This is a genomic window from Pandoraea sp. (assembly GCF_041919235.1).
In the GTDB taxonomy this organism is placed as follows: Bacteria; Pseudomonadota; Gammaproteobacteria; order Burkholderiales; family Burkholderiaceae; genus Pandoraea.
On sequence record NZ_JAYRUC010000031.1, the window covers coordinates 1 to 47071 of the forward strand.

Sequence of the window (47071 nt, forward strand, 5' to 3'; positions counted from 1 at the left end):
CCTATTACTATGTGAGCCTCAATAAATTTAAAGCTTATCTGCCGAAGCAGACGCACCATTCATCGAGTGCCCACACTTATCGGTTGTCTAGTTTTTAAAGATCAATCGCATCGAACTTCGCTTCGTCACACACTTACCGCGCCGTCGCTTCGTTTTCTGCGTCGCTGCATCTGCAGCAGAGAAGCAAGATTATGTCGCAGCTTCTCGTCGTCGTCAACAGTTTTTTCGCTCGCCGCCGGAGCGACTCACAAACGTCAAAACCACCAACCACCGGGCTTTCCAGCCCGTCGCCCCAACCGCTTCGCTGCTTGCGCTGCGTCGCCGTCGTTGCGAGAGACGAGATATTAGTCACGTTCGCCAAACCGCGCAAGCCCTTTGTGAAACTATTTTGAAAACCCCGCATTTTCCCGCGTTCCAGCCCCTCCTCGGATCTGCGCCCTCCCCTGCGCAACCGAAACAACGATAGGGCGACGATGGAGAAGAACCGGCGTCAACCCCATCGCCTTTGGCACAATAGCGCTCATGAATACCGATCTCTCCCAAGCCCCCTGCGCACGCACGCATCCGTTCGCGACGCTCCTGCCCGACACGGTCATCGCAGCGGTTGAACAACTCGGTCATTTCAGCGACGGACGCCTGCTCGCACTCAACAGCTATGAGAACCGCGTCTATCAGATAGGCATGGAAGACGGCCCGCCCCTGATCGCGAAGTTCTACCGCCCGGAACGCTGGACCGACGACGCCATTCTGGAAGAGCACGCCTTCACGCAGGCGCTCGCCCATAATGAGATTCCCGTCGTTGCCCCACTGGAAACGCGAGGCGAGACCTTGCATCACTTCAACGGCTTCCGCTTCGCCCTGTTCCCGCGTCGCGGCGGCCGCGCTCCCGAACTTCAAGATCCCGACACACTGAACTGGCTCGGCCGCTTTCTTGGTCGCATCCATGCGCTCGGCGCCACCCAGCCGTTTCGTCACCGCATCACACTGAACGTAGACAGCTACGGACGCGTCCCGGTCGACTACCTATGGACGAACCGCTTCATTCCGACCGACTTGCGCGACGCCTGGCGCAGCATCGCCGACCTGGCGCTCGCCGGCATCGGTCGCGCGTACGAACGTGCGGGGGACGTGAAATTGCTGCGCGTCCATGGCGACTGCCACGGCGGCAACATCTTATGGACCGACGCCGGCCCGCATTTCGTCGATTTCGACGACACATGCATGGCCCCAGCCATGCAGGATCTGTGGATGCTGCTCTCGGGCACGCGCTCGGAGATGACCATTCAGCTCGATGAAGTTCTCTCCGGCTACCAGGATTTTGCCGACTTCAATCCCCGCGAGTTGCATCTGACGGAGGCATTGCGCACGCTGCGCCTGCTGCACTACAGCGCCTGGTTGGCGCGCCGCTGGGACGATCCTGCGTTCCCCGCCGCCTTCCCCTGGTTCAACACGCAGCGCTACTGGCAAGACCGCATCCTGGAACTACGCGAGCAAGTAGCGCTGATGGACGAGCCCCCTCTGGCCTGGCGCTAAACGATACGCCTCGCTTCACTACCCGCGCGCAGTCACCGTCACCACCACCGCCACATGGCGAACGCGACTGCGGCGGCCACCCACCACTCCGCAACCGATCCCGTGCTGACGTAAATCGGCGAACGGAATCGCGTTCGCAACGGCCAACATAGCGGCACCCCGGAAGGCGTGAGCCAGTCCGCCAGCAGATGCGACACATACCCGCCGCACAAAGCCAACATCCACGCGGGTACGCGCCCCCAACCGTGCAGACAGGCAACGACAGCGAGCACCGGCAGCAACAACGAATGCGTCATCCCGCGATGGCCGAACACACCGGAAATCGCAAGCGACAGCGGCGCGACGCGGCGCCCCAGCAGGCTCTTCGGGTGATCGATGTCGGGCAACAACGCGCCGACGAGCGTCAGCGGCCAGGCGTGAACGCTCGCAGCCCACCCGGTGCGATGCATCAGCCACGTTGCGCCGATGCCGAATATGAGATGACTTCTGGCTTGCATGAAGGAATGCGCGATGCGCCGGGACGTCGGGACGTCGTGCACATCGAATAGCGGGCCCGAAGTTTATCACCTGCATCGCGCCATCGGCAGCAGCGGCCAGCCCTCGTTCATCACGCCGAAATCACTCGCGTAACGCGCACAGCAGGCCGATCTCGAATACGACACATGCAACGCGATTCGATTGACCGTGTCACACACCGCCCGTACGATCCGCCCGACAGATTTCCGCACGTTGACGCCGTGACGAGCGAATCGCCCACAGGAATTTTCGATGAAGCCGCTTCTGATCCTCGCCGCAGCACTGACACCGCTTGCCGCGCAAGCCGCGAATCCACTCGTCACGGACGACACCGGCACACAGGACACCGGCAACTGGCAACTGGAACTGAACAGCGAATGGATGACGCTACCGACATCGCGCCAGCAGCAATGGAGTAGCACGCTGACGTATGGCGTGCTGCCAAATCTCGACGTCGCCGTTCAGGCGCCCTATCAGCGTACGCGACCTGATGGCGACGGCTGGACCAGCGGCGTCGCCGATCTCCAGCTACAAGCCAAATGGCGCTTTCTCGAGCGCGAGCGATGGAGCCTCGGCCTGAAGCCCTTCGTCTCACTGCCGACCGCCAGCCAGGATCGGGGCCTCGGCAACGGTCGCGCCACGACCGGCGCGAATCTGTTGATGCAATATGCCCTGGGGCGCTGGACATTCCTCGCCAACGCAGGCTACACGTGGAACAACAACAGCATCGGCAATCGGCAGAGCCTGTGGAACGCGTCCACGGCCGTGCTCTTCAGTGCAACGCCCACATTGCGTCTGGTCGCCGACATCGGCCTCGCCACCCAGCCGGATCCGACCACCAAGACGAAGCCCGCCTATGCACTGGTCGGTGCGATCTACAGCCCCACGACGGATCTCGATCTGGACGTCGGCTACAAACGCGGCCTGAATCCCGCGTCGCTCTCGCACTCGGTGCAGGCCGGCGCCACCGTTCGCTGGTAAAGCGCGTCTGCGCGCGAACGTCGATTCACAAGTCTTGCGCGCAGGAGCCGGTGAACATGCACGCCGCGCGCATGAATTTTCGGGAGTCCACAAATTTAATGTCACGATTCCTTGACACGATGCGCGGATTACCCGTAATATCTCATTTCTCAGACGCGGGGTGGAGCAGTCTGGCAGCTCGTCGGGCTCATAACCCGAAGGTCACAGGTTCAAATCCTGTCCCCGCAACCAAATTTGAAAACCCGTCGGCCGCAAGGTCGACGGGTTTTTTCATTGTCTACGTGCAAGCGTCGCGGTTCCAACGAAGTCGCCGGCGCGAGCGACCATTCCTCGATGGCAGGATGACAACCGATGCGCGTCTTGCCACGGCGACACATGCCTTGCAGCGCATCGACGCCCCGCCTGACCCGCCGGAACAAAGCGACGGCCTCGCCAAACCTGCCCACCCACTGGCAATAGCCTCAGGGCTTCGATGCCTTCGAAAGCACATCGATCGCACGGCCGACGGCGGTCTATCGTTCCGGATACACCACGCTTTCGCTGACGGAACACCCCCTCTCGCAGCATGGGCCACCTAGAATGAAAAATCCGGAGCAGCGCCGGACGTTTTCAAGGAGAGCATCATGGCCGATCGCGATAAGGTATTTGCGGGGTCGATCCCGAAGCGCTACGACACGCTAATGGTCCCCCTGATTTTCGAGGCCTATGCCGCCGACCTGGCAATGCTTGTGGCCAACACCTCGCCCATATCGGTACTGGAGACCGCGGCCGGCACTGGCGCGCTCACACGAGCGCTTGCGCCAAAGCTCAGCGCAGACGCACGCTACGCAGTAACCGACCTCAATCAGCCCATGCTCGACTATGCAGCGAGCAGGCAGACGATCGATCGCCGCATCGAATGGAGGAAAGCCGACGCGCTCGACCTGCCGTTCGACGATGCGTCATTCGACGTCGTTTGCTGCCAGTTCGGCGCGATGTTTTTCCCCGACCGCATCGCGGGTTACGCCGAAGCGCGCCGCGTGTTGACGCCGGGCGGACGCTTCGTCTTCAACGTCTGGGATCGCATCGAAGACAACCACTTTGCCGATGAGGTCACCCACGCCATCGGCACATTGTTTCCCCACGACCCACCGAGATTTCTGGCGCGTACGCCGCACGGCTATCACGACGTCGCGCAGATCCGCGAAGACCTGCGTCGCGCCGGGTTCACCCACATCGAGATCGAGACCCGCGAAAAGGTGAGCTGCGCGGCCTCGGCACGGGACGCCGCCACCGCCTATTGCCTCGGAACGCCGCTGCGCAACGAAATCGAAACGCGCGACGCCAGTGCGCTTGAACTCGCGACCGACCGGGCCACTCAAGCCATTTCCCGACGCCATGGCGAAGGCCCCGTGTCAGGAAAAATTCAGGCCCATGTGATCGTGGCCACCGGATAAGCGCCGCACTTCATCGCTCGGAACGCCGACGCAATGGCAGCGAAGTGTCAGCCGGCACGCCGACAAAACCGTTGCTCAATGACCTTGCTTCCCCATTGCTCGCCCTCGGACTCGTCGGCCAATCGAAAGCCGAACGACTCATACAAATGACGAGCTGCATCCAAGCCCTTGAACGTCCATAGATAGGTCTCGCGAAAACGTTCGTCGACAAATCGCATGGCGCTCGACATCAGTCGTCGTCCAACCCCTGACCCGCGTAACGAATCGTCGACGATAAACCATCGCAAATGCGCAAGGCCCGTTTCGACATGACCGTCGATGGCCAGCGAGGCGAGCGTGCGACCATTTTCAACGTAGCGCCACAACGCTTTGCCATCGGCGGGCAGCGCACTCGCAAACTCGCTCAACTCCGTTGCCACCTTCTTCTCGAAGAACGCGCCGAACCCCCAGTGCGCCGAGTAAAAGCGGGCGTGCAAGCTGACAATGTCGCCAATGCAACCGGGTTGATAACCTTCGACCAGCCGTATCGATTCGTCCCCTTCGGAAGCGCCTTTGGCCGAGTTGTCTTGAGCAAGCGCATCCGCGTACAACGCAAGGGAGCGAACCAACGCCTCCTGATCCGCAGGCACGATACGCCTGAGCGCGCGGGACACCTGATCCGTCGCAAAACGGTCGATGCGTCGTCGAAGCCTCTGCCCCGCCTCGGTCAAGTAAAGTTCGGACGAGCGGGCGTCTTCGTTTGCCGTCGTACGCATCAACAGCCCGCCGGCTTCCAATTTCGCCACTTGCCGGCTCGTATTCGATTTATCCAGGCGCAAGATGTTGCCAAGGTCCTTGGCGCTGATCCCCGGCGCCGCTCCGATTTCAATAATCGCGTGAACCGCAGACGGGGCGAGATCGCTATCGGCCAGCGTCGCTCGCATGAATCCAAGCTCACGAACCAATTTGCGGGAAAAGTCACGAAGTTCCAGAATCTCCGCGTCCCGAGACTTGCCGGGAAGATCGACGAGGTCCATAGCTCCACTCCCTATAAGTTGCGTATCGCAACCAATATAGTTGCGATACGCAACTTATGCAAGCGGCCAGATGTTCATTGACCGCCGCCCAGCAAATCGCGCGCATCCAGGATCGCGTAAGCAATGCCCGGGCGACGATCGAGACACCGTCGAACAGCCGCGGGAATCGAGGCCCGGATCTTCCTGCAGAGTCCCGGTTGTGCTTCCAATTGGATATTGATGCCTCGCACCGTACGGACTTCATTCAGACTGGGCGCAATCTGCAGCAAGATACCGAGTTGGGCTTGCATCAGGTCCGCCACGTGCTTCAGATCGGCGTAGCTGGTCACGGCCTCGATGCGCTCGATCAGCCGTTTCTCCTCCGCCTGCGTCAACAGCAGAACGCGCCGATCTCCAGACGGGTCCCGCATGAGGCTCTCGCGATCACAGGTACACGCACCAGGCGGACATTCCTTGCGGATTGGGAAGCGGGTCTCGTCGACCATGGTGGAGACGGAGGTGTTGGCAGGATAGGTGTCGACCTCGAACGATCGATGATCGAAGTATCCACAATCTGTTTTTTTGAATCAATTAGGGATGTCAGCGAAATGCCGATCGTGCCTCCCAAGTCGGCCAAGCCGACCTCGCCGAGCAGGCCGATCCTCAAGCAGCGCTATACTTTCGCGTTTTATTGCCTTCGTCAGCCTTTAAGGACTATCCGACATGAGCGCCTTGCCCCCTTGCCCGAAATGCAACTCCGAATTCACTTACGAAGACGGCGGCGCCTACGTATGCCCCGAGTGCGCCCATGAATGGTCGACGCAGGCGGCGGCAGTGACGGAGACAGCCGAACGGGTTTATCGCGACGCCACAGGAACGCTCTTGCAAAATGGCGATACCGTGACCGTCATCAAAGACCTGAAGCCGAAGGGCTCGGGCGGCGTCATCAAGATGGGCACCAAGGTGAAGAACATTCGGTTGGTGGACAGCGATCACGATATCGACTGCAAGATCGATGGCTTCGGCGCCATGAGCCTGAAATCGGAATTCGTCAAGAAGGTCTGAGCCCATCCCCAAGGCCGTCGCCGTCCAGGTCGACGGACGTGCGTGCCTCCCCCGAACAGCGTTCATCGCCCGGACGAAGGCGCGCATTCAAGCGCCTTCGTCCTCGCTGGTGTGCCCGTCAGCGACCGCCGCCCCATCCGATCTCAGGCATCACCGCGCACGGATGACAAACCCGTCAACGTATGCGCGCAAATCGGCGGCACTGGCGGCATCCCAGACCTTGCCGTCGCAGAGCACGTCGCGTGCGGACGAAGCCATCACCGGGACCCCCTCGGCGCGTGCCGCCGCCTCGAACAACGCCGTCTGGTTCACCGCGGCCGCCGTCTGCGCAGCGTTGGCCACCGCGTCATCGCCCACCATGCCCCAGCGACGGTACTGCGCGATGAACCACATCCCGTCCGATGGATGCGGGTAGTTCACCACGCCCTCGTCGAAGAAGCTCACGGGCAGCAAGGCATGTCTGCCTGACAGACGTCCAAAGTCGCCCAGCAGGCGCGCCGCAATCAGATCGCGTGGCGCGCCGACCCACGCCGGTTCGGCCAACCAGCCCGCCGCCTCGGCCCGGTGCCCCGGCATATCCAGCCAGCGGCAGGCGCTGAGCAGCGTGCGAACCAGTGCCTGCGCCGTTCTGGGGTAGCGCGCAACGAAATCCCGGCGGCAAGCCAGTACCTTCTCGGGATGGTTCGGCCAGATGTCGCTCGACACCGCGACCGTGCGTCCCAATCCGCGCGCCTGCGCCACGGCGTGCCACGGCTCGCCGCAACAAAACCCGTCGAGACCGCCCTCCTCCATTGCCGCGACCATATGCGCCGGAGGTATCACGATGCTGGAAATCTCGGTGAGCGGGTCGATGCCCTGCGCGGCGAACCAATAATTGAGGAACATCGCGTGCGTGCCCGTCGGGAATGTCTGCGCGAAGACCGGCTTGCGCCCGAGCGACGCGAGCGCCCCCCGCAAGTCGCCCACGCGCGTCATTGCTTCGGCCAGCGACGGCGTCACCGTCACGGCTTGCCCGTTGCGATTGAGCACCATCAGGACGGCCATGTCTTCACGCGGGCCGCCAATGCCCAACTGCACGCCGTACACCAGCCCATACAGCGAATGCGCGGCATCCAGCTCCCCCGTGAGCAGCTTGTCGCGCACCGCCGCCCACGACGACTCACGGCTCAGCTCAAGGGTCAACCCATGTTCGTGCCCCAACTCCAGACGCTTCGCCACGACCAGCGGCGCCGCATCGGACAGCGCGATGAATCCCACGCGCAAATGACGTTTCTCCGGCGCACCGTCGAGCGATTGCGCGTCAGAAGCCAACCATGATGACGTCGACATGAGCAGTGTCTATCCCAGTAATTCGGCAATCGAGACGAGTTGGCGCGCCACCTCGACGAGCTTCTCGCCCTGATCCATCGCCCGTTTGCGCAGGATGGCGTAGGCCTCCTGCTCGGAAATTTTGCGTCGATCCATCAGCAGCCGCTTGGCGCGGTCGATCAGCTTGCGGTCAGCCAGTTCGGTCTCGGCCTTGGCCAGTCGCGCACGCAGCTTTTCCTCATGCGCGAAGCGTGCGAGCGCGACCTCGAGAATCGGTGCGAGCCGCTCGGCAGCCAATCCCTCGACGGAGTATGCCGTCACGCCGGCATCGACGGCCGCACGGATCAGCGATTGATTGCCGTCGGCAGAGAACATCAACACCGGACGCGGGGCCGCCGCATTCATCACGGCAAGCTGCTCGAGCGTGTCGCGCGACGGCGATTCGGTGTCGATGATGACGACGTCAGGACGTTCGCTCTCCACCACGCGCGGCAACGCCTGCGGCTTGGCGACTTCCACCAGCATCTCGCACCCCAGTCGCGCAAGCTCGGCCCGCAACTCGCCAATCGGCTTGTCGGTATCCGTGACGAGCAGCACGCGCAACATGCCCTGCGCGAGCGCCGCCCCCGCTGCTACGGCGGCGGCAGGGGGTGCGGGGGTGCGGGACGTGTCGGCCTGAGGATCGACGTCCCCGGTATCCGGTGTTTTCGGCAAGTTTCGTGGGGGCCAACACCGTTGGCCTGTCAGTGAAATTCCATCCACACCGCCAACGCAGGGCTGCAGCGGCTGCCCCCCGTCGGCGACGACTCTTGGCCTATCCGAACGTGCCCTGTTCAGTATAGCCAGTGAAGATACAACGAATCAGGCCGCCCTGGCGACGACGCTTCGGACATCGTCGCGCGCGGCATCGTCCGTCGTCAGGCCAGGCGCGAGGGCCACCCGCGCCGCCTCACCGACTGCGCCGCCCACGAGCAGGATGGCCGGACTGGCGAAGCCTGCGGCGCGCACGTCGGACGCCAACCGCCCCAGCGAGGTCACCAGCCGCCGCTCTTGTGGCGAGCCCGCCCACTGCACCGCGCCCGCCGGCGTTGCCGCATCGAGATGCGCCAACAGCGTCTCGCTCAGTGCCTCGACCCGATGCAACCCCATGTAGATCGCCAGCGTTGTGCCGGTCGCTGCAAGCGCCGCCCAGTTGGGTGTACTGCCGTCCTGCCGGTGCGCGGTGACGAACGTCACGCCCGCACAATGGTCGCGATGCGTGAGCGACATGCCCAGACCCGCCGCCGCGGCGAACGCCGCCGACACGCCGTTCACGATCTCCACGGGCACCCCCGCGCGACGCAGCGCCGATATTTCCTCGCCCGCACGCCCGAACATCAACGCGTCGCCCCCCTTCACGCGCACGACATGCGCGCCGCGCCGCGCGAAGCGGCACATCAGCCGTTCGATGAACGCCTGTGGCGTCGAGCGACAGCCGCCGCGCTTGCCCACGGCAATGACGCGGGCCTGCGGCGCGAGCGTGGCGATCTCCGGATTGGCCAGATCGTCGACGAGCAGCACATCCGCCTCGCCGAGTACGCGCGCCGCGCGCAACGTGAGCAGATCGAGCGCGCCGGGGCCTGCGCTCAGCAGGGTGACTTTGCCGTTCTTCATGATCGTTCTCCCTCAATTCCTCGATGTTCCGCATGTCGCCCAATTGAAATCCTCTCGTGACGCGCCCGATTGAACGCCGCAATCCCGCACTCAGACGGCGTTCGTCGCCACCGCTTTGCCCGTCGCCGCACACATGCGCTGCAATTCCGGCACGCACGAGCCGCACACCGTGCCGCATCCGAGCGTCGCCTTGAGCTGTGCAACGTCCGCCCCGGTGTCGATCGCCGCGTCGATGCTCGACGCCTTCACGGACCTGCACTGACAGACCGTGCGATCGCGCGGCGCCGCCGGCCCGCTATCCGCCACGAAGACAGCGTGACGCGCGCGCGTCCATGGGGACGTCTCGCGCACACGCGCGAGTAGCGACGCCGACGCGGCAACGTCGGCCTCGCTGCCCGCCACCAGCACGCCGTCGATCAGCGATTCACGCCACGCCACGCGTTTGGTCATGGCACGACGCGCGTCGCGATATTCGAGCAGCGACTCGTCGCGCGGCAGCGCCAGTGCCTCGTGTAGACGCTCGAGCCATGCCGCATCCGGCGCGTTGTCGGCGGCCATGACGACAATCCGGTCGTCCCCCTCCAGACGCACCGTCGCGAAGCGCCGCGCGGCCAGCAACGGCTGCACCGCCGCGTGCAACCGCAGGGCGTCGCCACGCCGCACGGCCGCCACGCGCCACGGCAACGCGAGCGGGTCGACGCGCACGGCAGCGTGCTTGAGTTCGGGCTGCTTCGAGTATTTGTCCACGGCGCCCAGCGTCGTTTCGTTCACGCCACCGCCACCGAGAAACTGTCCGCTCCAGTGCATCGGCACAAACACGGTGCCCGAGGCGACGTCGTCGCTCACGCTCAGCGTCAACACGCGCTCGCCGCGACGGCTCGACAACCGCACCAAATCGCCCGCGCGCAGGCTGCGGCGCGCGGCATCGGCCGGATGCATCGTGAGCGCTGGCTCAGGCGCATGCTCGAACAACTGCCCCACGCGTCCCGTGCGACTCATGCCGTGCCACTGATCGCGCAGGCGTCCCGTCATCAGTCGTAGCGGATGGCGTGCATTGATCGGCTCCGCCACCGGCCGATAGTCGAATGCATGGAAACGCGCGCGGGCGTCATCGGTGGCGAACACGCCCTGCGCGTAGCGCCGCGCATGCCCTTGCGATGCCCCCGCCGGGAACGGCCACTGCTGCGGTCCGCGCGCGTCGAGCAACGCGTAGTCGATACCGCCGATGTCAAGGTCGCGTCCCACGGTGAGCGCACGATGCTCGTCGAAGATAGACTCGATCGATGGGAACACGAACGGCTCGGGCGACGTGTCGAGCTTCGGCGCGAGACGTCGCGCCACCTCGCTGGCAATCCACCAGTCCGCACGGGCGGCGCCCGGGGCGGCCACCGCCGCGCGCACACGCGAGATACGCCGCTCCGAGTTCGTGACCGTGCCTGACTTCTCGCCCCAACTGGTCGCCGGCAGCAGCACGTCGGCGTAGGGAACCGTATCGGTCTGGTGAAACGCCTCCTGGACCACCACGAATTCCGCCGCGGCGAGCGCCTCGCGCACGCGCGCACTGTCAGGCATCGAATGCACAGGGTTGGTACAGGCGATCCAGATGGCCTTGACACGTCCGTCGCGCACGGCGTCGAACATCTCCACAGCGGGCAGGCCCGGCCTGTCGGACAGCCCCTGCACGCCCCACAGCCGCTCGACCTCGGCGCGATGGGCCGCGTTGCCGATCTCGCGATGCGCGGCGAGCATGGTGGCAAGCCCGCCCACTTCGCGTCCGCCCATCGCATTGGGTTGACCGGTGAGCGAGAACGGCCCTGCCCCCGGGCGTCCGATCTGTGCAGTCGCCAGGTGCAGATGAATGAGCGCGAGATTCTTCTCGGTGCCGTGGCTCGACTGGTTCAGGCCCATGCAGTAGAGCGACAGCGCCGCCGGACTCTCGCCAAACCAGTCGGCGGCCCGGCGCAAAGCAGACTCTTCGATGCCGCAGATATCGGCCACGAGTTGCGGCGGATAGGCGCGCAACACCTGTTTGAGGGCCTCGAACCCTTCGGTGTGCGCGTCGATGTAGCGCCGGTCGATGCGTCCCTCCCAGATCAGGTGGTGCAGCATGCCGTGAAAGAGCGCAACGTCGGTGCCCGGCACGATGGCCAGATGCAGATCGGCCATTGCCGCCGTGTCGGTGCGGCGCGGGTCCACGACGATCCAGCGGATCGACGGATCGGCCGCCTTCGCCGCTTCGAGCCGACGGAACAACACCGGGTGCGCGTACGCCATGTTGCTGCCCGCGAAGAGCACCGTACGGGCAGCTTCGAGATCGTCGTAGCACGTGGGCGGGCCGTCGGCGCCGAGCGACATCTTGTAGGCACTCACGGCGCTCGACATGCACAGTCGCGAGTTCGTATCGATGTTGTTGGTGCGCACCAGCCCCTTCGCGAGCTTGTTGAAGACGTAGTAGTCCTCGGTCAGCAACTGTCCGGATACATAGAACGCCACCGAGTCCGGTCCGTGACGGCGGATGACGTCGGCGAAGCGCGACGCCACCGTCTCCAGCGCGTCGCTCCAGGTCGCGGGCTCGCGCAGGGCGTCGCGCGTAGTGCGCAGTTCGGGCGTCAACACCCGCCCCGCGAGCGACTGCGCGGTGAGCGGCAATGTCATGCCCTTGCTGCACAGACGCCCGAAGTTCGCCGGGTGCGCCGGATCGCCCTGCACACCGACGATACGCTCGCCGTCGCTCTCGACGAGCATGCCGCAACCGACGCCGCAGTAGCAGCAGGTGGTTTGCGTGGTGGTTGTCATGGGGGGCTCCGCCAGTCGCGAGGGGTCAGGGTGTCAAGGTGTCAGGGGATCAGGGGATCAGGGTTTCAGGCGGGGGCCGCGATGGCGCTCGCCTCGGCGCTCATCGCTTCGTCGAGCGACACATACACCTCGCCCGCGTCGATACGCACGGCAAAGCGCTGTGCGCAGCCCACATCGGGGGCGCAGGCGTGGCCTGTCGTCAGATCGATGTTCCACGCGTGCAGCGGGCAGGTCACTTTCTCACCGTGAACAATGCCCAGCGAAAGCGCGCCGCCCTTGTGCGGGCATTGGTCACGCAACGCGAAGACCTTGTCGCTCTCGGTGCGAAAGAGCGCGATGTCGCCGCTCGGATGGGGCAGCACGCGCGAGCCAAGCCGGGGGATCGCGCCCACGTCGCAAACATGCAGCCAGATCGGTTGGGATAGCGTCATGGTGTTCTCCTCAGACAGCCGCGGGTTCGGCGCTCACCGGCGTGGTCGACGTCAGCGGACGATATTCATTGGCTTGCACCCCGTCGATGCGCGCTTGCCACGGGTCGGGCAGGCCATCGAGCGAGAAGAGCAGCCGCTCGTGGAGTGCGCGCCGATTAGCGGCATCGTTGACCACGCGCTGCTTCACGTAGTCGAGGCCGACGCGCTCGAGGTAGTGCACCGTGCGATCCAGGTAATAGGCTTCCTCGCGATAGAGCTGCAGGAATGCCCCGGCGTACTCCTTGACCTCATCGGCCGTCTTCACCTTGACGAGGAACTGCGCGACTTCGGTCTTGATGCCGCCGTTGCCGCCGACATAAAGCTCCCAGCCCGAATCGACCGCGATGACGCCCACATCCTTGATCCCGGCCTCCGCGCAATTGCGCGGGCAGCCTGACACGGCCAGCTTGACCTTGTGCGGCGACCACATGTTCGCGAGCATCGTCTCCAGATCGATGCCCATCTGCGTGCTGTTCTGTGTGCCGAAGCGACAGAACTCGCTGCCCACGCATGTCTTCACCGTGCGGATCGATTTGCCGTAAGCGTGTCCCGACGGCATGCCGAGATCGCGCCAGACATTCACCAGGTCTGCCTTCTTCACGCCGAGCAGATCGATACGCTGCCCGCCCGTGACCTTGACCATCGGAATCTGATACTTGTCCGCCACGTCGGCGATGCGGCGCAGTTCGCTCGAATTCGTCACGCCACCCTTCATTTGCGGGATGACCGAGAAGGTGTTGTCTTTCTGAATGTTTGCGTGCACACGCTCGTTGACGAAGCGGCTCTGCGGATCGTCGACGGCCTCCTTCGGCCACGTGCTCAGCATGTAGTAGTTCAGCGCAGGACGGCACGTCGCGCAGCCGTTGGGCGTGCGCCATTCAAGGAAGTCGAAGGCAGCACGGTGAGTCGTGAGCCGATGCTCACGCACTGCACGGCGCACGTCCGCATGCGACAGATCGGTGCAGCCGCATACCGCCTTTTCCTTCGGCGTGGCGTCGTAGGTCGAGCCCAGGGTGCTCATCAGAATCTGCTCGCACAGTCCGGCGCACGACCCGCAGGAACTCGCGGCCTTCGTGTGCTTCTTCACCTCGTCGAGCGTGAACAAGCCTTTCTCGGTGATGGCGCGCACGATGGTGCCCTTGCAAACGCCATTGCATCCGCATACTTCGTCGGTATCCGACATGGCCGACGCGCGGTTCTGCCCTTGGGTGCCAACGTCGCCGACACTGGACTCGCCAAACATGATGCGCTCGCGCAGTTCGCCCAGCGCGCGCCCTTCGCGCAGCAACTTGAAGTACCACGCGCCATCGGCCGTGTCGCCGTACAGACACGCGCCGACGAGCTTGTCGTCGCGAATCACGAGCTTCTTGTAGACGCCGCTCGCAGGATCGGACAACACGATCTCCTCGGTGCCTTCGCCGCCGAGAAAGTCACCCGCCGAGAACAGGTCGATGCCCGTGACCTTGAGCTTCGTCGACAGTACCGAGCCCCGATAGCTGCCAATGCCCATGAGGGCCAGATGGTTGGCGCAGACCTTGGCCTGCTCGAACAGCGGGGCCACCAGGCCATAAGCCACGCCGCGATGGCTTACGCATTCGCCCACGGCGTAAATGCGCGGATCGTAGGTTTGGAGTGTGTCCGACACGACAATGCCACGCGAGCAATGCAGGCCGGCCGCTTCGGCAAGCGTCGTATTCGGCCGAATGCCCGCCGCCATCACGACCAGGTCGGCGGCAATCTCTTCGCCGTTGCCGAACTGCACGGCGCGCACGCCACCGGCACCGTTGTCGAGAATCGCAGACGTTTGATGCGCCAGCCGGAACGCGAGACCGCGTGCCTCGAGCGACTGCTGCAGGAGCTTGCCCGCCGTGCTGTCGAGCTGGCGTTCGAGCAGGGTGTCGGCCAGATGCACGACAGTGACGTCCATGCCGCGCAGCTTGAGCCCGTTGGCCGCTTCCAGTCCGAGCAGGCCGCCGCCGATCACGACGGCATGGCGCTTCTTGCACGCCGTCTCGATCATGATCTCGGTGTCGCGAATGTCGCGATAGCTAATCACACCGTCGAGATCCTTGCCCGGCACGGGCAGAATGAACGGACTCGAGCCTGTGGCGATGAGCAGGCGGTCGTACGGCGCCTCGGTGCCGTCGGCACAGCGCACCACGCGGCGCGGTCGATCGATCTGCGTGACTTCCTTGCCCAGATGCAACGTGATGCCCTTCTGCGCATACCAGTCGAGCGGATTGAGCACAATGTCGGCAAACGACTGCTCGCCGGCAAGCACCGGCGAGAGCAGGATCCGGTTGTAGTTCGGATGCGGCTCGGCGCCGAACACGGTGATGTCGTACTGATTCGGTGCAATCTCCAGCAGCTCTTCGAGCGTGCGGATGCCGGCCATGCCGTTGCCGATGACGACCAGACGAGGTTTGCGCATGCTGTCTTCTCCTGTTGCAGCGCTTGCAGCGCCCGAAAAACAAAACGGCGTCCGACCGTGCCGCAGCACGGAGGGACGCCGTTGTCCTGTGGGTGCGTCGAAAGCGCTCTCGCCTGACGCCGCACCTGAATTCAATGCCGGCGACGTCTTTGCCGCTGGCATTCACAGCAACGCAACAAGCGTGCCAGCTATCGCACGAATCCGATCAGCGCGTTGTCCGGCAACGCAGAGCAGGATGTTTGTCTATGGGAAATGCCCGAAAGTCTCAATGGATCTGCTGCACCGCAGCAGTGCACGGCGGTGCAGCACGCGCCGCGCACGCACCACCGTGATGCGCGACGTGCACGCGTCGACACGTCGCACATCAGCGCAAGGCCGACGACCTGCGACGCGTCAGTCGTCCTGCATCAGGGCACGCCCGATGATCAGTTGCTGAATCTGCGTGGTCCCTTCATATAGGCGCAGCAGACGCACATCGCGATAGAAGCGCTCGACCTTGTATTCGTTGATGTAGCCGGCTCCGCCATGCACCTGTACGCCGCGATCGGCAACGCGGCCGACCATCTCGGTGCAGAAAAGCTTGGCGCACGACGCGCGCATGCTGACATCGGCATCGCGCTGGCCTACCGGCTTCGCGTCATAGCGCTGTGCGCAGTCCTGCACCATCGACCATCCGGCGTAGAGCTCGGCCTGGCTGTCCGCGAGCATTGCCTGCACAAGCTGGAAGTCGCCGATACGCTGCCCGAACTGTTTGCGCTCGCGCGCATAGGCCACGGACTCGTCGAGAATGCGCTGCGCCATGCCGCACGCGAGCGCCGCGACATGCAAGCGCCCACGGTCGAGGACCTTCATGGCTGTCTTGAAGCCCTTGCCCGCCGTGCCGCCGATGATGTTTGCCGCCGGCACGCGTGCCCCTTGCAGCACGACGTCGCAGGTTTTGGTTCCCCGCTGGCCCATCTTCCTGTCCGGCTTGCCCAGCGACAAACCCGGCGTATCGGCGGGCACGATGAAGGCGGAGATGCCGCCTGCGCCCTCTCCGCCCGTACGCGCCATCAGGGTGAAGGCCCCGGCGCGCGGCGCGTTGGTGATGTAGCGCTTCACGCCATCGAGCACGTAGGTATCGCCGTCGAGCACCGCGCGCGTCTTGAGCGCGGCTGGATCGGACCCTGCGTCCGGCTCCGTGAGCGCGAACGACATGATCAGATCGCCGCTGGCCACGCGCGGCAGCAACTCGCGCCGTTGCGCCTCGGTGCCGTCCATGAGAATGCCCTGCGAGCCGATGCCGACGTTGGTGCCGAACACAGAGCGAAACGCGAGCGACGTCTGCCCGAACTCGTAAGCCACCCGCACTTCCTGCGACATCGACAGGCCGATGCCGCCGAATTCCTCGGGGATCGACAGACCGAACAGACCCATCTCCTTCATTTCGTCGACGATCGCGGCGGGCACGTCGTCGTGCGCCTCCACGTCGTTCTCGGCAGGCACCAGCCGCTCGCGGATGAAACGTTGCACCGCCGCGAGCAACAGCTCGAACGATTCGCTATCCAGTCCCTTCGATATCATTGGCCACTCGTCCTCAAGGTGTGCGTTCAGTCGTCTCTGCGCGAGATGTGTCGAGCATTTCGCGCAGCTTGAATTTTTGTATCTTACCCGTGGGTGTCGTCGGGAGCGTGTCGCGAACTTCGATCCGCTCGGGCCAGTACTGCCGGGCAACCTTGTGCGACGCGAGGAAACCGGTCACCGCCGCGAGGTCGATCGATTCGCCGGCGCGCGGCACGATGACCGCGCAGGCGCGCTCGCCAAGACGCTCGTCCGGATACGCGACGATAGCCACCGAGGCAACCGCCGGATGCCGGTACAGGAGCGCTTCGATTTCGACGACGGGGATGTTCTCGCCGCCGCGAATGATCACGTCCTTGCTGCGCCCGGCGATACGCACGTAGCCGGTCGCGTCGAGCCATGCCATGTCGCCGGTGTCGAACCAGCCGTTATCGTCGGTGCCGTTCCATTGCGCGCGCTTCAGGTAGCCACCGAAGTTCGAGCAGGCGCGCACGAGCAAACGCCCCGTCTCACCGGCGGGCAACTCGTCGTTCTGCGCATCGACCACTCGCAACTCCACGCCGGGAAGTGGGCAACCGTCGGTCGTCGAGGCCCGCTCGTCGTCATCGTCGAGACGTGTCAGCGTGAGCGCGCCGTTCTCCGTCATCCCCCATGCCGAGACGATTTTCGCGCCAAGTACGCTGCGTGCCTGCTCGACGACGGGGCCGGGAATCGGCGCCCCCGCGCACAGGAATGCACGCAGGCTCGGCACGCACTCGCCAGTGGCCGCCACCGCTTTCGTCAGATCGGAGAGGAACGGTGTCGACGCCATCGTGAACGTCACACCGTGCTTGCGGATGAGCCGCACAGCATTGGCCGGGTCCCAGATATCGAGCATCACGGCGCTCGCCCCAAGAATCACCGGCATCATGAGTCCGTACATGAAGCCGGTCTGGTGTGCGAGGGGCGAGCCCATGAGGATGACGTCGTCGCGACCGAGGCGCATACGTTCGGCATAAGCGAGAATGTTCGAGAACGTGGTATTCGCGCTGTGCATCACCCCTTTGGGCTCACCCGTCGTCCCCGAGGTGTACATCAACTGCATGACGTCGTCCGGATGGGCTCGCGCCGCCTGCATGGCGGCCTGCTCGGTGCGCGATGCAGCAGGTTCGCCCGCCATGAGCACGGCATCGAAACTATCGTCGCCAAAGCCTTCGCCATCGACCACGATGACGTGTCGCAGGTCCGGCAAATCCGGCTGCAGGGCTCGCGCCATCGCGGCATGATCGAACCCCCGAAACTGGCGGGGCACGATGAACGCCTTCGCCTCGCCGTGGCGCAACATGAAGGACAACTCCCGCTCTCGGAAGATGTGCATCAGCGGATTTAGCACCGCACCGATCCGGGCGCAAGCCAGATAAGTCACCGCGAACTGCCATCCGTTGGGCAACTGGCAGGCAACGACATCGCCACGGCCCACGCCACGCCGCATCAACCCCAGCGCCAGACGCTCGGCACCGTCCGCGAGCGCGGCGTAGGTGAGGCACTGGGTCTGCCCCGTGGCTGTCGACACGGCCGTCAGTGCGATCTTGCCGGGCGACGCGGCCACCGCAGCATCGAGTGCATCGTTAATCGTTCGTTCGGGCCACCAGCCACGTGCCACGCTCTGCTCGCGCCTTGGGGGAAGCAACACCGCGTCAAATTCCATTGCATCGTCTCCTGTGCTGTCGTGTCGTTCGTATCGTTATGGTGATGCCGCGACTACCGCCCGCGCCAATGCCCTCAGATCGGCACGGCCTGCCGGCCAGCCCGGGCGCGCGCAATGATCGTCTTCATGATCTGGGCCGTGCCGTCGCCGATCTGGAACCCGAGCACGTCGCGCAGCCGCTGCTCCATCACGCCACGGTCGTAACCGCCGTGTCCGAACATCAGCAGGCACTGGTGAATCGTGTCGTAAGCCAGCTTCGGCCCCCACCATTTGCACATCGCCGCTTCGGCACTGTGCGGCAAGCCACGGTCCTTGAGCCACAGCGTTTGCAGGCATAGCAGTCTCGCGGCCTCGACCTGAGTATCGAAGTCCGCCAGCGGATGCGACACGCCCTGAAATGCCGAGAGCGGCTTGCCGAACGCCTCGCGCTGGGCGACGTATTCCCATGTCTCGTCCAGCGCCGCTCTTGCAACGGCCAGGACTTGCAGGCCGATCAGCGCCCGCGAGAAATCGAACCCCTGCATCACCTGCACGAAACCCTCGCCGGGCACGCCAAGCACATGGTCAGAGGGAATTCGGACGTTCTCGAAGAACAAGGAACCGCGCCCGATGGCCCGCTGCCCATGACAGTCGAAGCGCTGCCGAGTGACGCCCGGCAGGTCGAGCGGCACAAAAAATGCCGAGATGCCGCGCGCGAGTTCGGACACCTCGCCGGTCCGGGCGAAGACAACGGCCGCGTCTGCCTGATCGGCCGCCGAGATCGATGTTTTCTCGCCGTTGAGCACGTAATGCGTGCCGTCAAAGTCAGCACGCATGCGCAGGTTCGCGGCGTCGGAGCCGCCGCGGGGTTCGGTCAGTGCGATGGCCAGCAGCGTCTCGCCGCGCGTGAGCTTCTCCAGCCATGGCGTCACCACTTCCGGCTTGCCATGCTCGGCCAGAATCTGACCGTTGAGCGAGGCCAGCAGGTTGACGTACGACATGCTGAGATCCGCGCGCGCGATGGCCTCGTGAATCACCCCGGCGGCAAGGCGCCCCATGCCCTGGCCGCCGTAGACTTCCGGCAGCTCGGGCGCAATCAGCCCCATTTCCCCCATCTCTCGCATGAGCGGACGGTCGAGCACACGCGTTTTGTCGCGCGCCTGAAAACCGGGCGCGATGCGAGCCTGGGCAAAGCGCTGCGTGTGCTCGGCCAGCGCCGCGAGATCGTCATCGAGATACGGATTGAGCATCGCGGTTTCCCTCGCTTATTTGGCGTACTTGCGGAAGTCGGGCTTACGCTTTTCCTGAAATGCGCGCACACCCTCGCGCGATTCTTCCGTCTCGTAATAGAGCTTGAGCGCGTACATGCCCATGCCGGCGATGCCTGCCTGCTGTGCGGTGTCCATGTTGAACGAGCGCTTCGCGATGGCGATCGCCGTCGGGCTGCGCTCCATGATCTCGTCGCACCACTTCTGCACTTCGGTATCGAGCTGATCGTGGGGCACGACCGTGTTCACCAGCCCCATCGTCAGCGCCTCGGCCGCCGTATAGCGACGACACAGGTACCAGATCTCGCGTGCCTTCTTCTCGCCGACCACGCGCGCCAGAAACGCGGTGCCGAAGCCGGGATCGACCGAGCCGACCTTCGGCCCGACCTGGCCGAACACCGCCTTTTCCGACGCAATCGTGAAGTCGCACAAGGTGCAGATGACGTTGCCTCCGCCAATCGCATATCCCTGCACACGAGCGATGACCGGTTTGGGGACGTCGCGAATCGCGTTGTGCAACTCCTCCATCGGCAAACCGATGGTGCCGCGTCCGTCGTACTGCCCTTCATGCGCAGACTGGTCGCCGCCCGTGCAGAACGCTTTCTCGCCTGCACCCGCGAGCACGATGCTGCCGATCTCCCTGTCGTAGCCCGCTTTGTTGATCGCGTGAATCAGTTCGTCGCAGGTGCGCCCGCGAAACGCATTCATCTTGTCCGGACGGTTGATCGTGATCCACGCCGCGCCGTTACGCACTTCATACAGAATGTCTTCGTAGTTCATTGTCTTGATCCTCGCCGCCGGCCGCTTGACGTTCGGCCGTGTGCGGCATCGTCGTGATGGGGAAACGTCAGCCGTTCATCGTGAGTCCGCCCGACACACTCAGCACCTGACCGGTGACAAACGCGGCGTCGTCGCTGGCGAAGAAGGCAATCGCGCCGGGCAGATCGCTCGCCTGGCCGATGCGGCCCAGCGGAATCGCTTTCGTGAATGCCTCGACCAGCTTCTCGGGATTGCCGGCACCTTCCTTGTAGTCGGCAAACAGCGCCGTGTCGGTCGGCCCCGGACACACCACGTTCACAGTGATGCCGTGGCGCGCATGTTCGCGGGCGATCGTTTTCGAGAACGCCACGATTCCGCCTTTACAAGCGGCGTAGACCGCCTCGCCGGACGAGCCGACCCGCGCGGCGTCGGATGCGATGTTGACGATCCGCCCGCTGCGCCTCGCCACCATCTCGGGTAACACCGCGTGATGCATGTGCAGTGCGCCGACCAGGTTGATGGCAATCAGCCGCTCCCACTCGGCAGGCGACGTCTTGGTAAAGGGCTTGAAGATGTCCCAGCCGGCATTGTTGACAAGCACGCTCACCGGACCGAACGCCTGCGCGACGGCGGCAACCGCCGAGTCGACCTGCTCGCGCACGGTGATGTCGCACGCAAACGCCTGCGCTTCCCCCCCCGCTTCGACAATTTCCCCGGCGACGCGCTGCGCCGCAGCCAAATCGCGATCGAACACGGCCACGGCCGCCCCCTCGCTTCCCAGTCGACGGCATGTTGCCCCGCCGATCCCGCCCCCGCCGCCCGTCACAATGACGGTCTTGCCTTCGAACCGCTGCATGTCCTGCCTCCAGAGTCACTGACGGGCGAGGTATCCTTGCTGACCTTGCAAGCGGTCCACTCGCCAATCAAATTACGTCAATATATTGACGTATACTAGACACGTGATCGGCGATGCGCAAGCATGCAAATGCGGAGTTATCGATATGGAAAACCCTAAGAAAAATATAGAAATTGCGCACATGGAGTTGGCTAACCGGTTGTTCTTCCGGCTCTACCAATGCGCAAATATGTTGCATAAAACTGGCACAAGAGCCGTGGAAAGTCTTGGCCTGACGACGCAACAGTGGGCCGTGCTGGGGGCGCTGTCCCGGCCCGAAGTCCCCGACGGCATGAGCGTGGGCGACCTGGCCCGCTATCTGATGGTGAGCCGTCAGAACCTGTCCGGCCTGATCAGCCGCATGGAACGCGACGGACACATCGTCAGCACACCTGACGGACGCGACCGGCGCTCGCGCCGCATCACGATGACCGAGCACGGTCACCGCGTCTGGCACCGCGAGGCCGTGCCGCGCATTCACGAATATTATGAACGGGCGCTGGATGAGTTCTCGACGGGCGATATCACCCACACGCTGCACTACCTGCTCAAGCTGCTCGACAACATGAAGCGGATTGACGAGATGTCCGGATCGGAGAGCGAGACGACAGACGCCGGCAACTCAGGCATCTCCCGCACCTGAAAGTCCGGTCGCGCGGCGTCTGGCAGAAAATAAAACCGGCACAACGGACCGAAAACATTCGACGCAGTGTCTCCGTCTGGGGCCGCGAACGCCCCGCAAACCCTTGCCGGGTTTGCGTCTCGGCCAATCTCACCGCCCGCTGCAATAACGCATTAACTAGCATCCTAATTATTAGTTAACATATAATATTTCGCCATGACCTCGTTAGAATCGCTTCGCTTTGTCTTTACCAGCCATCTGTTGCTGGCGGGTAAGCAATGGCGTCAGATTTCACAGGGTGCGATCGTCGAACATGGAATTTCTGCGGCGAGCGCCGGCCCGCTGCTATTCATCCGCCGCCTTGGCCAGGGGGTGCGTCAGGTCGAGCTTGCCGAATACGTCGGGCTCGAAGGCGCGTCGCTGGTGCGGCTGCTCGATCAGTTGTGCGCAGCCGGACTCGTGCTGCGTGAAGTCGACGCCAGCGACCGCCGTGCCAATGCGCTGCGGCTCACGCAGGCTGGCGAAGCACTCGCCGAGAAACTCGAAATCGAACTCAGCCAGTTGCGCGCAAAAGTTTTCGCAAACATTCCGCGCGAGGATTTCGAAGCGGTGTTGCGCGTGTTCGAAGCCATTTCCAGCGTGGCGAGCCCCAATGTGGGCGCGCTCGAGATGGAGTCCCCGAAGAAGTAAACCGTGTTCAATTGGCCATCCCCCCGCGACTGGATTTTCTCGCTCAAGGCGTTCCTCGCCTCGATGCTGGCGCTCTATATCGCGCTCGCCCTCGGCCTGCCGCGTCCCTATTGGGCGATGGCCACGGTCTATATCGTGTCGCACCCGCTGACCGGCGCCACACGCTCCAAGGCGCTGTATCGCGTGCTCGGCACCCTGCTTGGCGCAAGCGCATCGGTCGTCTTCGTGCCGGCACTTGTCGATACGCCTGAGCTGCTGATGGCGGCCGTCGGGCTGTGGACCGGCACGCTCCTCTACATTTCGTTGCTGCATCGCTCGCCGCGCAGCTACGTGTTCCTGCTCGCGTCGTACACGTTACCGCTCATCGCCTTGCCGGCCGTGAATACGCCGGCGGTCATCTTCGATATCGCCGTCGCGCGCGCCGAGGAGATCATCCTCGGTATCGTTTGCGCAAGCGTGGTCGGCGCGGTGATTCTGCCGACCAGCGTGGCGAAGGTGCTGCACGACCGTTCGACACGCTGGTTGACCGACGCGGCGCGCTGGACGGCCGATATGCTCTCGTCAGACCCCGAAGGCAAGGCAGCGCGCCACATGAGCCGTCATCGCATGGCAGCGGACATTCTGGCGCTCGACCAGTTGATTAGCCAACTCTCGTACGACGCCGACACGTCCGAACGCGTGCGCGACGCGCAGGAACTACGCGGACGCATGACGATGATGATGCCCGTGCTCGCAACGGTGGCTTCGCTCGTGCACACGCTGCGCGCGCATCCGAGGGGCGCCCCCGCAGCGCTCGAGGCGAAGATGGCGGACGTGGTCGCATGGTTGCGGCGCGGTGCGCCGACACCGGCCCCGGACCATTTGCTGAGCCCGCCGCAGTCGGCCGACGAGGCCTCCGACTGGTACGGCGCGCTGGTGGCGGCAACGGAAGATCGCCTGCGCTCGCTCGTGCAGCTCTGGCAGGATTGCGCGTCGCTCCAGCGCCGCTTCGGTCAGCGCGACGAGCGCAACGGCGAGCGCGAATGGACGCCCGCCTTTCAACACTGGGAACTCGGGGGCGCGCGCCACTATGACCACGGCCTGCTGCTGTTCTCGACCGTTTCGGCTGCGTTGTGCACGTTCCTCATGGGCATGGCGTGGATCTACACCGGCTGGAACGACGGTGCCGCGGGCGTCTCGCTCGGTGCGGTGGCCTGCTGCTTCTTCGCCGCGATGGACGAGCCCGCGCCGTTCATCCGCTCGTTCTTCTGGGCAACGGCGGTGTGCGTCGTGTTCGCCGCCGTGTACGTGTTCTTCATTCTGACGAATGTGCACGACTTCGGTCTGCTTGTCGCACTCTTCGCCGTACCGTACCTGCTGCTGGGCACGCTCATCCCACAACCACGCTTCACGATGGTGGCCATGCTCGTCGCGGTCAACACGGCGAGCTTCGTCGGCATTCAGGGTGGATACACCGCCGACTTCCAGGCGTTCTTCAACGGTAATATCGCCGGACTCGCCGGCGTGCTGTTCGCCTTGCTCTGGACGTTGCAGACGCGCCCGTTCGGCACGCGCGTGGCCATGCGCCGACTGATTCATTCAAGCTGGCGCGACATCGCACGAAACGCGCTTGGACGCTCCGTGGCCGAACATCACCGTCTGCGCGCGCGCCTGCTCGACCGGCTCGGCCAACTGGTGCCGCGCCTGGCGGCGAGCGAGAGCGAAACGTCGAGCGACGGCTTTACCGAAGTGCGCGTCGAACTCTCGGCGCTGGCCTTGCAGCGCGAGCTCCCGAATCTCAACCCGTGGCAGCGCCACGCCGTCGAGGCGGTGCTCACCGACGTGGCGCGCTTTTATCAGGCGCGGCTCGACGACCTGACGAGTCAGCCCGACGCCGCGCTGCACGACACACTGCTGGGCGCCGTGCGCGCGTTGGTGGCCCATACCGATCAGACGTCGCGCAGTGCGCGCGCATCGCTCATGGACATCCACGTAGCGCTGTTCCCGGTCACGCAACCCGGGAGCGCCCAATGAGCGCAGAAATCGATATCTACGGCGTGTTCGTGCCGACGCTACTGGTGCTGATGGTGGTCGCCTTCGTGCTGACGGGCGCGCTGCGCTTCGTGCTCGCGCGCATCGGCTTTTACCGGCTCGTCTGGCACCGTTCGCTATTCAACCTTGCTGTGTACATCATCGCGCTGGGCGGTATCGTCGCCATCGCGCGCGCCTGCCATCCATGAAACTGAAACTTCGCTCGTTGGGTCCCGTCGCACTGACGCTCGCCATATCCGGTATCGCCGTCTTCGTGCTGCTGCATCTGTGGGACTACTACACCGTCGCTCCCTGGACGCGCGATGGCCGCATTCGTGCCGACATCGTGCAGGTCGCACCCGATGTTTCCGGCCTCATCACCGAGGTCGACGTGAAGGATAACCAGCCGGTTCGCCGTGGCGATCTGCTGTTCGTGATCGACCCCGAGCGCTACACGCTGGCGTTGCAACAGGCCGAAGCCAACGTCGCGGCCCGGCGTGCCACGCTCGCGCAGGCACGCCGCGAAAGCGCGCGTAACCATCAATTGGCGGAAGTCGTCGCTCAGGAAGTCGTCGAAGCCGGTCAGGCCAAGGTCGAATCCGGTGCAGCGGCGCTGGCACAGGCCGAGGCGGCTGCGCGACTGGCGAAGCTCAACCTCGAGCGAACGCGTGTTCTCGCGCCTGCCGATGGGTACTTGAACGACCGCTTGCCACGGGTGGGCGACTATGTCAGCACCGGCCACCCCGTGCTCTCGATGGTCGACGCCAACTCGCTGCACGTAGAAGGCTATTTCGAAGAGACGAAGATGCGCGGCATCCACATCGGCGACCCAGTCGACGTGCGCCTGATGGGCGAACATCATGTGCTGCACGGCCATGTACAAAGCATTGTGGCCGGCATTGAAGATCGCGACCGGACGAGCGGCGCGTCGATGCTGCCCAACATCAACCCGACCTTCAACTGGGTGCGACTCGCCCAGCGCATTCCGGTACGCATTGCCCTCGACGACGTACCCAAGGACATGCGGCTGGTCGCCGGACGCACCGCGACCGTCACCATCGTCGAAGGTACGCCGCGGAAATCCGGCCCGTCGAAATCAGCGAAACGAGCGCCACCGCTGCCTGCCGCAGCGGCCACGACGTTGAGCGCCACGGCGCAGCGCGGAGTCCAGCCGTGAAGACGCGATCACGCCTGGTGAGTGTCTTGAGCGCAGCCGCCGCGCTCGTCGCCGGATGCACGAGCGTCGGACCTGACTATCATCTGCCGCAGAACTCGGTGATGCGCTCGCCCGAGGCGAACGGTCCCATCGCACGCCCCGCGCAGCGCGCCGTCTCGATCGGTGCCGTACCCAACGACTGGTGGCAGCTCTACGACGACCCCAAGCTCGACGCGCTCGTGAAAGCGGCACTCGCCGCCAACACGGACGTTCGCGTTGCGCTCGCCAACGTGCAGCGTGCGATTGCGATGTATCACGAGGTGGACGCCGAGCATCTGCCGCAGGGTGGCGTGGACGCTGAAGCGGCACGCGCGCAGATCTCCGGCGAGAGTTTCCTCAAGGAAGAGAAGCTGCCGGTGGTCAATCTGGCGGCGGCCGCGCTGTCCGTCTCATATCAAATCGACTTCTTCGGCAAGCTGGCCCGCGCGGACGAAGCCGCCCTCGCGGCCGTCGAAGCCAGTCAGGCGGCCCTCGACGTCGCACGCGTGAGCGTCGCCGCCGAGACGGTGCGCGCCTATGTGCAGAGCTGCGCGGCCAACCACGAGTACGACATCGCCGAGGAGCAACTCGCGCTGCAGGAAAAAGGCGTGGCGATCACCCGGAAGCTCGTCGATGCCGGTCGCGACCAGCCGACCGATCTGCTGCGCGCACAGGCGCAGGCCGATACGTTACGCGCCGCCCTGCCGCGTTTCGAGGCGCAGCATGAGGCGGCGACCTACCGGCTCGCCGTAATGCTCGGCAAGGTGCCGGGCACGCTCGACGCGAGCGCCACACAATGCCGTCGCATTCCACTGCTCACTCAGCCACTGCCGGTCGGCGACGGCGCCGCGCTTCTCAAGCGCCGCCCCGACGTGCGTCAGGCCGAGCGCGAACTCGCGTCCGCCACGGCGAAGATCGGGGTGGCAACGGCGGACCTCTATCCGTCGATTCGAATCGGCGCATCGATCGGGGCGAGTGGTGTCCTGGAACACTTCGGACAAGGCCGCACCGAGCAATGGACCGTGGGGCCGATGATCACCTGGTCGTTACCGACCAACGGTGTTCGCGCGCACATCAAGGGCATGGCCGCTGGCGCAGATGCCGCCCTCGCGCATTTCGACGGTGTGGTACTCAAGGCATTGCAGGAGACGCAGACCTCACTCTCGGCCTACACGCGGGCACTGGAGCGTGACGACGCCCTGCGCGACGCCCGCGACAAGTCGCGCGCCGCCGCCGAGCAAAACCGTCAGCTCTATCGGGCCGGCCGGGCACCCTATCTGACGAGTCTTGACGCAGCGCGCACTCACGCCAATGCCGAGGCAGCGCTGGCCGCCGCAGAAACGCAAGTCGCAATGGACCAGGTCAATCTGTTCCTCGCGCTGGGCGGCGGCTGGCAGTCGAGCGCGGACAACGATCAAACGTCGCCGGCCGTTTCGCGGTCGACGTCGCGACCCGGAGGCACCCCCGCATTGGCTGCGCGCTCGCCCTATTGAGACAAGGCTCGTCGCGTCCAAGCGAGCTGCTGCGCCGCCCAAAATACACAAGCCCCGTCGGGAACGAATCCTCGGGCGGGGCTGCGGTCGTGACGCGCTGCGGCGTCGCAGAGGCGATTCGCGCGGCGTGGGCGGCACTCGTTGGCGAGTCCGGCGAGCCGTCGGCGAGCGCGGGGGCGGCTTTCGATCGTGCGTCGAAGCCTATGGCATTACGCGTCAGTTGGCTACCGGGGCTTGCGGCGCCACGGGCTGATTCTGAGCTTCGATCCTGGCCGTCAGCTTCTGCAACTGAATCGATTGCTCATACGTGTACGGGAAGTTGAATTCCGTCACCGGGGAGAGGCTAAGTTCACGGGCAGCTTGCAGTTCGGCGCGCACATGGGCGCGGGTCACGCCGCTGGCTTGCGCCTGATCTGCGGCAAATGCCGAGCCGGCAGCCATCGTCAGCCCAACGAGCGCAGCAGCGCTCAGCAAGTTCATTCTCATGGATTACTCCTTTAATCGTTCGTATCTCACTGATGGACACGAAAGCCACTGGTAAATCAGCTTTCGCCACGAATAAATTATAGGTTTCCCCAGTGATTGAACCAGCCTGAAAGCGTCAACACACTGTTTCGCAAAAGCAGTGAAATCCACCGAATCCGATGGCGAACCGACGCCAAGTCAGGGCAAATGAGTCGAAACAGGTGGGAAGAGAAAACGAAAGGACGCCGCCCGCCGGGAGACCGCGCGACGTCACGAGCTACCGAATAGCCGGCGCAACGTTGGACGAAATGAGAAGCGAGCGCAACCTCGTGAGCGTGGGGACGTGAACACTCACGCGTGGCGGGTGAGTTGCCGAACGGATCAGGGCGCTATCAAACCGCTGCCGATCGCGGCGGCAATTGCCTGATGCCGGTTGACCGCACCGAGCTTACGCTTGGCGTTATTGAGATGAAAGGTCACGGTGTGCTCGGAAATCTTCAATATCAAGCCGATCTCCCACGCCGTTTTGCCGCGCGCCGCCCATAGCAGACTCTCGACCTCTCGCGGACTGAGATTTCCTGAGCTGCGGCTCGCCACCCATTGCATGTCGAGCTGCTGGATCGCCTGGTGAAAATACACCGCCGTCAGATAAATTTCGCCGACCATGCGCGACTCATGCTCGACGCACGCTTCCGGCGACGTTGCCGTCGCGGCGCTGAAGATCGCCCGCTCGCCGGCTGCGCCGTAAATGGGAATCGACACCCCGGCACCAAGACCGTGGGCGCGGGCGTCGGCGAAGATGGGGTGCTGCGGCTTTTGCGCGAGAAAGGTTCGCCAGAGAATCGGCAGCGGTGACAGATTCGCGGCAATGAGTACCGGATCGACTTCTGCATATCCTGCATTCTGATAACGCTCGATCCACGCCGCCGGAAATGTCGTAAAAATGTGACGACTGGGCATTCCCAGCGCCGTAATGCGTTGGTCTTCAATCTGAAATGCTGCCGCCGCTCGTTCGCGACGCGGTAATAGCGGCGCATAGAACAATGCTTCATATCCGAGTCGTTGCGTCAACTTCTGAAACTCGGTGTCGAGCGCCTCGACCGAGCGGGCCCCGAGCAGCCCCTCAAATCGATAAAGATGATGATGCATTGCGAGTTGCACGTTGCTCAATATTTACAGATGAATTCCCGATATCCGCGCATTGTAGTCCCGGTTTTGGGCTTTGCGGACAGCAATTTCACGCGAAAAACGACGAAGCCATTTAAGGCGGAGTGCCAATCAATGCCGCGCTGAAAATTACGTCTCGATCCTCAATTCCTCAAGCGCCGAGATTACGTGGCGCAATCCTGGCGTAAGCGGCTTGTCCTGGCGCACAACAATCGCGAGCATTCTCGACAAGCTCGGTGTGAGTTCCGAGATACGCAATCCGCGCCGGTAATGCGTTGTGTTGACCGCCATTCGAGGCACGATGCTGTAACCCAATCCGGCCGCCACCATCTCCTTGATGGCCTCGATGCTGCCGAGCGCCATGACCGGGCGCACGCGCAACCCCGCTTGCAGGAACCATTCGTCGATCAACAGGCGAGTGCTGCTCCCCGATTCGAACGCCACCATTGGCGCGCCCGCGAGCGCCTGCGGTGTCACCGCCTCCGGCCAGTTCCGATCGCCGACCGGCGCGATGGCGACAAACGCATCGCGCAACACCGGCGTGATGTGAAGGCTACGCCCGGCCGTGGGCAAGGTCACGAGGCCGACATCGAGCCGGTTTTCGGTCACAGCCGCAACCACGTCGTCGGTGTTGCCGGTGCTCACCCGAATGTCGAGCATCGGATAGCGCTTGCGCATCGCGCGCAGTATCGGCGGCAGCAAGTGAATGCAGGCGGTCGCCCCGGTGCCGAGCGCCACTTCGCCGGCCACGCCACGCGCGTGGCTCGACAGCGCCTGCATCGCCGCTTCGACGACCCCATCGATGCGGCGGGCGTGCTCAAGCAACGTCAGGCCGGCCGATGTCGGCTTGAGCCGCTTACCGACGCGCTCGATCAGTCTGACGTTCAATCGCTGCTCCAATTGGCGAACCTGCAAGCTCACCGCCGGCTGTGAAAGCGAGAGCCGGGCGGCGGCCGCAGAAAAACTCCCAGCGTCGACCACTTCGGAAAACGTATGAAGTTGATCCAGATTCAGGCGCCGCATCTCAACGTTTTCCTAATGGATTGAATTAGATACCAAGACTTTACCAAGAGATGCCATTGAGGCGCCATGTTCATGGAAGACTCGCGGAAGGCGCGCGCCAACCGCATCTCCCAACGAAAAACCCCGCCGGATCGCGAGACCCGGCGGGGTGTGATTGGCGAGGAGCAAACCCCGTGCGCTCGCTTCAGGACGCGCCGACCTCCGGCCGCCAGCCTCCGCCCAACGCGCGATACAGCGCCACATGATTGACAAGCACCCGCTGCTTCACGTCAATCAACTGTTGCGCCGCCCCAAACGCGCTGCGCTGCGCGTCGAGCAGTTCCAGGTAGCTCGCCACCCCATTGGCATAACGCCGCTCGGCCAAGCGAAGACGTTCGCCCTCGCCGTCCGATACCCGCTGTTGCGCCTGGAACTGACGCAATAACAGCTGTTGCGCGGCAAGCGCGTCGTCCACTTCGGCAAACGCCGTCTGAATCGCACGTTCGTACGATACGACGGCCATCTCCTTGCGCGCGTTCGCCAGCGCCAGCTCCCGGCGGTTGCGGCCGCCGTCGAAGATCGGGACCGTGATCTGCGGCATGAAGGACCACACACCGGTGCCCGCGCCGAACAGATCGCCGAAGCTCGCGCTGGCGGTACCGATGGCCGTCGTCAGTTTGATCGACGGGAAAAACGCGGCGCGGGCGGCACCGATATTCGCGTTGGCGGAGCGCAGTTGCGCTTCCGCGCGTCGAATATCCGGGCGACGCATCAACAACGACGACGGCAGCCCCGCCGCCACGGGCACGACGAATGCGTCATCGAGCGAAGCGGCCACGACGGGCTTCGTGCCGACATCGCCGGTCAGCACTTGCAACGCGTGCACGATCTCGCTGCGTTGACGTTCGCGCTCGGCCAGGGCTGCGCGCGCGACTTCGACCTGCGTGGTCTCGGTATTCAGATCGAGATCGTCGACGAGGCCGCGCTCGGCGCGCAGGCGAATGACGCGCATGCCCGCCTCGCGTGCGGCCAGCACATCACGCGCGTAAGCGATCTGTTCGCTGATGGCCACGAGGCCGATGTACGACGTAGCCACTTCCGCGACGAGACTCACCTGTGCCGCGCGTTGCGCTTCCTCGCTCGCCAGATATTCCTGCAAGGCGGCATCGCGCAGACTGCGCACGCGCCCAAAGAAATCGAGTTCGAACGCGCTCACGCCGACCGTCGCACGCACGTCGTTGGCGACATGCCCGCTGCTGGACGTGCTGCCGTCGGACAACCCGGCCGCGCCCGAGTATCGTTGACGCGAGAACGCACCGCCCGCCTGCACGCTCGGCAGCAGATTGGCCGCCTCGATGCCGTATAGGGCGCGCGCTTCCTGCACACGCAGGGACGCCAGGCGCAAATCGCGATTCTGCTCGAGCGCGCGCCGAATCAGTGTCTGCAAGCCCGAATCGGTGAAGATGTCGGCCCAATCCGCGTTCGCCGCGACCGGCTCGACAAGCGCCAGATGGACGCCGGTGCCCGAGGGTGCGGCCTCGTACGTCGTCGGCATCGGTGCCGCCGGACGCTCATAGGTCGGCGCCAGCGTACAGCCGCCCAGCAGCGCCAACAGGCACGCGCCGGCGGCAGATTTTCCGCGCAAGCGGGGTCGAAACGTCGTCATACCTTCCCCTCGACGGCCGGCACGGCATCGTGCGATGCGTCCGGAACCGGCCGGCGCACGAAGCGGCCGACCATCAGGAAAAACAGCGGCACCAGGAAGATCGCCAGCACCGTCGCCGTTACGATCCCACCGAGTACCGCCACACCGATGGCGCGCTGCGCGCCCGACGCCGGACCCGAGGCAATTGCCAACGGGACCACGCCGAAGCCGAACGCAAGCGACGTCATCACGATCGGGCGCAGACGCAAGCGTGCCGCTTCGACGGCAGCGTCGATCCAGGCCATGCCCTGCTTCGCCATATCGTTGGCCACTTCCACAATCAGAATCGCGTTCTTCGCAGACAGCCCGATAGTCGCGATCAGTCCCACCTTGAAGTAGATGTCGTTGGGCATGCCCAATAGGTTCACCGCGCCGAGTGCGCCGATCACGCCGAGCGGCACCACCATGATGACGGCCACCGGAATCGCCCAGCTTTCATAGAGGGCCGCGAGTGCAAGAAACACCACTAGCACGGACAACGCAAACAGCGCGGGCGCCTGCGCGCCCGAGATGCGCTCCTCGAGCGACTGGCCGCTCCACTCGTGCCCAATGCCCATGGGCAAGTCGGCCATCAGTCGCTCCATGCGCGCCATCGCCTCGCCGCTGCTCTTGCCCGGCGCGGATTCGCCCTGAATTGTGAACGACGGATAGCCGTTGTAACGTCTGAACTGCGGCGAGCCGAGCTTCCACTCGAGCGAGACGAACGCGGAGAGCGGCGTCATCTCACCGTCGGCGTTACGCACGCGCAGATTGCCGACGTCTTCCGGCGACACGCGTTGTTTGCCGTCCGCCTGAACCAGCACACGCCGGTTCTCGGCACCGAGCATGAAGTCACCCACATAGTCGGAGCCGAACATGATCGCGAGGGTTGCGTTGACGTCGTCCATGTTGACCTTGAGCGCTTCCATCTTGTGCCGGTCGATGGCGACGTCGATCTGAGGCACCTCGCCCTGACCGGCAAAGATCACGTTTCTGAGCACCGGGTCTTGCGCCGCCTTCTTGAGCAGCGCATCGCGTGCAGCGGTGAGCGCCTCCTTGCCCACTCCTGCCCGGTCCTGCAGACGCAGGCTGAAGCCGTTCGACGAGCCCAATTCCGGCAGCGCCGGGCTGTTCATGGCCATCACCACGCGGTCGGGCTGACCGGCGAACTTGTCGTTGACGCGCTCGACGATGGCGTTCACCTCGTCGCGCGCAGACGTGCGCTCGTGCCAGTCCTTGAGCGTGACGAACAGCATGCCCCCGCCAGGGCCGGAACCGAACTCATTCCATCCCCCAAGCGCGAAGACGTGTTTGACCGGCTCGTGCTGCATCAAGTAACCCTCGATGCGTTCGAGCGCGGCCATCGCCTCGGGTAGCGTCGCGCCCTGCGGCTCGGAGGCCATCACCATGAAGCTGCCGGTGTCCTCGTCGGGAATGAACGACGACGGCAGCCGCATGAACGCGAGCGGCACGGCGATCAGCACTGCAGCATAGATCAGCATGGCCCGCCACGGACGGCGCAGCGTCTTGCCGACCGTGCGTGTGTAGCGCTCGGTCCCCATCGCAAAGGTGCGATTGAACCAACCGAAGAACCCACGCTTGTCGTGGTGATCGGCAGCGACCGGACGCAACAGCGTGGCGCACAACGCGGGCGTGAGCGAGAGGGCGAGAAACGCCGAGAACGCGATCGACACCGCGAGCGTGACCGCGAACTGACGGTAGATGTTGCCCACGGCCCCAGGGAAAAACGCCATCGGTACGAACACCGTCACGAGCACCACCGTGATCCCCACGATAGCGCCGCTGATCTGCTTCATCGCCTTGACCGTCGCGGCATACGGCGAGAGGCCTTCCTCCACCATGATCCGCTCGGTGTTCTCGACCACGACGATCGCGTCGTCGACCAGAATGCCGATCGCCAGCACCATGCCGAACATCGTCAGCGTATTGATCGAGTAGCCGAGTCCCAGCAGCACGCCGAAGGTACCAAGCAACGCCACCGGCACGACGAGCGTGGGAATGAGCGTGGCGCGCAGGTTCTGCATGAACAGATACATCACCAGAAACACAAGCACCACGGCTTCGAGCAGCGTCTTCACGACCTTCTGAATCGAGACCTTCACGAACGACGCGGTCTCGTAAGGGATCTGATACGAAACACCGGCCGGGAACATCGCCGATTGCTCGTCCATCACCTGACGCACGGCCTTCATCACCGCGACCGCGTTCGAGCCGGCGGCCAACTTGATGCCCATCGCCGTTGCCGGCATGCCGTCGACGCGCGACGAGTACGCATAATCGGCCGCGCCCAATTCCACGCGGGCGACATCGCCGAGCCGGATCGCCGAGCCGTCAGCGCGCACCCGCAGTGCAATCCTGGCAAACGCTTCGGGCGAGGAGAGCGAGCCGTCCGACACCACGTTGGCGTTGATCGGGGCCGAGGCAGGGGTCGAGCCTGCACCGATATCGCCGATGGTCACGCGCGCGTTGTGGGCGCGGATCTTCGAGACGATGTCCGACGCACTCAGATCGAGCGCAACGAGCTTCGCCGAATCGGGCCAGACGCGAATCGCCTTCTCGGTGCCCCAGAACTGCACTTGTCCCACGCCTGGCACACGCTTGAGCTGGTTGATGATCTGCGCCGAGGCGATCTCTCCGAGATCGGACTCGCCGATGGCGGGATTGGCCGACGCCAATGTGACCACCATTTGCACGTTGTCGGCAGCACGCTCTACGACCACGCCATCGCGACGCACCACTTCAGGCAGGCGCGATTCGACAGTTTTCAGACGGTTCTGCACCTCGACGGCGGCCAGATCGAGACTGGTGCCCTGGCGGAAGGTGAGGTTGACCGACGAGCGGCCGTTACCGCTGGAGGCCGACGTGTACATCAGCCCCGGCGCGCCGTTCATCTGGCGCTCGATGATCGCCGTCACCGAGTCCTCGACCACCTTTGCCGACGCCCCCGGGTAACTGCTCCACACGCTGACTGTGGGCGGGGCAATGTCCGGGTACTGCGCCACGGGCAGCGCCCGGATAGCGAGCACGCCGATGAGTGTGATCAACAGGGCGATCACCCAGGCGAAAACCGGGCGATCGATAAAGAAACGGGCCATGGTTATTGCGTCTCCGCGTTCGATGCCGGACCGGCGCGCGCAGGCTCCGCCGCATTGGCGTTGTCTTGCGGCGTCGCGTCACGGGAGATATCTGACTTGGCAGCGATATCGACGGCGTCCACCTTGCGCTTGACGTGCATGCCGTCGGAGAACTGAGCGACGTTCTGCACGATGATCTGCTCGCCGCCCTTGAGTCCGTCCGTCACCAGCCAATCGCGACCATCAATGGCCTCCGCACGCACTTTCGTGTCGCGCACCGTACCCTGCGCGTCGACCACCCGCACCACGGCGCCACTGGCCGTGCGCGTGAGCGATTCGCGCGGCACACGCACGACGTTCGGGTTGACGGCCCCCTGCATACGTACCTGCACGAACGCGCCGGGCAGCAACACGCCGTCCGGGTTCGGCAGCAATGCACGCATGGCGATGGTGTCCGTGCCCGGGTCGACCGCCAGATCCGTGAACAGCAGCTTGCCGGGTAGCGAGTATTCGCGTCCGTCGGGCAGCGTCACATGCACTTGCGGTGCGCCGCCGCTATCGCTGTCGCTGCCGTGCTGCAGCTTGCCCGCGCGCAGATCGCGCGTCATGGCGAAGACTTCGGCGGCCGGCTGCGAGAAGTTCACGTAGATCGGGTCGATCTGCTCCACACGCGTGAGCAGCGTGGCCGAGTCGAGACCGACCAGCCCGCCCTCGGTGACTTCGGCGCGACGCACGCGTCCGGCGATGGGCGAGACGACACGCGTATAGCCGAGGTTGAGTTCCGCCTTGCGCACATCCGCACGGGCCGCAAGCACATCCGCACGCGCGCGCGCTTCGTCCGCGCGCGATTCGGCGTCTTCCCGGGCGCTGATCGCGCGTTCTTCAAGCAGGCCTCGGTATCGCTCGATCTTGTCGCGGGCCGAGTCGTGCTCGGCTTGTGCCTTGGCGAGCGCACCGCGAGCGGCATCCAGGGCGGCCGACAGCGGTTGGGGGTCGATGCGGAACAGCACGTCGCCCTTGGCGACTTTCTGCCCTTCCTGATAACGACGCTCGATGACGACGCCGCCAGCACGCGCACGCACGTCGGCGCTGCGATAGGCTTCCAGACGCCCCGGCTGTTGGATCGTGAGCGTCTGCGCACGGCGCTCGACAGTCTGCACGACTGCCTCTGGCGTGGCCTGCGCGTCGTCTTCCTTGTCGCGATCCGAACAGGCGGCGAGCAGGAGGACACTGGCGATCAGGCCAACGGACACACCGGTTGGCACTCCGAAGCGGGTTCGGTAATTGGTTTTCGATGACATGTATGAGCGTTGGATTTACGACATCCGGTCGGGAGCGTCGAGACCGCGTTCGGTGCGCGGCGTCGACCCGTGGCTGAGCCAGCGATGGGGAACCGGGGGCCCGCATCTCTCCAGGGTTGCCCTAGCTGGCAGGTGCGCGTAGCGCAAAGGGGGTCTATGCCGAAGACCACCGGACCGGAAGATCCGGTCGTCTGCCGCCTCGCCTATGCTGGCGTTTCAATTTGGCGTTTCACATTGGAGCAGCGCGATTCTGCCGTGAAAATTGTGTTAGAAAAAGTTGGAACCTATCTATAAAATGGATGGATGAACTGGACAATAGAACAATTGCGCTATTTTGTGTCGGCGGCGGAGGAAGGATCGATATCCGCAGCCGCCCGGCGGCTGCGCAAGGCCCAGTCGGCGGTGAGTACAGCGATTGCGCTGCTCGAGGCCGATTTGGGATTTGAACTATTCGATCGCAGCCGTCGCAACGCGAGGCTCACCGAACAAGGTGAGGTGATGCTGCTTGAGGCGAAGGAGCTGCTGCGACAGGCCGAGGGGCTCAATCATCGCGCGCATGCGCTGGCATTTGGCGAGCGGCCGCAGTTGTCGCTGGCGCTCGACGAGGCGTTGCCATACCAGGCGGTCAGTGAACTGGTGCGCGATCTGGCGTACCAGTTCGCGTATCTGGAGTTGACATTGCTCTACGGCACGTCGACGGAAGTGGCCGAGTATGTGGAGAAGCAGCGCGCGGACGTCGGCTTCCACGTGGACCGCGGCGCCATTTCGTCCGCGCTGGGGCACAAGTACGTGGGCTCGGCCGTGCAGGGGGTGTTCGTGGCGGGCGACCATCCGCTCGCGCATCGCGATCAGGTAACGCGCAGCGATCTAGCCAAATACCGGCAGATTCTGCTGCAGATGGACGATTTCACGCCCCTGCAACTGAGTCCGTCGATCTGGCGGGCGGACAGCTCGCATGTGATCGCCAGCATGGTGGTCGACAAACTCGGCTGGGCCGTGCTGCCGATTGACATTGCGGAGTACGAGGACCTTCACGAACTGCGCTGCGACGATGTCGGTCTGTCGCAACTGCCGGTGCGGATGCTCTGGCGTTTTGGGCGAGAGCCCAACGATGTCATGCGATGGTGCGAGGCTCGATTCGCCGAATTGTTGCGGGCGATCTCGGAGGAAGGATAATCGGCGACGGGCGTCGAACGCTGGCCCCCCCCCGCCACGATGCGGCGACGAGCGAGCCAACAATACCGATGAGTTGCCGCCAACGGCGATGGGGTGCGGCATCGAGGAAATGCGGGGTGCCCCGCCTATCGAGGTGACGCGCGATGGCGAGCCAGGAAGCGATCGAGTTGCCCGGCAAACGCTTTGCCGTCGCGCGGGCTGAAGGGTGCCGGCCCGCCTGTGTCGATGCCGGCAATGCGCAGTTGGTCCATCACGTCGCGAACGCTCAGGCGCTCCTCGATGTTCTCGCGCGTGAACCAGTTCCCGCGAGGATCGAGCGCTTGCCCCTCCTTGTCGAGGACCGACGCGGCAAGCGGGATGTCGGCGGTAATTACCAGATCACCCGACTCGACCAGTTCGACGATGCGCGCATCGGCCACGTCGAAGCCCGACGGCACCTGAATCGCCTTGATGAACGGCGACGGCGGCGTGCGCAGATATTGGTTCGCGACGAGCGTCACGCGTACTTGCGCACGCTGCGCGGCGCGAAACAATATCTCTTTGACGACAAACGGACAGGCGTCGGCATCGACTAGCACTTGCATGTGAAGGTCATTCCACGGGGGTCAGGGCTATCCATCATAGGCCAACGGACGGCCTGGGAGGAATCGGGCCTTTATCGCCCCCTTATCCGGCACGCGCTTTCGGGCCTGCGATCCGGCTTTGGGCAGAATGGTCCTGTCGTGAATTACGCGATCCATGCCTATCATTCGCTGTCGAACCATGCCTTCCATTGAGGCACGGCCGTTGCGAACGTCCCTCGGTGGGTTGTGCGCCCCGTCGACACGGCCTGCACCCGAGGATTGCCCGCACCCATCGACTGGGCGTAGGTCATCGCCATCCGGCCCACACCCGTCGTGATCGCCTCATCTGCTTCGCCGTAGTAATTACGCACGGGCGAGCGTATGTCCCATCGGTAAGCTTGGGTGGCCGCCAGTAGCCTACCGTACGCGGAGTCGGCAAAGTACTGCGAGTCGAAGTAAGCCGGTTTGACAAGTTTGTGGAGATCGGTCGGGATCGCGGCAGCGTCATACGGCTTGCGCTCGTATGCGTGCTTTGCGGCTTCATAGTATTTGTCTGCAATGACTGATCGGGCAAGACCAGGCACGCCGTAGTATTTCTCGAACGAGAATACGGAAAGAATCACGATACTGTTCAGCCATGATGCGTCGAACGCGCGGGGGTAGTTCAATATGCCTTGCATCAGGGCGAACACATCGAGCGGCGCACTTGCCGTGGCGGCCGCGCTGACCTTGACACCGCTACGCTCAAGCTTCTCCAGCAACGCCATTGTGACGAATCCACCTTGCGACCACCCGGCGATAAAGAGCTTCTTTTGTCCGACGCCCAGCGCATTCATGACGTCTCGAGACGCCATGAGCATGTCGTAGGTCGCCTGCTGATGACTCGCCTTGACCATGTAACCTTCTGATTCGGTCGACGTACCAAGACCGAAGTAATCTGCGCCGACAAGCACATAACCCTGGCCTGCAAACTGCGCGATCATGAGCTGCGTCTCGGGTGACTGATCGGGGAACGACGGCACCTCCTGACGGCCGTACACGGTCCCATGCTGATAGGACACCACCGGAAACGCCTTGCCGCCTGTATCAGGTATGGCCAGAAGGCCGGATGCAAGCGTCGGCTTGTTATTCATCTCCGGAATCACCGACGAATAGGTCACGCGATACAGCAGCACCGCGTTGCGAGCCGGTGTATAGGTGACATCGACCCCCGAGAATTCCTGAGTCTTTTTCTGGAGAATGGTATCGAGCTTCTCGGTACCCCATCGTCCAATCAACTCGTATTTCACGCCAGCGGCAACCTCGCCGCCTTGAGCGACACCGGCCCATGCAGAAGCCGGTACCATGACAAGTGACAGCGCTCCGACCCACGTTGCGGTCAGGCATGCGAACCACGATCTCATTCTTTTCCCCGATTTGGCCATTTCTTACGGGTGGGCGACGATTGAGCCGTCATCTTCATGACGTCCGGAACTGCCGGAACATCCGCGCCCCGGATTCTGCGGTTCCGTGAACAGATACGCCGCCAAGCCCGCCGATCGAGGAATTATGCCGTCGATGTCGCTGCAATCACAATAAATATGCTTGCAGCGCCGAGCACTTGTGGAATGCGAGTCATTGTGCTTCCCATGGAAGCAGCGCACGCATGCCATGAGCAGTCAATGTCCAGTCAAGTGTACGCGCGACCACGTGCGTGATCAGGCCGCAAGCGGTCGCTGAGCCAATGCAGCCTTGATCACCAGGATGTCGCCCTCGAAGAAAATCGCCTTCAGAAGCGGCCCGACTGTGTCGGCGCAGCAAGTGCGACGCCCCACCGGTTCTGCCGACTCAACAAGCTTTAACGCCATGGAGAAAAGTGTATTGAACGATGGGCAAATGAGCGCGTGAACGAATCTACTAAATGATTTTCTTCACGCCAGAGGTGGTTCTGGGCACATTTTCGGCATACGCTCCTGCACGCATTCCGTCGACCATCGCCGTGACACTCAAAGGAAGAATCGTTGATTTTTTCGAATCGCGTGGCCTGCCCAGAGGGATTCGAACCCCCGACCGTCGGCTTAGAAGGCCGAACAACATTGAATTGACCGAGATTGATCGACATTCAAACATTAACCCAAATGACTGATTAACTTGAATAAATTATGATTTTTGGATTTTCAGGCGTTGATCAATGGTGACCAGAAAGGCTAGAATTTGCCTACATAGCACCTACACAGATCAGCGATGAACAAGGTCAACTTCACCAGTGAACGGGTCGCAAACTTCAGTTCAGCACCCGGGAAGCAGCAAACGCTTCATTGGGATGCAAAGACACCGGGCCTAGGCGTCCGCGTAACGTCGAATGGAGCCAAGTCCTTCATCTTCGAAGGACGCCTCAACGGCAAGACCATTCGAATCACAATCGGCGACACCCGTTCGTGGACAATTTCGAAGGCCCAAACTGAGGCAACGCGCCTCAGGCTTCTAACAGACCAAGGACGCGATCCTCGATCGGAAAAAGCCGAAGCGCAGGCAGCGGCAAGAACTGCCGAGCTACAGGTGAAAAGAGAACGATCGACGGTCTCTCAGGCCTGGGCCGAGTACCTGGAAGCCAGCAAATCGAACTGGGGGGAGCGCCATCTGCGAGACCACATCAATCTGGCGCAGCTTGGCGGGGAAGCCAAGATTCGCGGGAAAGGCCTAACCAGACCTGGTCCGCTCGCACCGCTGATGCAACTTCGACTGGCGGATCTCACTCCCGATACAGTTTCGAAATGGCTCGCAACCGAATCAGCAGATCGCCCAACCGGAGCGGAACAGTCCTATAGAAAACTGCGAGCGTTTCTGAGTTGGTGCGATGGGCAGCCTGCGTTCGCGAGCATCGCGCATGCGAAGGCATGCTCAGCTCGCGCGGTGAAAGAGTCGGTGCCCCGCCCGCAAGTGAAGACGGACTGCCTACAGCGCGAGCAGTTGAAACTCTGGTTCGCCGAAGTACGGAAGATCCCCAATCCGGTCATCTCAGCGTACCTTCAGGCCTTGCTTATTACGGGCGCTCGACGCGAAGAGTTGGCGCAGTTGCAATGGACCGATGTGGATTTTCAATGGGGAAGCCTGTCACTCGCGGACAAAATCGAAGAGGCAGGCAGAGTAATCCCGTTGACGCCATATGTCGCTCAGATGCTTGAGCAGTTGCCGCGCATCAACGGGTGGGTTTTTAGCAGCCCAACGGCCGAAGATGGAAGAATTGTCGAGCCGAGAAAAGCTCACATGAAAGCGCTGAACCAAGCCAAGCTGCCGCACATCAGCGTGCACGGCCTGCGCCGGTCATTTGGGACGCTGTGCGAGTGGATTGAGATGCCCGCTGGCGTGTCAGCCCAGATCATGGGGCACAAACCTAGTGCCCTAGCGGAGAAGCACTATCGGCGACGCCCCCTGGACATGCTTCGCATGTGGCATCAGAGAATTGAGAGCTGGATGTTAGAACAAGCAAGCATCAGGCTTGAGACTGAAGGTTAGCTGTGTAAGTCGAGACCTGGTCTCTCAGTCCGCGTCAAATCACGTCTGAGATTGCTAGGACGTCAAGTCATCAAGGGCCGTGTTCGACCCCGAACGGTCAGTTCATCAGCGATCTGTCTGATGGCTGCTTCCGCGTGTGATCGGTCGTACATAACGCGGCGGCCAGAATGAACGGTATTGTTTGCCCCTGAGGTTAGACGCCGTTATGCGGGCGGCCGCTGCGGAGCCCGATCTCGCCAGGCTTCTTACAGCGCTTGGTCTGATCAACGCCTGAACCAACCAAGGGACGCAACATGTTCGAAAACGACACCAAAAATCAACATTTTGTCACCCAGGCGGAGCAGAGGCTCAACGCCGCCAATCCCGAGGCTGACGATAAAAATAAGCGTATTTATTCGTTCAAACTTGTCGACCGCGAAAATTACGGACTTGTTCTTGAAAACTCGGACGGCAACCGCATCAGTAAAAATTTATCGGCCTCGGATATTTTCAGTTTTGATGTGGCAGGCGACAGCGATAAGCGGTTGAATTTTGAAGAATTATTTCAAAAGTACGAAAGCCATGTCGTGACGCATACCAGCAATCTTCTCGACAAGCTCAAGGCAAAAAAAGATATAAAGACCGAAATCATCGATCTTTTTTCTGCCAAATTTCTGAACTTCGTGAGAAATCCGTTCTCGGTTGCAAAGATCATCAATACGTTTCCTGGCCTTGCCGCACACGCCCCGACAAATCCAGAGCTGCTCAGAATGTATCGCCGCATTGTTGATGGAAGGAAACCGCATCAAGCACACCGATGTTCGGAACTCGGGATAAGCAATGTACAGTATCTCGAATGGCTGCGGATTCTGTTCATGTTGCTTATGCCATTGAAAAACGGGCAGCCCAATTTTTTTGATCAAATCATAAAGCAATTATTTGAAGACCGGGACAATTACCTAGCCGTCTGGGTCTGTGAATATGATCACGAAAGCTGCCTACTTCCTGACCGAGGATATAGTCAGCCGATTCCCAATGGCCCGCATATGGCATTTTCTTTCAATCTGCATCGGAATGCTTTCATAACCTATATTTTTGCCGATCCCCGTACGCTTCTCGACGGCAAGGCGCATCCCGAGTTCCTGGACAAGGTGCTTGCTGATCGAAAGTCGCTTCCCCATAAGCCGATTGATGTTCAATTTTTTCGTAACAACCGTGAGCTGCTTGCCATCTATAACGGGCACGTCGTTTACCAGTGTCACGAACGGGTATTTTGCGCGGTCAAAGATGGACTGATCCTGCCTCAAGGTCGACGTGAATGACCCTTATGCGATTGGATACGCCTCTCGAGTGTCCATTGTCGGCATTGGATGACCGACTGCTGATGGCCGGTAAGCGACCTCTCGCCGGCCACGGCACCATCAAACCTCAGTCCGCTCAGCCATCTCAAGGGCATCGTCGACCTCAATGCCGAGATAGCGAACCCTGCTTTCCAGCTTCGTATGTCCGAGCAGCAACTGCACCGCCCGAAGGTTCTTCGTTCGCCGGTAGATCAGTGACGCTCTAGTCCGACGCATCGTTTGTGTGTCGTATGCGGTATCGTCCAGGCCAATCGATGCAACCCAGCGATGTACCATCCGCGCAGATTGCCGCGTCGACAGATGCGGTGACGCATGCAACCGGCTTGGAAACAGATAATCCGCAGACTTCAGTCCTCGCGCTTCGATCCACGCCTCGGGGCTATCACGAGTTTGTTCCGTGATCTCGAATTGGACCGGCCTCTGGGTCTTCTGCTGCACGACTGTCGCCCTGGACGCCACGCGGCTTCCGTGACGGACATCCTGGACCTGCAGTCGCGTCAGATCGCACGCTCGTAGCTTGCTATCAATTGCGAGATTGAACATCGCGAGCTCACGAACTTTCGACGCCATCTGAAGTCTCGTCCGGATCGCCCAAATTTCCCGGAGCTTTAACGGCGGCTTCTGGCCGGTGAACTTGCCCTTGTTCCACGGCACGCGGTGGACACCGACGCCGCTCTCGGATTCCATGACAATCTCCTTTCAAGCGAATCGAGATTGAGTGTGCGCCGCGTCGGGCGGTCGCAGCCCGACGCATCTCGCCCCCATACTCTACGCTGCAGACGATTGAAGGTCATTGCGAATCGGTCATTCTCGCGCTGAAATGATCCAGACTGAATGAGCGAGGGTTAACCGTGACGTCGAGGCCAGAGTTTCGAACGGACTTGTAGTGCCGGGCGGACACTGTCGCGCCGGCAAACATTCGGCAATCCGTTCAGATCGAAGGCTCACGACCTCTTTTAGCCATTCGACGTAGCGACCTGAGCTTCCGGTTTTGGGGCACAACGGACGCGCTCTCACTTCGTTCTTGTTAGCGCCGATGTAAAACTGACCCACCGGGGATGCGGTTATTTTCTTGGACTGATTTACGTCGTTCATCCGAGGCTTTCCCGGTACTCGATGGGGCTGAGATAGCCAAGGGAGCCCTTGATCCGTTTTTCGTTGTACCAGCGAATGTAGGCGTTCAGTGCCTCTACGAATTCCGCGATGGTCGTCGAACGCCAGCCCCCTGGATAGAACATCTCGGTCTTCAGCCTTCCGAAGAATCCCTCACAGGTCGCATTGTCTGGTGAGCAGGCTTTACGCGACATGGATCGGATCAGATTGGCCTTTGCAATTCGCGATAGCCAGCCAGGCCAACGGTAGTGGCCACCTCGATCGGAATGCACGATCGGCTTCTCATCGTCCTGGGTCACGGTCTCGATAGCCGCATCTAACATGGTATTCACGAGCTCGGCGTCGGGGCTTGTACCAATCGTCCAGCTGACTACCATGCCATCGAAGCAGTCGATCATGGGCGATGGATATACCTTCCCCGCCGGGATCTGGAACTCGGGGATATCCGTCAGCCACTTTTCGTTGGGGGCGGTAGCGTGGAAATCGCGATTGAGGATGTTATTTGGAGCAGGACTAATTTCCCCGACATAAGAACGATATCGGCGCCGCTTGGGCCTGTTTACGTAGAGGCCACCTTGTTTCATGAGGCGACGCACGACTTTCTCCGATAGGAATACCCGCTGTCTGCTGAGCGCTGCCTGCACCCGACGATAGTCGTAGGATCGGTGATTGTCCTCGAAAATCTCCGCAACGGTACGACGAACTTCGGCATATTTGTCGGCAACCCGCATGGGCGAGCGATGGTAGAAGTAGGAGCTGCGCGCCAAGTCCAGCTGTTCAAGCAGCTCCGCCAAACCGTATTCCTCTCTCAGGGCGTCAACCAGCGTCGTCTTCTCCCGATTGCTCAGGAGTTGCAGGTCGACGCCCAGGTCTTTTTTTGAAGTTCATTCGCCTTCTTCAACAGGTCCTGTTCAAGCTGCAGATTGCGAATGTTGCGCTGGAGCGCTTCGACCTGCCGCTCCAGTTCGTCTCGATCTGTCTCAGCGGATGAGCCCTTGTCGCGTTTCATGGATGCAGAGGCCTGTCGGCCGAGTAACTGATTTTTCCAGTTGTACAGCGTCACTCTGTCGACGTCCAGCTTTCGCGCCACCGCCTGCGCACTTCCTTCCCGTGTGCACAGTTCGTACACCGCAGCCTGCTTGGACACCAATGAAGCAGCTGGTGGGCCGGCCTTTCCAACCACGCGTTTTTTGGTTTCCGGATAGCGCTCGCGAACCCACTCCGACAGTATCGGGCGACAGGGATAGCCCAATGTCCTGAGGGTGAAGGCGAAGCAGCGTCCGTGGTTGACGTAATGCTCGAGTGCTACGTTCTTCTGTTCTTCTGAGTACTTCGACTTTACGCGAACATACCCCCTCTGCAGATCGCCACTCTTCTCGAATTCGTTACACCACGCCTTGAGAGAATTCTTCGTCGGGTAACCCAACTGGCGAATAGTCGCCTTGCTGCGATTTCCGAGTTTCAGGTACAACTCGACCGCCCGAACCCGTTCTTGGTATGAATACATGGACTACCTCCAAAGTAGTCCAAGATTTTGTCCGCATCCCCGGCGGGTCAGAATTCAGTCGGCGTTGACACGTTCTCATCGGACAGACACCGACGTCGGCGACTCTATGATGCGGCTTGAAGTAGCCATTGGCGTTCGCTGTAGAACCTCTCTGGTAGAAGTCGAGAATGGGGCGCTAGGGTGCTATTCTGTCGCGCCGAGGGTGCCAACGAGAAAATAGACGGGGTATGGGATGGAAAAATGCGTTTTCTGCGACAGCGATTTACTACCTGGCAGCGAAGAACATGTGTTTCTTTCGGCACTAGGCGGTAAGATCGCCACCTACCGAGCGCTTTGCGAGCCGTGTAACAACGCCTTTGCGAATGCTCAGACAGGAAAAGTGGACGATGCCTTGGCGAAGGGATTTGATGAGTTACGCAACGGCCTAAAGATCTGGTCTGGTCGAAATGGGCCACCCCCTACCCTGATCAAAGCGGGAACAACGCCTGAGGGGATCGAATTTGACCTTGCTCCCGGCTTCGTACCAGTCGTTCGTGCCGGTCGCCTGCCGAACCAACTCCCGGTCGGCTCTGAGCATACCCTGGCCGCACGCGACGAGGCTGACGCAAAGCGGATGCTCGACATCTTAGCGAAGCGCGGTATCTCAGCAAAAGTTGGTAGCGCGACGCACGTACAGAAGAAGGTGGGGCAAGTACACAGATCACTTTCTTTCGATGGTCCCAAAATTTGGAGATCCATCGCCAAGACCGCAATTGTTAGCTTCGTGGTGCTATATGGCAACGAGCAAGCGAGGCGGTTCGTATCTCCTGAGTTGCGGCGAGCGGTACGACATGGAACTCCTAACATCGCGAACTTTGCTGGCTGGGATTTCACAAATGAGTGGCCTGCGGTCGTCAGTTTGGAGCCGCATTCAAAGACGCCTCAAGCGCGGCCATCTGGATTCGAACATTCCGTCGTCATTGCCGATGTCGGCGAAAATAGTGTGGCCTACGTTACGCTGTTCGGCGGCTTTCGCTTTTCGGGTGTCCTCGGTACCAGAACGCATCTAACCGTGCGCGGGCTCGCGATAAATCCACGCGCGCCAAGACCCGCGAGATTCATCGTCAATGCTCGCGCGCCTGAGAGGTACGCACCGAGGTACGACGGATCTTTGGCCTCCGAGCAGGCTCAGGTTCAAGGGGGGATCCAGCAGGCGTTTGGATACGCCATGCAGACGTGGCAGGAAGAGGCGCATGCGAGCTACGCGGAGGAACTGGCGAACGATCTGCGTGCCGGAATAGAACAAGCCGGAGAAAGCGAGGCCGCTAGGACATTGGCAATCAACGAATTTGTCATGAAATTGGCTGAAGTCGAACTGGGTAGTGGCTGGTCTACTGACTTGGGCAACCTCTTCATTGAAGATGATCAGTAGAAGACTTGCGCAGGCCGATAATGTGATTTGCATCATCGGTCGGTGAGTGACCGGCAACCGAGCGACGCCGTCGCTCCAATGTCCGACACACGAGATTATCGAATGACACTATTTGGCCTACTGCCGTCTTCAGTCCACTGGAACCAGGCAGACACTTGCAATTTTCAAGAGCCACAATTCGCCGTTACTCAGAAAGCAGGCTTACGGAAGTGACATTCTACGTCGTCGAATCTTGGTGTTTGCTTCAACCCCGCCATCACACACAAGTCACTTTGTAGAGATCGGGGGGTGTCAGAATTTCCGTGTTCAAGGCGGGTTGAGAATTACACGGACGGTCGAACGAATCGATCCGCGTAAAGGATAGCGAATTGGTTCATTGCTGTCTTCCAGTCCTTGGCTGCGCGGCCCCA

Annotated in this window: 38 protein-coding genes and 2 tRNA genes; 15 read left to right on the plus strand and 25 right to left on the minus strand. The window is 62.4% G+C overall.

Going from position 1 to position 47071, the window contains the following annotated elements; genetic code table 11:
- Positions 1-522 precede the first annotated feature (522 nt).
- Positions 523-1533 carry a serine/threonine protein kinase gene (locus tag ACE3UG_RS20260; protein WP_374627278.1) on the plus strand — a complete coding sequence of 337 codons (1011 nt, stop codon included), beginning with the start codon at positions 523-525 and terminating at the stop codon, positions 1531-1533.
- Positions 1534-1571: 38 nt separating this feature from the next.
- On the opposite strand, the gene ACE3UG_RS20265 is transcribed toward ACE3UG_RS20260, so the two are convergent.
- On the minus strand, positions 1572-2030 hold the full coding sequence (locus ACE3UG_RS20265; RefSeq protein ID WP_374627280.1) for a metal-dependent hydrolase: 459 nt from the start codon (positions 2028-2030) through the stop codon (positions 1572-1574).
- Between the two features lie 271 nt (positions 2031-2301).
- On the opposite strand from ACE3UG_RS20265, the gene ACE3UG_RS20270 reads away from it, so the two are divergent.
- The 3 genes from ACE3UG_RS20270 (at position 2302) to ACE3UG_RS20280 (ending at position 4466) form a co-directional block, all read left to right on the plus strand.
- Positions 2302-3030, plus strand: coding sequence for a transporter (locus ACE3UG_RS20270; protein ID WP_374627282.1), 729 nt, complete (start codon positions 2302-2304; stop codon positions 3028-3030).
- Positions 3031-3184: 154 nt separating this feature from the next.
- Positions 3185-3261 (plus strand) — tRNA-Met (locus ACE3UG_RS20275).
- 392 nt (positions 3262-3653) lie between these two features.
- Positions 3654-4466, plus strand: a complete 813-nt coding sequence (locus ACE3UG_RS20280; RefSeq protein ID WP_374627284.1) for a class I SAM-dependent methyltransferase — start codon at positions 3654-3656, stop codon at positions 4464-4466.
- Positions 4467-4513: 47 nt separating this feature from the next.
- On the opposite strand, the gene ACE3UG_RS20285 is transcribed toward ACE3UG_RS20280, so the two are convergent.
- Together ACE3UG_RS20285 and ACE3UG_RS20290 are read right to left on the minus strand one after the other, a co-directional pair.
- A complete protein-coding gene (locus ACE3UG_RS20285) occupies positions 4514-5482 on the minus strand; it encodes a GNAT family N-acetyltransferase (RefSeq protein WP_374627286.1) in 969 nt (322 codons plus the stop codon).
- A gap of 74 nt (positions 5483-5556) precedes the next feature.
- Positions 5557-5967 carry a hypothetical protein gene (locus ACE3UG_RS20290; RefSeq protein WP_374627288.1) on the minus strand — a complete coding sequence of 137 codons (411 nt, stop codon included), beginning with the start codon at positions 5965-5967 and terminating at the stop codon, positions 5557-5559.
- Positions 5968-6184: 217 nt separating this feature from the next.
- On the opposite strand from ACE3UG_RS20290, the gene ACE3UG_RS20295 reads away from it, so the two are divergent.
- Complete coding sequence (locus ACE3UG_RS20295) at positions 6185-6526, plus strand: zinc ribbon domain-containing protein YjdM (protein ID WP_374627290.1); 342 nt, start codon at positions 6185-6187, stop codon at positions 6524-6526.
- A 150-nt stretch (positions 6527-6676) separates the two neighbouring features.
- Here ACE3UG_RS20295 and ACE3UG_RS20300 read toward each other — a convergent pair whose 3' ends face one another.
- From ACE3UG_RS20300 to badH, 11 genes are all read right to left on the minus strand, one after another.
- Positions 6677-7855 carry a CmpA/NrtA family ABC transporter substrate-binding protein gene (locus tag ACE3UG_RS20300; RefSeq protein ID WP_374627292.1) on the minus strand — a complete coding sequence of 393 codons (1179 nt, stop codon included), beginning with the start codon at positions 7853-7855 and terminating at the stop codon, positions 6677-6679.
- Positions 7856-7864: 9 nt separating this feature from the next.
- Positions 7865-8440, minus strand: coding sequence for an ANTAR domain-containing response regulator (locus ACE3UG_RS20305; protein WP_374627355.1), 576 nt, complete (start codon positions 8438-8440; stop codon positions 7865-7867).
- Positions 8441-8695: 255 nt separating this feature from the next.
- Entirely contained in the window at positions 8696-9487 is a 792-nt protein-coding gene (cobA, locus tag ACE3UG_RS20310; RefSeq protein WP_374627295.1) for a uroporphyrinogen-III C-methyltransferase, read from the minus strand.
- Positions 9488-9577: 90 nt separating this feature from the next.
- A complete protein-coding gene (locus ACE3UG_RS20315) occupies positions 9578-12283 on the minus strand; it encodes a molybdopterin-dependent oxidoreductase (protein WP_374627298.1) in 2706 nt (901 codons plus the stop codon).
- Positions 12284-12348: 65 nt separating this feature from the next.
- Complete coding sequence (gene nirD, locus ACE3UG_RS20320) at positions 12349-12714, minus strand: nitrite reductase small subunit NirD (RefSeq protein ID WP_374627300.1); 366 nt, start codon at positions 12712-12714, stop codon at positions 12349-12351.
- Between the two features lie 10 nt (positions 12715-12724).
- Positions 12725-15184 (minus strand): nitrite reductase large subunit NirB, encoded by a 2460-nt coding sequence (nirB, locus tag ACE3UG_RS20325; RefSeq protein ID WP_374627302.1) that lies wholly within the window; start codon positions 15182-15184, stop codon positions 12725-12727.
- Positions 15185-15577: 393 nt separating this feature from the next.
- Positions 15578-16747 carry an acyl-CoA dehydrogenase family protein gene (locus ACE3UG_RS20330; RefSeq protein WP_374627304.1) on the minus strand — a complete coding sequence of 390 codons (1170 nt, stop codon included), beginning with the start codon at positions 16745-16747 and terminating at the stop codon, positions 15578-15580.
- A gap of 13 nt (positions 16748-16760) precedes the next feature.
- Entirely contained in the window at positions 16761-18431 is a 1671-nt protein-coding gene (gene aliA, locus ACE3UG_RS20335) for a cyclohexanecarboxylate-CoA ligase (RefSeq protein ID WP_374627306.1), read from the minus strand.
- Between the two features lie 74 nt (positions 18432-18505).
- The gene (gene aliB, locus ACE3UG_RS20340; protein ID WP_374627308.1) at positions 18506-19660 is read right to left on the minus strand and encodes a cyclohexanecarboxyl-CoA dehydrogenase; all 1155 of its coding nucleotides are present in this window, start codon (positions 19658-19660) and stop codon (positions 18506-18508) included.
- Between the two features lie 15 nt (positions 19661-19675).
- Positions 19676-20458, minus strand: a complete 783-nt coding sequence (gene badI / locus ACE3UG_RS20345; protein ID WP_150584343.1) for a 2-ketocyclohexanecarboxyl-CoA hydrolase — start codon at positions 20456-20458, stop codon at positions 19676-19678.
- A 67-nt stretch (positions 20459-20525) separates the two neighbouring features.
- On the minus strand, positions 20526-21293 hold the full coding sequence (badH, locus tag ACE3UG_RS20350) for a 2-hydroxycyclohexanecarboxyl-CoA dehydrogenase (protein WP_374627311.1): 768 nt from the start codon (positions 21291-21293) through the stop codon (positions 20526-20528).
- 145 nt (positions 21294-21438) lie between these two features.
- On the opposite strand from badH, the gene ACE3UG_RS20355 reads away from it, so the two are divergent.
- The 6 genes from ACE3UG_RS20355 to ACE3UG_RS20380 all read left to right on the plus strand — a co-directional run bounded on the left by ACE3UG_RS20355 (position 21439) and on the right by ACE3UG_RS20380 (position 27342).
- Positions 21439-21975 (plus strand): MarR family winged helix-turn-helix transcriptional regulator, encoded by a 537-nt coding sequence (locus ACE3UG_RS20355; protein ID WP_374627313.1) that lies wholly within the window; start codon positions 21439-21441, stop codon positions 21973-21975.
- Between the two features lie 195 nt (positions 21976-22170).
- The gene (locus tag ACE3UG_RS20360; protein ID WP_374627315.1) at positions 22171-22644 is read left to right on the plus strand and encodes a MarR family winged helix-turn-helix transcriptional regulator; all 474 of its coding nucleotides are present in this window, start codon (positions 22171-22173) and stop codon (positions 22642-22644) included.
- A gap of 3 nt (positions 22645-22647) precedes the next feature.
- Positions 22648-24657 carry an FUSC family protein gene (locus ACE3UG_RS20365; protein ID WP_374627317.1) on the plus strand — a complete coding sequence of 670 codons (2010 nt, stop codon included), beginning with the start codon at positions 22648-22650 and terminating at the stop codon, positions 24655-24657.
- A complete protein-coding gene (locus tag ACE3UG_RS20370) occupies positions 24654-24863 on the plus strand; it encodes a DUF1656 domain-containing protein (RefSeq protein ID WP_374627319.1) in 210 nt (69 codons plus the stop codon). The genes ACE3UG_RS20365 and ACE3UG_RS20370 overlap by 4 nt, the downstream gene beginning before the upstream one ends.
- Positions 24860-25831 (plus strand): efflux RND transporter periplasmic adaptor subunit, encoded by a 972-nt coding sequence (locus ACE3UG_RS20375; RefSeq protein ID WP_374627321.1) that lies wholly within the window; start codon positions 24860-24862, stop codon positions 25829-25831. Before ACE3UG_RS20370 ends, ACE3UG_RS20375 begins: the two co-directional genes overlap by 4 nt.
- A complete protein-coding gene (locus ACE3UG_RS20380) occupies positions 25828-27342 on the plus strand; it encodes an efflux transporter outer membrane subunit (protein WP_374627323.1) in 1515 nt (504 codons plus the stop codon). The genes ACE3UG_RS20375 and ACE3UG_RS20380 overlap by 4 nt, the downstream gene beginning before the upstream one ends.
- 216 nt (positions 27343-27558) lie before the next feature.
- Here ACE3UG_RS20380 and ACE3UG_RS20385 read toward each other — a convergent pair whose 3' ends face one another.
- The 6 genes from ACE3UG_RS20385 to ACE3UG_RS20410 all read right to left on the minus strand — a co-directional run bounded on the left by ACE3UG_RS20385 (position 27559) and on the right by ACE3UG_RS20410 (position 36056).
- Entirely contained in the window at positions 27559-27828 is a 270-nt protein-coding gene (locus tag ACE3UG_RS20385) for a DUF4148 domain-containing protein (RefSeq protein WP_374627325.1), read from the minus strand.
- 360 nt (positions 27829-28188) lie between these two features.
- Complete coding sequence (locus ACE3UG_RS20390; RefSeq protein WP_374627327.1) at positions 28189-28956, minus strand: LuxR family transcriptional regulator; 768 nt, start codon at positions 28954-28956, stop codon at positions 28189-28191.
- Positions 28957-29103: 147 nt separating this feature from the next.
- Positions 29104-29997, minus strand: coding sequence for a LysR family transcriptional regulator (locus ACE3UG_RS20395; protein WP_374627329.1), 894 nt, complete (start codon positions 29995-29997; stop codon positions 29104-29106).
- Between the two features lie 184 nt (positions 29998-30181).
- The gene (locus ACE3UG_RS20400) at positions 30182-31642 is read right to left on the minus strand and encodes an efflux transporter outer membrane subunit (RefSeq protein ID WP_374627331.1); all 1461 of its coding nucleotides are present in this window, start codon (positions 31640-31642) and stop codon (positions 30182-30184) included.
- The gene (locus tag ACE3UG_RS20405; protein ID WP_374627333.1) at positions 31639-34776 is read right to left on the minus strand and encodes a multidrug efflux RND transporter permease subunit; all 3138 of its coding nucleotides are present in this window, start codon (positions 34774-34776) and stop codon (positions 31639-31641) included. The genes ACE3UG_RS20400 and ACE3UG_RS20405 overlap by 4 nt, the downstream gene beginning before the upstream one ends.
- 2 nt (positions 34777-34778) lie before the next feature.
- Positions 34779-36056 carry an efflux RND transporter periplasmic adaptor subunit gene (locus ACE3UG_RS20410; RefSeq protein WP_374627335.1) on the minus strand — a complete coding sequence of 426 codons (1278 nt, stop codon included), beginning with the start codon at positions 36054-36056 and terminating at the stop codon, positions 34779-34781.
- Between the two features lie 303 nt (positions 36057-36359).
- Between ACE3UG_RS20410 and ACE3UG_RS20415 the strand changes: the two genes are divergently transcribed.
- A complete protein-coding gene (locus ACE3UG_RS20415; RefSeq protein WP_374627337.1) occupies positions 36360-37232 on the plus strand; it encodes a LysR family transcriptional regulator in 873 nt (290 codons plus the stop codon).
- Positions 37233-37357: 125 nt separating this feature from the next.
- Here ACE3UG_RS20415 and ACE3UG_RS20420 read toward each other — a convergent pair whose 3' ends face one another.
- From ACE3UG_RS20420 to ACE3UG_RS20430, 3 genes are all read right to left on the minus strand, one after another.
- Positions 37358-37816: a YaiI/YqxD family protein gene (locus ACE3UG_RS20420; RefSeq protein WP_374627339.1), complete on the minus strand. Its 459-nt coding sequence runs from the start codon at positions 37814-37816 to the stop codon at positions 37358-37360.
- Between the two features lie 161 nt (positions 37817-37977).
- Positions 37978-39141 carry an alpha/beta hydrolase family protein gene (locus ACE3UG_RS20425; RefSeq protein ID WP_374627341.1) on the minus strand — a complete coding sequence of 388 codons (1164 nt, stop codon included), beginning with the start codon at positions 39139-39141 and terminating at the stop codon, positions 37978-37980.
- A 673-nt stretch (positions 39142-39814) separates the two neighbouring features.
- A tRNA-Arg gene (locus ACE3UG_RS20430) sits at positions 39815-39894 on the minus strand.
- 124 nt (positions 39895-40018) lie between these two features.
- Here ACE3UG_RS20430 and ACE3UG_RS20435 point away from each other — a divergent pair.
- Both ACE3UG_RS20435 and ACE3UG_RS20440 read left to right on the plus strand, forming a co-directional pair.
- Complete coding sequence (locus tag ACE3UG_RS20435; RefSeq protein WP_374627343.1) at positions 40019-41290, plus strand: tyrosine-type recombinase/integrase; 1272 nt, start codon at positions 40019-40021, stop codon at positions 41288-41290.
- A gap of 293 nt (positions 41291-41583) precedes the next feature.
- Complete coding sequence (locus ACE3UG_RS20440; RefSeq protein ID WP_374627345.1) at positions 41584-42591, plus strand: hypothetical protein; 1008 nt, start codon at positions 41584-41586, stop codon at positions 42589-42591.
- A gap of 99 nt (positions 42592-42690) precedes the next feature.
- Here the strand turns inward: ACE3UG_RS20440 and ACE3UG_RS20445 are convergent, their stop codons facing one another.
- Positions 42691-43317 carry a tyrosine-type recombinase/integrase gene (locus ACE3UG_RS20445; RefSeq protein WP_374627348.1) on the minus strand — a complete coding sequence of 209 codons (627 nt, stop codon included), beginning with the start codon at positions 43315-43317 and terminating at the stop codon, positions 42691-42693.
- 404 nt (positions 43318-43721) lie between these two features.
- A protein-coding gene (locus ACE3UG_RS20450; RefSeq protein WP_374627351.1) for an IS3 family transposase occupies positions 43722-45250 on the minus strand; the annotation gives its coding sequence in 2 pieces (ribosomal slippage) (positions 43722-44623 and positions 44623-45250; 1530 coding nt in all).
- A gap of 232 nt (positions 45251-45482) precedes the next feature.
- Here ACE3UG_RS20450 and ACE3UG_RS20455 point away from each other — a divergent pair.
- The gene (locus ACE3UG_RS20455; RefSeq protein ID WP_374627353.1) at positions 45483-46661 is read left to right on the plus strand and encodes an HNH endonuclease; all 1179 of its coding nucleotides are present in this window, start codon (positions 45483-45485) and stop codon (positions 46659-46661) included.
- The last annotated feature ends 410 nt before the right edge of the window (positions 46662-47071 follow it).

Bases quoted from the DNA above. Each gene is read 5' to 3' on its own strand.
- ACE3UG_RS20270 (WP_374627282.1), top strand. From the start codon at position 2,302: ATGAAGCCGCTTCTGATCCTCGCCGCAGCACTGACACCGCTTGCCGCG.
- ACE3UG_RS20375 (WP_374627321.1), top strand. From the start codon at position 24,860: ATGAAACTGAAACTTCGCTCGTTGGGTCCCGTCGCACTGACGCTCGCC.
- ACE3UG_RS20305 (WP_374627355.1), bottom strand. From the start codon at position 8,440: ATGTTGCGCGTGCTGCTCGTCACGGATACCGACAAGCCGATTGGCGAG.
- ACE3UG_RS20370 (WP_374627319.1), top strand. From the start codon at position 24,654: ATGAGCGCAGAAATCGATATCTACGGCGTGTTCGTGCCGACGCTACTG.
- ACE3UG_RS20420 (WP_374627339.1), bottom strand. From the start codon at position 37,816: ATGCAAGTGCTAGTCGATGCCGACGCCTGTCCGTTTGTCGTCAAAGAG.
- ACE3UG_RS20435 (WP_374627343.1), top strand. From the start codon at position 40,019: ATGAACAAGGTCAACTTCACCAGTGAACGGGTCGCAAACTTCAGTTCA.
- ACE3UG_RS20300 (WP_374627292.1), bottom strand. From the start codon at position 7,855: ATGTCGACGTCATCATGGTTGGCTTCTGACGCGCAATCGCTCGACGGT.
- ACE3UG_RS20385 (WP_374627325.1), bottom strand. From the start codon at position 27,828: ATGAGAATGAACTTGCTGAGCGCTGCTGCGCTCGTTGGGCTGACGATG.
- ACE3UG_RS20355 (WP_374627313.1), top strand. From the start codon at position 21,439: ATGGAAAACCCTAAGAAAAATATAGAAATTGCGCACATGGAGTTGGCT.
- nirD (WP_374627300.1), bottom strand. From the start codon at position 12,714: ATGACGCTATCCCAACCGATCTGGCTGCATGTTTGCGACGTGGGCGCG.
- ACE3UG_RS20360 (WP_374627315.1), top strand. From the start codon at position 22,171: ATGACCTCGTTAGAATCGCTTCGCTTTGTCTTTACCAGCCATCTGTTG.
- ACE3UG_RS20405 (WP_374627333.1), bottom strand. From the start codon at position 34,776: ATGGCCCGTTTCTTTATCGATCGCCCGGTTTTCGCCTGGGTGATCGCC.
- badH (WP_374627311.1), bottom strand. From the start codon at position 21,293: ATGCAGCGGTTCGAAGGCAAGACCGTCATTGTGACGGGCGGCGGGGGC.
- ACE3UG_RS20265 (WP_374627280.1), bottom strand. From the start codon at position 2,030: ATGCAAGCCAGAAGTCATCTCATATTCGGCATCGGCGCAACGTGGCTG.
- ACE3UG_RS20295 (WP_374627290.1), top strand. From the start codon at position 6,185: ATGAGCGCCTTGCCCCCTTGCCCGAAATGCAACTCCGAATTCACTTAC.
- nirB (WP_374627302.1), bottom strand. From the start codon at position 15,184: ATGCGCAAACCTCGTCTGGTCGTCATCGGCAACGGCATGGCCGGCATC.
- aliA (WP_374627306.1), bottom strand. From the start codon at position 18,431: ATGGAATTTGACGCGGTGTTGCTTCCCCCAAGGCGCGAGCAGAGCGTG.
- ACE3UG_RS20445 (WP_374627348.1), bottom strand. From the start codon at position 43,317: ATGGAATCCGAGAGCGGCGTCGGTGTCCACCGCGTGCCGTGGAACAAG.
- ACE3UG_RS20455 (WP_374627353.1), top strand. From the start codon at position 45,483: ATGGAAAAATGCGTTTTCTGCGACAGCGATTTACTACCTGGCAGCGAA.
- ACE3UG_RS20315 (WP_374627298.1), bottom strand. From the start codon at position 12,283: ATGACAACCACCACGCAAACCACCTGCTGCTACTGCGGCGTCGGTTGC.
- ACE3UG_RS20425 (WP_374627341.1), bottom strand. From the start codon at position 39,141: ATGGTACCGGCTTCTGCATGGGCCGGTGTCGCTCAAGGCGGCGAGGTT.
- ACE3UG_RS20400 (WP_374627331.1), bottom strand. From the start codon at position 31,642: ATGACGACGTTTCGACCCCGCTTGCGCGGAAAATCTGCCGCCGGCGCG.
- ACE3UG_RS20410 (WP_374627335.1), bottom strand. From the start codon at position 36,056: ATGTCATCGAAAACCAATTACCGAACCCGCTTCGGAGTGCCAACCGGT.
- badI (WP_150584343.1), bottom strand. From the start codon at position 20,458: ATGAACTACGAAGACATTCTGTATGAAGTGCGTAACGGCGCGGCGTGG.
- ACE3UG_RS20290 (WP_374627288.1), bottom strand. From the start codon at position 5,967: ATGGTCGACGAGACCCGCTTCCCAATCCGCAAGGAATGTCCGCCTGGT.
- ACE3UG_RS20330 (WP_374627304.1), bottom strand. From the start codon at position 16,747: ATGATATCGAAGGGACTGGATAGCGAATCGTTCGAGCTGTTGCTCGCG.
- ACE3UG_RS20395 (WP_374627329.1), bottom strand. From the start codon at position 29,997: ATGCGGCGCCTGAATCTGGATCAACTTCATACGTTTTCCGAAGTGGTC.
- ACE3UG_RS20390 (WP_374627327.1), bottom strand. From the start codon at position 28,956: ATGCATCATCATCTTTATCGATTTGAGGGGCTGCTCGGGGCCCGCTCG.
- ACE3UG_RS20440 (WP_374627345.1), top strand. From the start codon at position 41,584: ATGTTCGAAAACGACACCAAAAATCAACATTTTGTCACCCAGGCGGAG.
- ACE3UG_RS20285 (WP_374627286.1), bottom strand. From the start codon at position 5,482: ATGGACCTCGTCGATCTTCCCGGCAAGTCTCGGGACGCGGAGATTCTG.
- ACE3UG_RS20415 (WP_374627337.1), top strand. From the start codon at position 36,360: ATGAACTGGACAATAGAACAATTGCGCTATTTTGTGTCGGCGGCGGAG.
- aliB (WP_374627308.1), bottom strand. From the start codon at position 19,660: ATGCTCAATCCGTATCTCGATGACGATCTCGCGGCGCTGGCCGAGCAC.
- cobA (WP_374627295.1), bottom strand. From the start codon at position 9,487: ATGAAGAACGGCAAAGTCACCCTGCTGAGCGCAGGCCCCGGCGCGCTC.
- ACE3UG_RS20280 (WP_374627284.1), top strand. From the start codon at position 3,654: ATGGCCGATCGCGATAAGGTATTTGCGGGGTCGATCCCGAAGCGCTAC.
- ACE3UG_RS20260 (WP_374627278.1), top strand. From the start codon at position 523: ATGAATACCGATCTCTCCCAAGCCCCCTGCGCACGCACGCATCCGTTC.